This is a genomic window from Desulfovibrio sp. Huiquan2017, from assembly GCF_017351175.1.
Lineage (GTDB): Bacteria > Desulfobacterota > Desulfovibrionia > Desulfovibrionales > Desulfovibrionaceae > Pseudodesulfovibrio.
The window spans coordinates 1-57,671 of record NZ_JAFMPN010000003.1; the positions used below are offsets into that span (position 1 = coordinate 1).

Annotated in this window: 46 protein-coding genes and 2 pseudogenes (1 of these 48 running past the window's edge); 28 read left to right on the forward strand and 20 right to left on the reverse strand. The window is 62.8% G+C overall.

The window, feature by feature from the left end; translation table 11 throughout:
• Together J0909_RS02785 and J0909_RS18620 are read right to left on the reverse strand one after the other, a co-directional pair.
• Positions 1-220, reverse strand: a pseudogene (locus J0909_RS02785) (RHS repeat domain-containing protein); the annotation flags it as partial.
• 274 nt (positions 221-494) lie between these two features.
• On the reverse strand, positions 495-776 hold the full coding sequence (locus tag J0909_RS18620) for an AICE-type RepA C-terminal domain-containing protein (protein ID WP_502757425.1): 282 nt from the start codon (positions 774-776) through the stop codon (positions 495-497).
• A gap of 103 nt (positions 777-879) precedes the next feature.
• Between J0909_RS18620 and J0909_RS02790 the strand changes: the two genes are divergently transcribed.
• Positions 880-1,818: an alpha/beta fold hydrolase gene (locus tag J0909_RS02790; protein WP_207260307.1), complete on the forward strand. Its 939-nt coding sequence runs from the start codon at positions 880-882 to the stop codon at positions 1,816-1,818.
• 292 nt (positions 1,819-2,110) lie between these two features.
• On the opposite strand, the gene J0909_RS02795 is transcribed toward J0909_RS02790, so the two are convergent.
• A complete protein-coding gene (locus J0909_RS02795) occupies positions 2,111-2,845 on the reverse strand; it encodes a substrate-binding periplasmic protein (RefSeq protein WP_207260595.1) in 735 nt (244 codons plus the stop codon).
• Positions 2,846-3,115: 270 nt separating this feature from the next.
• Here J0909_RS02795 and J0909_RS02800 point away from each other — a divergent pair, with 270 nt between their 5' ends.
• The 12 genes from J0909_RS02800 (at position 3,116) to aguB (ending at position 18,608) form a co-directional block, all read left to right on the forward strand.
• On the forward strand, positions 3,116-4,852 hold the full coding sequence (locus J0909_RS02800; RefSeq protein ID WP_207260309.1) for a sigma 54-interacting transcriptional regulator: 1,737 nt from the start codon (positions 3,116-3,118) through the stop codon (positions 4,850-4,852).
• Between the two features lie 388 nt (positions 4,853-5,240).
• Positions 5,241-6,542, forward strand: coding sequence for a 4-aminobutyrate--2-oxoglutarate transaminase (gene gabT, locus J0909_RS02805; RefSeq protein ID WP_207260311.1), 1,302 nt, complete (start codon positions 5,241-5,243; stop codon positions 6,540-6,542).
• 5 nt (positions 6,543-6,547) lie between these two features.
• Positions 6,548-8,320 (forward strand): aldehyde ferredoxin oxidoreductase family protein, encoded by a 1,773-nt coding sequence (locus J0909_RS02810; protein WP_207260312.1) that lies wholly within the window; start codon positions 6,548-6,550, stop codon positions 8,318-8,320.
• A 10-nt stretch (positions 8,321-8,330) separates the two neighbouring features.
• Positions 8,331-9,353 (forward strand): ABC transporter ATP-binding protein, encoded by a 1,023-nt coding sequence (locus J0909_RS02815; protein ID WP_207260313.1) that lies wholly within the window; start codon positions 8,331-8,333, stop codon positions 9,351-9,353.
• Positions 9,346-10,266 (forward strand): ABC transporter permease, encoded by a 921-nt coding sequence (locus J0909_RS02820; protein WP_207260314.1) that lies wholly within the window; start codon positions 9,346-9,348, stop codon positions 10,264-10,266. The genes J0909_RS02815 and J0909_RS02820 overlap by 8 nt, the downstream gene beginning before the upstream one ends.
• 1 nt (position 10,267) lies before the next feature.
• A complete protein-coding gene (locus J0909_RS02825) occupies positions 10,268-11,089 on the forward strand; it encodes an ABC transporter permease (protein WP_207260315.1) in 822 nt (273 codons plus the stop codon).
• Positions 11,082-12,122, forward strand: coding sequence for a polyamine ABC transporter substrate-binding protein (locus tag J0909_RS02830; protein ID WP_207260316.1), 1,041 nt, complete (start codon positions 11,082-11,084; stop codon positions 12,120-12,122). The genes J0909_RS02825 and J0909_RS02830 overlap by 8 nt, the downstream gene beginning before the upstream one ends.
• 50 nt (positions 12,123-12,172) lie before the next feature.
• Positions 12,173-13,726 carry an amidohydrolase gene (locus J0909_RS02835; RefSeq protein ID WP_207260318.1) on the forward strand — a complete coding sequence of 518 codons (1,554 nt, stop codon included), beginning with the start codon at positions 12,173-12,175 and terminating at the stop codon, positions 13,724-13,726.
• Positions 13,727-13,784: 58 nt separating this feature from the next.
• Complete coding sequence (locus tag J0909_RS02840; protein ID WP_207260319.1) at positions 13,785-15,140, forward strand: putrescine aminotransferase; 1,356 nt, start codon at positions 13,785-13,787, stop codon at positions 15,138-15,140.
• 11 nt (positions 15,141-15,151) lie between these two features.
• Positions 15,152-16,594 (forward strand): aminobutyraldehyde dehydrogenase, encoded by a 1,443-nt coding sequence (locus tag J0909_RS02845; protein ID WP_207260320.1) that lies wholly within the window; start codon positions 15,152-15,154, stop codon positions 16,592-16,594.
• 52 nt (positions 16,595-16,646) lie between these two features.
• A complete protein-coding gene (locus J0909_RS02850; RefSeq protein WP_207260321.1) occupies positions 16,647-17,717 on the forward strand; it encodes an agmatine deiminase family protein in 1,071 nt (356 codons plus the stop codon).
• Between the two features lie 9 nt (positions 17,718-17,726).
• Positions 17,727-18,608, forward strand: a complete 882-nt coding sequence (aguB, locus tag J0909_RS02855; RefSeq protein WP_207260322.1) for an N-carbamoylputrescine amidase — start codon at positions 17,727-17,729, stop codon at positions 18,606-18,608.
• Positions 18,609-18,733: 125 nt separating this feature from the next.
• Here aguB and J0909_RS02860 read toward each other — a convergent pair whose 3' ends face one another.
• Together J0909_RS02860 and J0909_RS02865 are read right to left on the reverse strand one after the other, a co-directional pair.
• Positions 18,734-19,081, reverse strand: a complete 348-nt coding sequence (locus J0909_RS02860; RefSeq protein WP_207260325.1) for a thioredoxin family protein — start codon at positions 19,079-19,081, stop codon at positions 18,734-18,736.
• 138 nt (positions 19,082-19,219) lie between these two features.
• Positions 19,220-22,087: a sigma 54-interacting transcriptional regulator gene (locus tag J0909_RS02865; RefSeq protein ID WP_207260327.1), complete on the reverse strand. Its 2,868-nt coding sequence runs from the start codon at positions 22,085-22,087 to the stop codon at positions 19,220-19,222.
• Between the two features lie 201 nt (positions 22,088-22,288).
• On the opposite strand from J0909_RS02865, the gene J0909_RS02870 reads away from it, so the two are divergent.
• From J0909_RS02870 to J0909_RS02880, 3 genes are all read left to right on the forward strand, one after another.
• Positions 22,289-22,480: a hypothetical protein gene (locus J0909_RS02870; RefSeq protein WP_353616727.1), complete on the forward strand. Its 192-nt coding sequence runs from the start codon at positions 22,289-22,291 to the stop codon at positions 22,478-22,480.
• Positions 22,481-22,654: 174 nt separating this feature from the next.
• Entirely contained in the window at positions 22,655-23,041 is a 387-nt protein-coding gene (locus tag J0909_RS02875; RefSeq protein ID WP_207260331.1) for a response regulator, read from the forward strand.
• A 121-nt stretch (positions 23,042-23,162) separates the two neighbouring features.
• Positions 23,163-23,708: a peptidylprolyl isomerase gene (locus J0909_RS02880; protein ID WP_207260332.1), complete on the forward strand. Its 546-nt coding sequence runs from the start codon at positions 23,163-23,165 to the stop codon at positions 23,706-23,708.
• Positions 23,709-23,979: 271 nt separating this feature from the next.
• Here the strand turns inward: J0909_RS02880 and J0909_RS02885 are convergent, their stop codons facing one another.
• From J0909_RS02885 to J0909_RS02900, 4 genes are all read right to left on the reverse strand, one after another.
• The gene (locus tag J0909_RS02885; RefSeq protein ID WP_353616728.1) at positions 23,980-25,839 is read right to left on the reverse strand and encodes an AMP-binding protein; all 1,860 of its coding nucleotides are present in this window, start codon (positions 25,837-25,839) and stop codon (positions 23,980-23,982) included.
• Positions 25,840-25,956: 117 nt separating this feature from the next.
• The gene (locus tag J0909_RS02890) at positions 25,957-26,646 is read right to left on the reverse strand and encodes an aspartate/glutamate racemase family protein (RefSeq protein WP_207260334.1); all 690 of its coding nucleotides are present in this window, start codon (positions 26,644-26,646) and stop codon (positions 25,957-25,959) included.
• 9 nt (positions 26,647-26,655) lie between these two features.
• Positions 26,656-26,982, reverse strand: coding sequence for an AzlD domain-containing protein (locus tag J0909_RS02895; RefSeq protein WP_207260335.1), 327 nt, complete (start codon positions 26,980-26,982; stop codon positions 26,656-26,658).
• The gene (locus tag J0909_RS02900; protein WP_207260336.1) at positions 26,967-27,677 is read right to left on the reverse strand and encodes an AzlC family ABC transporter permease; all 711 of its coding nucleotides are present in this window, start codon (positions 27,675-27,677) and stop codon (positions 26,967-26,969) included. Before J0909_RS02900 ends, J0909_RS02895 begins: the two co-directional genes overlap by 16 nt.
• 138 nt (positions 27,678-27,815) lie before the next feature.
• On the opposite strand from J0909_RS02900, the gene J0909_RS02905 reads away from it, so the two are divergent.
• The 3 genes and pseudogenes from J0909_RS02905 to J0909_RS02915 all read left to right on the forward strand — a co-directional run.
• Positions 27,816-29,240 carry an aminotransferase-like domain-containing protein gene (locus J0909_RS02905; RefSeq protein ID WP_207260337.1) on the forward strand — a complete coding sequence of 475 codons (1,425 nt, stop codon included), beginning with the start codon at positions 27,816-27,818 and terminating at the stop codon, positions 29,238-29,240.
• An 80-nt stretch (positions 29,241-29,320) separates the two neighbouring features.
• Positions 29,321-30,253 (forward strand): EamA family transporter RarD, encoded by a 933-nt coding sequence (gene rarD, locus J0909_RS02910; protein ID WP_207260340.1) that lies wholly within the window; start codon positions 29,321-29,323, stop codon positions 30,251-30,253.
• Positions 30,241-30,609: pseudogene (locus tag J0909_RS02915) on the forward strand (mercury methylation corrinoid protein HgcA); the annotation flags it as partial. The gene rarD and the pseudogene J0909_RS02915, both read left to right, overlap by 13 nt.
• Positions 30,610-30,814: 205 nt before the next feature.
• On the opposite strand, the gene J0909_RS02920 reads toward J0909_RS02915, so the two are convergent.
• On the reverse strand, positions 30,815-31,366 hold the full coding sequence (locus tag J0909_RS02920) for a cysteine hydrolase family protein (RefSeq protein ID WP_207260344.1): 552 nt from the start codon (positions 31,364-31,366) through the stop codon (positions 30,815-30,817).
• Positions 31,367-31,560: 194 nt separating this feature from the next.
• Here J0909_RS02920 and J0909_RS02925 point away from each other — a divergent pair, with 194 nt between their 5' ends.
• Genes J0909_RS02925 through J0909_RS02935 form a run of 3 tightly spaced genes read left to right on the forward strand, consistent with a single transcriptional unit; the run spans position 31,561 to position 34,409 of the window.
• Positions 31,561-31,905: a DsrE family protein gene (locus J0909_RS02925; RefSeq protein WP_353616729.1), complete on the forward strand. Its 345-nt coding sequence runs from the start codon at positions 31,561-31,563 to the stop codon at positions 31,903-31,905.
• Positions 31,906-31,941: 36 nt separating this feature from the next.
• Positions 31,942-32,361 carry a response regulator gene (locus J0909_RS02930; protein ID WP_353616730.1) on the forward strand — a complete coding sequence of 140 codons (420 nt, stop codon included), beginning with the start codon at positions 31,942-31,944 and terminating at the stop codon, positions 32,359-32,361.
• Between the two features lie 8 nt (positions 32,362-32,369).
• Positions 32,370-34,409 (forward strand): GAF domain-containing protein, encoded by a 2,040-nt coding sequence (locus J0909_RS02935; protein ID WP_207260348.1) that lies wholly within the window; start codon positions 32,370-32,372, stop codon positions 34,407-34,409.
• A 75-nt stretch (positions 34,410-34,484) separates the two neighbouring features.
• On the opposite strand, the gene J0909_RS02940 is transcribed toward J0909_RS02935, so the two are convergent.
• The 4 genes from J0909_RS02940 to J0909_RS02955 all read right to left on the reverse strand — a co-directional run bounded on the left by J0909_RS02940 (position 34,485) and on the right by J0909_RS02955 (position 41,827).
• Positions 34,485-35,495, reverse strand: a complete 1,011-nt coding sequence (locus J0909_RS02940; protein WP_207260350.1) for an electron transfer flavoprotein subunit alpha/FixB family protein — start codon at positions 35,493-35,495, stop codon at positions 34,485-34,487.
• 11 nt (positions 35,496-35,506) lie between these two features.
• Positions 35,507-36,316: an electron transfer flavoprotein subunit beta/FixA family protein gene (locus tag J0909_RS02945; protein WP_207260352.1), complete on the reverse strand. Its 810-nt coding sequence runs from the start codon at positions 36,314-36,316 to the stop codon at positions 35,507-35,509.
• A 1,208-nt stretch (positions 36,317-37,524) separates the two neighbouring features.
• On the reverse strand, positions 37,525-39,366 hold the full coding sequence (locus J0909_RS02950) for a 4Fe-4S ferredoxin (protein ID WP_207260354.1): 1,842 nt from the start codon (positions 39,364-39,366) through the stop codon (positions 37,525-37,527).
• A gap of 292 nt (positions 39,367-39,658) precedes the next feature.
• Entirely contained in the window at positions 39,659-41,827 is a 2,169-nt protein-coding gene (locus J0909_RS02955; protein ID WP_207260356.1) for an acyl-CoA dehydrogenase family protein, read from the reverse strand.
• Between the two features lie 275 nt (positions 41,828-42,102).
• On the opposite strand from J0909_RS02955, the gene J0909_RS02960 reads away from it, so the two are divergent.
• The 3 genes from J0909_RS02960 (at position 42,103) to J0909_RS02970 (ending at position 48,116) form a co-directional block, all read left to right on the forward strand.
• Positions 42,103-45,945, forward strand: coding sequence for a class I adenylate cyclase domain-containing protein (locus J0909_RS02960; protein ID WP_207260358.1), 3,843 nt, complete (start codon positions 42,103-42,105; stop codon positions 45,943-45,945).
• Entirely contained in the window at positions 45,921-46,241 is a 321-nt protein-coding gene (locus J0909_RS02965; RefSeq protein ID WP_207260359.1) for an antibiotic biosynthesis monooxygenase family protein, read from the forward strand. The genes J0909_RS02960 and J0909_RS02965 overlap by 25 nt, the downstream gene beginning before the upstream one ends.
• 177 nt (positions 46,242-46,418) lie before the next feature.
• A complete protein-coding gene (locus J0909_RS02970) occupies positions 46,419-48,116 on the forward strand; it encodes a Na+/H+ antiporter NhaC family protein (protein ID WP_207260361.1) in 1,698 nt (565 codons plus the stop codon).
• An 80-nt stretch (positions 48,117-48,196) separates the two neighbouring features.
• On the opposite strand, the gene J0909_RS02975 is transcribed toward J0909_RS02970, so the two are convergent.
• The 5 genes from J0909_RS02975 to J0909_RS02995 all read right to left on the reverse strand — a co-directional run bounded on the left by J0909_RS02975 (position 48,197) and on the right by J0909_RS02995 (position 53,148).
• Positions 48,197-48,676, reverse strand: a complete 480-nt coding sequence (locus J0909_RS02975; protein ID WP_207260362.1) for a GNAT family N-acetyltransferase — start codon at positions 48,674-48,676, stop codon at positions 48,197-48,199.
• Between the two features lie 3 nt (positions 48,677-48,679).
• On the reverse strand, positions 48,680-49,522 hold the full coding sequence (locus tag J0909_RS02980) for a DNA polymerase III delta subunit-related protein (protein ID WP_207260363.1): 843 nt from the start codon (positions 49,520-49,522) through the stop codon (positions 48,680-48,682).
• A gap of 10 nt (positions 49,523-49,532) precedes the next feature.
• Positions 49,533-50,795, reverse strand: coding sequence for an adenylosuccinate synthase (locus J0909_RS02985; protein WP_207260364.1), 1,263 nt, complete (start codon positions 50,793-50,795; stop codon positions 49,533-49,535).
• Positions 50,796-50,906: 111 nt separating this feature from the next.
• Positions 50,907-51,302: a hypothetical protein gene (locus tag J0909_RS02990; RefSeq protein WP_207260365.1), complete on the reverse strand. Its 396-nt coding sequence runs from the start codon at positions 51,300-51,302 to the stop codon at positions 50,907-50,909.
• Positions 51,303-51,456: 154 nt separating this feature from the next.
• Complete coding sequence (locus J0909_RS02995; RefSeq protein WP_207260366.1) at positions 51,457-53,148, reverse strand: methyl-accepting chemotaxis protein; 1,692 nt, start codon at positions 53,146-53,148, stop codon at positions 51,457-51,459.
• Between the two features lie 241 nt (positions 53,149-53,389).
• On the opposite strand from J0909_RS02995, the gene J0909_RS03000 reads away from it, so the two are divergent.
• On the forward strand, positions 53,390-54,664 hold the full coding sequence (locus J0909_RS03000) for an IMP cyclohydrolase (RefSeq protein WP_207260368.1): 1,275 nt from the start codon (positions 53,390-53,392) through the stop codon (positions 54,662-54,664).
• Between the two features lie 55 nt (positions 54,665-54,719).
• On the opposite strand, the gene J0909_RS03005 is transcribed toward J0909_RS03000, so the two are convergent.
• Complete coding sequence (locus tag J0909_RS03005; RefSeq protein ID WP_207260375.1) at positions 54,720-55,016, reverse strand: SemiSWEET family sugar transporter; 297 nt, start codon at positions 55,014-55,016, stop codon at positions 54,720-54,722.
• Positions 55,017-55,104: 88 nt separating this feature from the next.
• Here J0909_RS03005 and J0909_RS03010 point away from each other — a divergent pair, with 88 nt between their 5' ends.
• Both J0909_RS03010 and plsY read left to right on the forward strand, forming a co-directional pair.
• On the forward strand, positions 55,105-57,159 hold the full coding sequence (locus tag J0909_RS03010) for a ribonuclease catalytic domain-containing protein (RefSeq protein WP_207260376.1): 2,055 nt from the start codon (positions 55,105-55,107) through the stop codon (positions 57,157-57,159).
• A gap of 70 nt (positions 57,160-57,229) precedes the next feature.
• Positions 57,230-57,671, forward strand: partial view of a glycerol-3-phosphate 1-O-acyltransferase PlsY gene (gene plsY / locus J0909_RS03015; protein ID WP_207260377.1) — the 5' portion only. It continues 146 nt past the right edge of the window; only the first 442 of its 588 coding nucleotides appear in the window; its start codon is at positions 57,230-57,232; the stop codon falls past the right edge of the window.

Consider the following 57,671-nt stretch of genomic DNA (forward strand, 5'->3'; position numbering starts at 1 on the left):
TGGCCGGACCCCACGGTGGCGGGGAAATAGTCCCGCTGGCGAGGCCTTCCCGGTCGTACCAGCACTGGCAGATGAGCCGGTTGTCCAGATGCGCCTCGAAGAGCCTCCCGGCCTTGTCGTAGGCATACTTCCAAACGCTGGGCCGACCGGCCACGGTTTCGGTTTTCTCCGCGATTCGACCGCTTGGGTCATGCTTCAGCCTCATTTCAAATACGCTCATAGGATCTCCTCCAGGCCACTGAGCTGACAGCCCTGTCTTTGTTTGCGGAGAGCGTATCACGGTTTTTTCGGCCAAAATGAGCGAAACACGGCGTTGTCGTTCCACAACGACTTCATGTCGGCAAAATGCAGACAGCCGTCGCCCAAAAACAGCCTTGGTTCGATCGATTGTGCTTGACAGTATTTTCGAACATATCTTCATCCGCCCCAACCGCCCGACCTGCAGCAGAAAAGAGGGCCGCCAAGGGAGTACCCCTGGCGGCCATGATTTCGATCTATTCGAAGAGCTCGCCGACGCTCATGCCCACATAGGCATTTACAGCAGACTCGGCCTGTTCGTTCGTCATGGTTATGGTGCGGCTCCCCCCACTCTGACGGTTGACGTCTATGCCGAACTTGCGGAGGAAAGCCTGGACTCGCGTCAGATTCTTACCAAATGAAGCCGCAGTCTTCGGCCAGACATTAAGCCAAGCCACCCGTTCGCCAACGACATCTTCCAACACTTGAAAGAACGCGGAAGGAGTCCCTTCCCAAGCTTCTTTTCTTGACCGGATAATTCGGCAGAGATATCAATACATCTTGATTTACTCATTTAGATGCTTCCGCAATGGCAGCACCAAAACATTTCACCCGGGCTTCAGTCTGGATAAAGAGGTTGAAATGAAAAAATTTTTGGGTGGCAAATTACTAGTTGCTGCTTTCCTTTTATTGGCAACATACAGCCTTGCTCTGGCCGCACCGACATCGTTTCAACAAGTGCCGCCGCTAAAAAGAATCGACGTAGGACCCGTCCAATTGGCCACATGCGTCATTCCGGGTAAAGGAGTACCTATCCTGTTCATCCACGGTTCTTGGGATGATCACAATGGTTGGCTACCCGTTGCCCGGACTTTGCGGCAAGAAGTGGACAATCCGATGGTTCTGTATGATCGGCGCGGGCATAGCGCCAGCACGAATGTCGCAGGACAGGGGCATATTTCCGATGACGTTGCGGACGCCGTAGAACTGATTCAAAAGCTACATCTTGGAGCGGTTCACGTTGTCGGCCATTCGTATGGTTCGAACGTCGCCATTGAACTGGTCAACAACCATCCGGAATTAGCCGCAAGCCTGTTTTTGTACGAGCCTCCGGCGTTTGGCATTCTGAAACATAAACCGCAATACACTAGCGTTCTTAAAGAAATGAAGACATCCATGCTTGAGGCAAAAGCGTTGTTGGAAAAAGGAGACATTGAGGAAGGAACAAAAGCCTTTGTCGAAAATGTCGCTTTTGGCAAAAACAGCTGGGAAAACCTTTTCGACGAGCGCGCACGGTCTTGCATGATAGCCAATGCCGACACATGGCTCGACCAATCCCGCGACAAGGAACGCCTTTCCATTCCTGTTGAAAAGCTCCGGGACTTCAAAAAACCGATGACACTCGTGTCCGGCGATGCGTCTTTGCCGGTCTATCAAGCTATTGCTGTGGAAATGCAAAAGAGCATCCCGGCCTTGCAAGTACGCCATTGCAAAGGAGCTGGCCACGGAGGTCCGGTTTCGGACCCGCAACAGGTGGCGGATTTCCTGAAAGCCCATCTTGCGCGAGTAGCCGGACAATAGTTCCACGCATAAAAAGCATTGCCGTACAAATAATGCGCGGCAACAACCATACGACAAAAAAAGGATTCAAAACACGCTCGCTACGCGGCTGATGTTTTGAATCCTTTTTCCAATCATATCAACATTAAGCCAGGGTTTGTCAACAAAATAACTACGCGTCATACTCGTCTCAGTGAAGGCGGTTATGAAACACCTGTACTGTCTTCGCGATGAAGAATTTGGCCGGATTGAGAACCTGATTGAGCAGGGAATGGAGAAGAAGATCGACCGCATACAATAAGGGGCCGAAAAACTACCTGAAATTCCGATCCATGATATCCTTGTAAACGCCGTTTTGCTTGAGGGAGTCGAGGGCATTTTGCCATCGCCGGATAACTTCGTCGGGGACATCCAGCGAGAAAGCCAACCAGGCGGCGGAATCCCCGAACTTGCAATCCGTGCGCTCGAAGTCCGCCGGATTGAGACCGGCCTGCCTGACCATATAGTAATAGGTGCGTTCGCCCATGAGCACGAGATCCACGCGGTCCTCGGCCAACTTGCGGAAACTGGACTCGTAGCTCGGGCCGATGTCGAGATTGGTAAATCCCGCGGCCGCCAGGGCCTGGTGGGTATAGCCGTCCTTACGCACGCCGATACGCAGGACCGCGCGGGCGTCGTCCAGGTTCTCGATCCTGAGGGGCGCGCCCCTGTGCTTGAAGAAGTAATCCCCCTCGCCGAAAATAGGCCCGACCCATTTGAAGAGCCTTTCCCTTTCCGGGATGCGAACGATGGCGAATAATGCCTGCCGGGGCAGCTTCTGCGTCTGCTCATAGCCGCGTAACCACGGCGTCTCCTGCAACGGACTGCTGTCGCCGACAATCCGCTGAATTTCCAGGACCACCTCGGGAGCAACGCCCCATACCCTGCCCTGGTCAGCGTAGACCAATGGAGGGTAGACTATGGCCTGCATGGCGAACTCGCCGCCAAAAACAGCCGTCGGCAGAAACAGCGTCAAGAGCACCATCAGACATATGCCCAGCACGATCATTCTCTGCACGTACTCTCCCACGTTGATAAAAAATAGATGGTCATCATATACTAGGCGTTAGGCACTGTCCATTATTGACTGAAAGAGCTTGGCTATTCCGCAAGCTCCCGTCCCTGCACGACCGAACGCTCCGTCCAGCATTCAATATTTTCTTGAAAATCAAATATATCAAGCCGAAACGGATGCGACTTTTTGATGACTTCACGCACGGAATGGGATAAATCCAAAAACGATTCATTATTGCATCAGCGACCGGCAGGAGCGTGACGCATGCCCAATACCCATCCCGTGGACATTCCCTTCCATTCCATCCTGAACCACCTGGACATCTCGGCGCTGGCCGCGGACTCCACCGGGCTCATCGCCTACGCCACGCCGAAAGCGGAACGGATCTTCGGATTCGAACCGGGCCGGATGCATGGACTGCCTCTGTCCGAAGTCCTGTCCGACGCCTTCATCAACGACGAGACGGACATGGACGAAAACGAAAACGAGAAGAAGGCCGCGCGCCTGACGCTGCCCGACGGCTCCATGAATTCGGTGTCGCACAGCCCCATTGTCTCGAACGGCGCGACCGTGGGCAGCCTGCTGACCTTTCACCCCGACCCGAGCCCGGAGCAGGTCGAGCGGACGCGGACCTACCGCACCCTTGCAGAACACATGGAGGCGGTCTTCAACGCGTCCAGCGACGGCATCTGGCTGACCGACGGGCGCGGCGTGGTCTTGAGCATCAACGCCGCCTCGGAGAGCCTCAACTCCATTTCGGCGGACGAGGTCGTCGGCAAGCCCGTGGCCGACCTTGTGGAAAACGGGGTCATCGACAGGTCCGCCACTATGGAGGTCATCCGCAAGCGACGGCGCGTCTCGGTCCTGCAGCAGGTCACCCGCACCGGCCGGCAACTCATCGTCACCGGCACGCCGACCTTTGACGGCGACGGCAACATCCGCATGGTGGTCCTGAACGAGCGGGACATCACCGATCTGAACGAGCTGCGCACCACCCTGGCCCAGACGCGCAAGGCCAAGGAAAAGGCCGAAGCCGAGTTGACCGGCATGTCGCTCATGGAATTGAAGAAAAGCCACGTGGTGGCCGAAAGCCCAGCCATGCGAAAAGCCATGGCCACGGCCCAGAAGTTGGCCCAGTTCGAGACCTCGGAGATCCTGCTCATGGGCGACTCCGGCACGGGCAAGGGACTGCTGGCCAAGTTCATCCACGACACCAGCCCACGGCGCGGCAAACCGTTCATCCAGGTCAACTGCGCCACCCTGCCCGAAACCCTGTTCGAGGCCGAATTGTTCGGTTACGAGAAGGGAGCCTTTACCGGGGCCTCCGAACAAGGCAAGTCCGGGCTGTTCGAACTGGCCTCGGGCGGCACCTTCTTTCTGGACGAGGTTGGCGAAATCCCGCTGGACATGCAGGCCAAGCTGCTCAACTGCCTGGACGACCACATGTATTACCCGCTGGGTGCGAGCAAACCCAAACGCATGAACTGCATCATTATCGCCGCCACCAACCGCGACCTGGAAACCCAGGTCCGCAAGCAGGCCTTCCGACGCGACCTGCTCTACCGGTTGAACACATTCACCGTGCGCATCCCCCCGCTGAGAAAACGGCCGGAAGACGTTTTCGAGTTGATCAATCACTACCTGCGGCAATTCAACGCCGCCTTCCGGACCGCCAAACGCATCGGCCCCGCAGGCATGAAGCTGCTCCAGTCCCATCCGTTTCCGGGCAACGTCCGCGAACTCATCGGCATCATCAAGAAGGCCGTGGTCATCTGCGAGGATGACCTGCTCGACGATTACCTGCGGGATATCTTCGAGCAAACCGAAGACGCCGTGTTGGAAAACGGCACCCTGCCCGAGGAAGTAGCCCGGCTGGAGCGCCGCATGCTCCGCCAGGCCATGGAGGCATGTTCCAACACTCGCGAAATGGCCGGATTCCTGGGTGTCAGCCAGCCCACCGTGGTGCGCAAAATGCATCGCTACAAGCTGAACAATCACTGATTCATAATTGAATCAACGCCCCTTCACAAAACACCACTTTCTTCATTATTGTCAATATCTTCACAATTTGTGTGGAGATAACTGCTGTGTATGCCTTTTTTGCAATTCAACGAGCAGCTTCCGCCCCGCTATGGCAGAATCGAATAGTGACAAAAACAAAATTGTTAATTTTGTGCATGATTTGATTATGAATCAAAACTTTATGTATTGATTTCAGCCTATTATGCAAATGATCTGATTCTATATTGCATCAGAGAGGGCGCGCGAGTCTTTTCCATTTTATATCTAACCACATGAAATAATAAAATTATTACAACTAGGACCAGCCTTTGCTTTAAGAGAGACGGTTTTCGACTTCAACTCTTACAATACTACATGGTGGATCATCATGACGAATGAAGAACTGCAACGAAGAAGAGAGAAGGCCGTCCCCAGAGGGGTGTCCAATGCCGGGCCCATTTTCGCCGCGAGCGCCAAGGGCGCGACCGTCACCGATGTGGAAGGTCGGGAGTACGTCGATTTCGCCGGTGGTATCGGCGTCAACAACGTGGGCCATTGCCATCCCAAAGTGGTCGAGGCCGTGCGCGAACAGGCGGGCAAACTGCTGCACTCCTGCTACCATGTCTTCCAATATGAAGGATACGTGGCTCTGGCCGAAAGACTCAACGCCCTGACCCCGGGAGACCACGCCAAAAAGACCGTGCTGGTCAACTCCGGCGCGGAAGCCGTGGAAAACGCGGTCAAGATCGCCCGCCGCGCCACCGGCCGCCCGGCCATCGTGGCCTCGGCCTCGGGCTTCCACGGCCGCACCCTGCTGACCGCGACCCTGACCGCCAAGGTCATGCCCTACAAGGCCGGGTTCGGCCCCTATGCCCCCGAAGTCTACCACATCCCCTACGCCTACTGTTACCGCTGTCCCGTGGGCCGCGCCTACCCCGGCTGCAACATGGAGTGCGCCGAGCTGCTGAAAAAGAGCTTCGTGGACATGGCCTTCCCCGAAAGCGTGGCCGCCGTGTTGCTGGAGCCCGTGGCGGGCGAAGGCGGCTTTGTGGTGCCGCCCAAGGAATATTTCCCACGCATCAAGGAAATTTGCGACGAATTCGGCATCCTGTTGATCATCGACGAAGTCCAGTCCGGCATCTGCCGTACCGGGACCCTGTTCGCCATCGAGCAGTGGGATGTCATGCCCGACCTGCTGACCTCGGCCAAGTCCCTGGGCGGCGGCACGGTCCTGTCCGCCTGCACCGGCCGCGCCGAGATCATGGACGCGCCCCAGGTGGGCGGCCTGGGCGGGACCTACGGCGGCAACCCGGTAAGCTGCGCCGCGGGCCTGGCTGTGCTCGACGTGGTCGAAAGTGAAAATCTGGTCGAAAAATCCCGGAATCTCGGGACCAAGGTGCGCACCGCCTTCGATGACCTGGCGAAAACGTACGACTGCATCGGCGATGTGCGCGGCCTGGGCTCCATGCTGGCCATGGAGCTGGTTCACGACCGGGCCACCAAGACCCCGGCCCCGGACATCGCCAAGGCGCTGGTGGCCAAATGCCGCGAAAACGGCCTGATCATCCTGTCCTGCGGCCACGGCGGCAACGTCATCCGCACGCTCATGCCGCTGGTCATCAACGACGCCGAACTGGAAAAGGGATTGTCCATCCTGGAAACGGCCTTCGCCGAAGTGGCCAAGGGGTAACGGCGGTGAAAGGACTGCACGGGCGCATACTCTTCATCGACGTCTCCAAGCGGGCGTTCGCCATCGAACCGCTCCGGGACGCGGGCCTGCCCCTGCCCGGGGGCAAAGGCCTGGGCACGCGCCTGCTGCTGGAGCACAACCCGGTCGGAGTGGCCCCGCTCTCCCCGGACAACCGGTTCATCGTCGCCACGGGCCCGTGCTGCGGCACGGGCGTCTGGGGCGCCAGCCGCTACGGCGTCTTCTCCAAGTCGCCCCAGACCGGCTTCTACGCGGAATCCTACTCCGGGGGCAAAACCCCGGAGGCCATCGACCGGGCCGGTTTCGACGCCATCGTCGTGACCGGCGCGGCCGACACGCTGACCGTCCTGGCCATCCATCCGGACGGTTGCGATTTTCACGAAACCCCGGAGCTCAAAGGGCTCGAAACCTACGCCACCGAGGACGCCCTGCTCGAACGGTACGCCCCCCAAGGGGCGGGATTCGGCAGGCCAGGGGCCATGGTCATCGGCCCGGCGGGCGAAAACCTGGTGGCCTTCTCGGTCATTGAGAACGACTACTGGCGCAGCGCGGGCCGTTGCGGCCTGGGCGCGGTGCTCGGCTCCAAGAGGATCAAGGGCCTGGTCTTCGCCGGGGACCGCAAACGCGAAACGGCCGACCCCGAGGGGCTTAAGGTGTTCAACAGGGAATTCAGGAACGCCAACGGCGATTCTCCGGCGGTCAGGGCCTACCGGGCGCGGGGCACCACGCAGATGGTCGCCCTGATGAATACCGTGGGGGCCTTCCCCAGCCGGTACTGGTCCGCCGGGACCTGCGACCACTGGGAGCGCATCAGCGGAGACGCCTTCCACGAGCAGCACGAGGTCACGCCGCACGCCTGCCTGAAGTGCTTCATGGCCTGCGGGCGCAAGGCGCGCATCGCTCACGGACCGCACAAGGGACTGACCATCGAAGGGCCGGAATACGAAACCATCTACGCCTTCGGCGGGTTGTGCATGGTCCGCAACATCGACGAAATCGCCCACCTGAACGATTTGTGCGACCGTCTCGGCCTGGACACCATCTCGGCGGGCAACGTCTGCGGCCTGATCGCCGAGGCGTCCAGCCAGGGCCGCCTGGACGCTCCCCTGACCTATGGCGACGCGGCGACCATCGCCGCCCTGCTGGAGCAGATCGCGGGCCGCGAAGGACTGGGCGACGTGCTGGCCGACGGCATCGTCAAGGGCGCGGAGCGACTCGGCCTGTCTGACATGGCCGTGCACGTCAAGGGACTTGAGCCCGCCGGATACGACCCCCGGGTGCTCAAAGGCATGGGGCTGACCTACGGGACCTCGCCGCGCGGGGCCTGCCACCTGCGGACCACCTTCTACAAGGCGGAGCTATCCGGGATGATCCCGTCCGATGCCGTGGAGGGCAAGGCCGACCTGCTCATGGATTTCGAGGACCGGCTGATCGTGTTCGACTGCCTGATCCTGTGCCGCTTCTACCGCGACATGTACGACTGGGCCGCCCTGGTCCGGTTGCTCGCCCTGGTCACCGGGGTTTCCTGGGACGGATCAGCCCTGCGCCGGGCCGCGGCCCGCGTAGTGGACGACACCCGACGGTTCAACGTCCGCGAGGGGCTGACCCCGGACGACGACCGCCTGCCCAGAAAACTCCATGAGGCCCTGCCCACCGGGCAGGTCATAACCCGAGAGGAGTACGCGCTCCTTCTCAATGAATACTATCGCCTGCGCGGTTGGGACGAATCGGGAATCCCGCCCGAACCGACCGCCCAATAAGGGGAAAGATATGACTCTTGAAGCATATGCCGTCCATAAAAGCTACGGCGACGTCCAGGCCCTCAGAAACGTCGATTTGACCGTCCAGAAGGGCGAACTGTTCACCCTGCTCGGCCCGTCCGGCTGCGGCAAGACCACCCTGCTGCGGATCATCGCGGGCCTGGAGCAGGCGGATTCGGGCTCGATCTTCCTCAACGGGCTGCCCATCACCCAGAAGCCCGCCAACGAACGCCCGGTGAATACGGTCTTCCAGTCCTACGCCCTGTTCCCGCACATGACCAACGCCGACAACGTGGCCTTCGGCCTGCGCTCCCAGAAGATCCCGGAGACCGACATCCGGCCCAGGGTGAACAAGATTCTCGAAATGCTCGAACTGATGAATTTCAAGGACCGCTATCCGGATCAGTTGTCCGGCGGCCAGCGGCAACGCGTGGCCATGGCCCGCGCCCTGGTCTGCGAGCCCGAGCTGCTCCTGCTGGACGAACCCATGTCCGCCCTGGACGCCAAACTGCGCACCCAGTTGCAAATCCAGCTCCGACGGCTCCAGCAACAATTGAACAAGACCTTCATCCTGGTCACCCACGACCAGGACGAGGCCCTGACCGTGTCCGACCGCATCGCGGTCATGAAGGACGGCGAGGTGTTGCAGCACGGTTCGCCCCGGCAGATATACGATCATCCCAACTGCCGGTTCGTGGCCGAGTTCATCGGCACGGCCAACATCCTCGACGCCGAACGGCGCAACGACCAGATCATTACCCACGCGGGCAAACTCGTCCTGCCCTCGCCACCCCAATGGAAGCGTGGGGCCCTGGTCATCCGGCCCGAGGGCATCGTCATGCGCGACCGGGAGCCCGAGACCAATGGCGTCCTGGCCACGGTTACGGAGACCTTCTACCGAGGCAATTTCCTGGACATCACCTTGGAACCGGCCGGACTGCGCATGCGTTGCGCACCGCACAAAAAACTCCAGGCGGGCGACCAAATCTGGGTTGAACTGCTCAAGGACGCATTGGTGGCCATCAATGACTAGCGAAAAGAACACCGACACGCGTATCTGGTTCGGCGAGCTGACCTCGAGCAGGGCGCTCAGGCGGCGGGGGCTGCTCCACGTCTCGCCCGGCCTGTTCTGGATCCTCATCTTCCTGACCGTGCCCGCCCTGGCGCTCATCGCCCTTTCCTTCGCCACGCGCGGCGGCTACGGCGAAATCGAATGGATCTTCACCTTCGAGAACTTCACCCGGCTGGCGGGTTACGGCATGTTCGGCTGGAGCCCGGACTATCTGATCATCCTGGCCCGCTCCCTGTGGGTGGCCTTCGTGACCACGACGGTGTGCACCGCCCTGGCTTTCCCCCTGGCCTTCTTCATCGCGGGCAAGCCCAAGACCACCCGTTACGTCTGGCTGACCCTGGTGATCATCCCCTTCTGGACCAACCTGGTCATCCGCACCTACGCCTGGCAACTGGTTCTCTCCCCGGACCTGCCCATCGCCCGGTTCGCGGCCGCACTCAGGCTGATTCCGGCGGGCAGCCCGCTCTATCCCTCCGAATTCGCCGTGTACCTGGGCATGATCTCCGCCTTCCTCCCCTTCGTGGTCCTGCCGCTCTACTCCAGCGTGGAAAAGCTCGACTGGTCCCTGGTGGAGGCGGCCCACGACCTCTACTCCAACAAGCGCCGCGTGTTCATGCAGGCCATCCTGCCCCAAACCCTGCCCGGCTTGTCCGTGGGGGCCATCCTGACCTTCGTCCCGGCCATGGGCATGTTCCTCATCCCGGACTTTCTGGGCGGCGCCAAATACATGCTGGTCGGCAATCTGATCCAGCAGCAATTCGGCAAAAGCCGCGACTGGCCCTTCGGCGCGGCGGTCTCCCTGGCCCTGATGCTCCTGACCATCATCGGCCTGTTCGTCTTCCGCCGCAAAGGCGAGAAAATGGAGGTGATCTAGGATGCAGATCAAACGCAGGCCGCTCCTGATCCCGACCCTGGCCCTGGGCACCCTGGCCTTTCTGTACATCCCGCTCCTGGCCGTGGCCTCGTTCTCGGTGAACAACTCCCGCTTCGGCCTGACCTGGCACGGGTTCACCTGGAAATGGTACCTGGAACTCTTCCGGAACGAGCAGATTCTCGAAGCCGTGGGCAACACCCTCCTCCTGGGGCTGGTCTCGACGGTCATCGCCACGGTGGTGGGCACGGCACTGGCCATCGGCATGAGCCGGTTCCCGTGGTCCAAGAAAACCTCGGCCTTCTTCGAGTTCAACCTCTACATGCCGGTCATCACCCCGGAAATCGTCTTCGCGGGCGCGCTGGTCATAGCCTTCGCCTCCCTGCGCTACTTCTCCTCGGTCTTCGAACCCGGCATGCTGAATATGATCATCGGCCACGTGACCTTCCAGGTGGCCTTCGTGGCCCTGGTGGTCCGCTCTCGCCTGGCCGCCTTCAACAACGAAATCGAGGAGGCCTCGCACGACCTGTACGCCACCAGTTGGTACACCCTGCGCAAGGTTATCCTGCCCATGCTCACCCCGGGCATCGTGTCCGGAGCCATGCTGGCCTTCACCCTGTCGCTGGACGACTTCATCATCAGCTTCTTCACGGCCGGGCCCACCTCGGTGACCCTGCCGCTCTACATATATGCGGAAGTGCATCGCGGCATCACGCCGAAGATCCACGCCCTGTCCACGGTCGGTCTGCTGGTGACCATCCTACTGGTTGTCGCCTCGCAAAAAATATCTAACAGTTTCAATGAAAAGGAGAGAGATGATGCGTAAACTGCTGCTGGCCATGCTAATGGTTCTGGTCATGGTGCCCTCCGCCTTCGCGGCCGAGGAGATGCGTCTGCTCGTCTGGAGCGAATACATGCCCGAGGATTTCCTGACGGATTTCGAGAAGGACACGGGCATCAACGTGCGCGTGGAATATTACGAATCCATGGAGGAGATGGTCGCCAAGCTTCAGGCGGGCGGCAAGAACCAGTATGACGTGGTCGTCCCATCCGACTACATCATCCCGGCCATGATCAAACTGAATCTGCTCAAGGAACTTGATCACGCCAAGTTGCCCAACCTGAAGAACCTCCAGTCGACCTTCATCGACCCGGCCTGGGACAAGGGCAACAAGTACACCGTGGCCTACCAGTGGGGCACCCTGGGCATGATGTACCGCAAGGACAAGCTCAAGGATTTCGACGGCTCCTGGTCGGTCATGTTCGACCCGGCCAAGCGCCAAGGGCCGTTCATCTTCGTCGACTCCATCCGCGAAATGCTCGGCTGCGCCCAGTGCGCCATGGGCATGGACGTCAACACCACGCAGAAGACGGACCTCAAGGCCCTGCTCGACAAGATGCTTGAAGCCAAGAAATCCGACTACTTCGCCGGATTCGACGTAGGCACCGGCGGCCGCTCCAAAGTCGTGGCCGGCACCGCCGTAGCCGCCATCGTATACAACGGCGACGCCCTGCGCGCCGTGGCCGACAACCCGGACACCTGCGCCTTCATCAATCCGAACGAGGGCACCATCGGCTGGGTGGACAACATGTCCATTCCCATCGGCGCCCCGCACCCGGACATGGCCTACGCCTTCATCAACTGGGTGCTGGAGCCCAAGGTCGGCGCCAAGCTGTCCAACTGGACCCAGTACGCCACCCCGAACAAGGCCGCCTACCCCTACATCACCCCCGAGGACTTCAAAAATCCGGCCATCTACCCGGCCGAGTCCTACATGTCCAAAATCCAGTTCATCAAGGACCTGGGCAAAGACAACAAGATGTACGACCAGATCTGGACCATGGTCAAAACCCGTTAATTCTCGAACCCGGCGGCCGGGGTGAAATTCCCCGGCCGCAATACTTTATCATGTTAGACCACTACCTGCTCATCAACGGCAACATCATCACCATGGACGGCCGGAACTCCCGGTTCGAAGCCATGGCCGTGGAAAACGGCCGCATCCTTCGGGTCGGCGCAAACGCCGACATGGCCGACCTCGCCGAGGCGGGCTGGCCCGTCACCGACCTCGCGGGAAAGACCGTCTTGCCCGGTTTCATCGACACCCACCAGCACCTCGGGCTGACCGGCCAGGTTCTGAACGGCCTGGACTTCCAGGGGACCAAAACCCTCGGCGCCGTGTTCGAAAAAGTACGGGAGGCGGCCAGGACCGCCGCGCCCGGCGCCTGGGTCCTCGGCTATACCCTCAACGACTTCGCCCTCGAAGAAAAACGGATGCCCCTGAAGGAGGAACTGGACGCGGTCTGCCCCGACAACCCGGTCATGATCGTGCATTCCTCCTGGCACATGTGCGCCCTGAATTCCTTGGCGCTTACGATTTTAGCCCCGCCCGCCGACCTGTCGGGCGTGGACCGCAAACAAAACGGCGACCCCACCGGCGTGGTCCGCGACCCCGGCGCGCCCGACTTCATCTTCCCGGCCGTGTCCTCGCGCACCCCGGAGGAGGTCAAGCTGAGCAGCTTCCGCAAGGCGTGCGAAGCGGCGCTGAAACAGGGCATCACCACCCTGCACTGTCTGGAAGGGGGCGGCTTCGGCCCGGGCGACACCCGCATCGTCATGGACAATCTCGACAAACTTCCGGTCAATGTGGTCCTCTGGAACCAGGTTATGGACGTGGGCGAGACCGTGGACATGGGACTTGCGCGCATCGGCGGTTGCATCTGCGCCGACGGGGCCATCGACGCCTATACCGCGGCCCTGTTCGAGCCGTACCTGGACCAGCCGGACAATTGTGGAACCCTGAACTACTCCCAGGAGGAGATGGACGCCTTCGTCCTCGCCTCCCACAAGGCCGGTCTCCAGGTGGCCGTGCACTGCGAGACCGACAAGGCCATCGAACAGGTCCTGTCCGCCATGGAAAAGGCCATTGCGGCCTTCCCGCGCGACGACCACCGCCACCGCATCGAGCACTGCGAGATACCCACGGTGGACCAGGTGGAGCGCATGGGCCGGGCGGGCATTCTGGCCGGCATGCAACCGGCGTTCATCCACTACCTGGTGGATATGGAAGACTACGAGAAACGGTTCGGCTGGGACCGACTGCGCTGGATGCACCCCTACCGGACCATGCTCGACAACCACGTCGTCATGACCGGGGGCTCGGACTGCCCGGTCACGCCGCACGGCCCGCTCATCGGCATCCAGACCGCCGTGCTCCACCCCATCGAAGAGGAACGCCTCACGCCGATGGAGGCCATCCGAATGTTCACCATCGACGCCGCCTACAGCGCCTTTGACGAGGCGAACCGGGGCAGCGTCGAACCGGGCAAGATCGCCGACCTGGTGATTCTGAGCGCCGACCCGACAGAGGTGCCCCCGGAGACCATCCGCGAGATCAAGATCGTCAAGACCATCGTGGAGGGCAAACCGGTGGAAGACCCCAGGGACGGGCCCGCCGCCTGACGGCCCGCCATCCCTGTCCGAAATCCCGCAAGCATCACCAGAAACCCGGAGTGGAATCATGACCCGCAACATCGACGAAGCGTTCAAGGAAGCAACTGAATTCATTGACATCATCAAGAAGCCCGTAGGCACCGTCTCTCTGGATGAACGGCGCAAGATAGCCGCCGAGACCGTGGAGAACTTCCGCGACTACATCAACAAAGGCTTCCTGGAATACCGTAAATCCGTGACCGAAGCGGGCGAGTTCGCCGTGACCGAATGGATGGGCCAGGGCTCCATCCTCAAGGATGCCCTGGACCGCGAATTCATCGACATCCTCGGCGGATTCGGCCTGTACAGCTACGGCATCCGCCACCCGAAGATCGTGGAGGCGGTCAAGGCCCAGCTCGACCGTTCCCCCCAGTACTCCCAGGAGATGCTCGACCCCCTCCGGGCCAAGCTCGCCCGTGTCATCGCCAAACTGACCCCCGGCGACATCCAGTACGGCTTCTTCGCCAACTCCGGCACCGAAGCCGTGGAAGGAGCCATGAAGCTGGCCAAGTTCTACACCGGCAAAAAGGGATTCATCTCCATGCTCAAGGGATTCCACGGCAAGACGCTGGGCTCACTGTCGCTCATGGGCAAGACCGACTACCGCGCCCCCCTGCTGCCCCTGCTCGAAGGCATGCGCCACGTGCCCTTCGGCGACGTGGAGGCCGTGGAGCGCGAACTGAAGTACGCGGCCGCCGTGGGTGACGACATCGCCGCCGTGGTGGCCGAGCCCATCCAGGGCGAGGCCGGGGCCATCGTGCCGCCCGACGACTTCTGGCCCGGCCTGCGCGCAGTCTGCGACAAATACGATGTGCTGCTCATCGCCGACGAGGTCCAGACCGGCTTCGGCCGCACCGGCAAGATATTCGGCGTGGACCACTGGGACGTGGCCCCGGACATCATGTGTTTCGGCAAGGCCCTGGGCGGAGGCGTGGTGCCCATGTCCGGATTCTTCTCCACCCCCAAAATCTGGGAGGTCATGGAGCCCAACCCGTTCATGCACACGACCACCACAGGCGGAAACCCCATAGCCTGCGCCTCGGCCCTGGCCGCCATCACGGTCATGCACGAGGAGGACCTGCCCGCCCAGGCCGCCCGAAAAGGCGAATACGTCAAGGGCCGCCTGGCCGAATTGTCCGAAAGATATCCGGGCATCCTCGACAAGGTCACCGGCAAGGGGCTGCTCATCGGCATGCACTTCGTGGACGATGAAATCGGCTACCACGTGGCTTCCGGCCTGTTCGCGCGCGGCGTGATCACCGCCGGAACCCTGACCAACGCGCGATGCATCCGTTTCGAGCCCGCCCTGAACATCCCCATGGATCTGCTTGACGAAGCCCTCAACAGAATGGAAGACGTCTTTAAATCACTGCCCGCCAGTTAAGGAGGATTCCCATGAACGCAAACGAGATCAAACTCTGGATCAACGGCCAATGGACCGACGCCGACGACGGTGCGCGCCTGGAAGTGGAGAATCCCGCAACCGGAGAAATCGTCGCCGTCGTGGCCAAGGCCGGTGAAAAGGACGTGCTCAAAGCCGTGGATGCGGCCAAGACCGCCTTCGAAGACGGCCGCTGGTCCGGCCTGACCCCGGCCCAGCGCTCCAAATGCCTCTGGAAGCTGGCCGACCTGCTGGAGAGCCGCATGGAGGAATTCGCCCGGGTGGAATCCGAAGACACGGGCAAGCCCTATGAATTCCTCAGCCTGGGCGCGGACCTGCCGTTCTGCATCGACAACCTGCGTTTCTTCGCCGCTGCCGCCCGCGACACCGCCGGGCACCATGCGGGCGAGTACGCGCCGGGCTTCACCTCCATCTATCGCCGCGACCCGGTGGGCCCAGTGGGCCAGATCGCCCCGTGGAACTATCCCCTGCTCATGGGCGTATGGAAACTCGGTCCGGCCCTGGCCGCGGGCTGCACCGCCGTGCTCAAGCCTGCCTCCCTGACCCCGCGCACATCCCTCCTGCTCGGCGAACTGACCGCCGAGGCGGGCATTCCCGACGGCGTGGTCAATGTGGTTGCGGGCAGCGTGGGGCACATCCTGACCAGCCATCCGGCCATCCGCATGGTCAGCCTGACCGGCGCCACCGAGACCGGCAAATCGGTCATGAAAAGCGCGGCGGACACGGTCAAGCGCGTGCACCTGGAACTGGGCGGCAAAGCCCCGTGCCTGGTCTTCAACGACGCGGACATCGACCTGGTGGCCGAGAAACTGTCCTTGGCCGCCTTTTGCAACTCCGGCCAGGACTGCACCGCCGCGACCCGCATCATCTGCCACAAATCCATCGAGAAACAGGTCTGCAACGTCATGGCCGAAGCCATGAAGAAGGTCGTGGTCGGCGATCCCTTCGACCCGGCCACCCAGATGGGTTCCATGATCTCCGGCCGACACCTGGAGATGGTCTCCGGCTTCGTGGAGCGCGCCAAGGCCGACGGGGCCACCGTGCTCTGCGGCGGCGAAAAGCTCGACCGGCCCGGACATTTCTACACGCCCACGGTCGTCACCGACGTGCGCCAGGATTCCGAGATCGTCCAGCAGGAAGTCTTCGGCCCGGTCATCACCATCCAGACCTTCGAAGACGAGGCGCAGGCAATCGCCATGGGCAACGACGTGGTCTTCGGTCTGGCCTCCTCGGTCTTCACCAAGGACGCGGCCCGGACCATGCGCGTGGCCAAGGCCCTGGAATTCGGTACCGTCTGGGTCAATGACCACCTGCCCCTGGCCTCCGAGACCCCGCACGGCGGCTTCAAACAGTCCGGTTTCGGCAAGGACCTGTCCGCCGAAGCCGTGGGCGACTATCTGGTGACCAAACACGTGATGATCAACACCGCCGTATAGCGCGGCGCAAAACGAACATTCAACCGCCCGCGCGACGCGGGCAGGAAAGAACATGGCGAACACCCCCGTTACCCCCATCCGCGTTCCGGTCCGCGCTCCGGCCTGCGACGGCCTGTTCATGCCCGGCGAATGGGCCCGGCATGAGGCCACCTGGATGATCTGGCCCTGCAAACCGTCGGCCTGGCCGTTCGGCATGGACAAACCCCGCCTGGCCTACGCCGAGGTGGCCAAGGCGATCAGCCGGTTCGAGCCGGTGTACATGATGTGCCGCCCCGAACTCATGGACCAGGCCCGAGCCCTGTGCGGCCGGACCGTGACCCTGGTGCCCATGGACACCCGCGATTCCTGGGCGCGCGACTCGGCCCCGACCTTCGTCGTCGACGGCAAGGGCGGCGTAGCCGGTGTGGACTGGGTCTTCAACGACTGGGGGCACATCGCCCGGTACGAGGGCAAATACGACGAGCCCATGGCCCAGGCCGTGCTTGAGCACCTGGCCATGCGCCGCTACGCCGCGCCGTGCATCATCGAAGGCGGCGGCATCCATGCCGACGGCGAAGGCACCCTGCTGACCACCGAACAGGTCCAGTTCGACCCCCGACGCAACGCGGGTTTCTCGAAGCGGGACTTCGAGGATCTCTTCGCGGCCTACCTCGGCACGGAAAAGGTCATCTGGCTCGGCGACGGCCTGGAGGATGACGAGACCAACGGGCATGTGGACATCCTGGCCTGCTTCGTCAGGCCCGGCGTGGTCATGGTCCACGACTGCACCGACCCGGACGACGCCAACCACAAGGTTTCGCAGGACGCCATACGACGACTGGAAGCCGCCACGGACGCGCGCGGCCGGTCCTTCGAAATCATCCGCATGCCCCAGCCCGCCCCGCGCCGCAACGGTGACTGGCGCATGGATTTGAGCTACATCAACTTCTACATCACCAACGGCGGCGTCATCATGTCCGCCTTCGACGATCCCATGGACGAAACGGCCTACAAACTGATGTGCGAGGCCTTCCCGGCCCACGAGGTGGTCCAGGTCCCGAGCCTGGACATCTTCGCCGGAGGCGGCGGCATCCACTGCATCACCCAGCAGCAACCCGAGGGCACGCCGTTGCCCGTGTTTTAGGAGCGCACGATGACCAAAACGACATTGGCAGTCACCCAAATGGCCTGCACCAATGACCTCGCGGCCAATGTGGACCGGGCCGAAAACCTGGTCCGCGAGGCGGCCGGACTTGGCGGACAGATCATCCTGTTGCAGGAGCTGTTCGAAGGGCCGTACTTCTGCAAAAAACAGAAATTCGAGTACTTCTCCCTGGCCCACGAGGCGCGTCCCGGCGACCCGCTTCTGGCCCGCTTTTCCGCCCTGGCCAAGGAACTCGGCGTGGTCCTGCCCGTGTCCTTCTTCGAACGCGCAGGCAAGGCGTATTACAACTCCATGGCCATGATGGATGCAGACGGGACCATGCTCGGCCTGTACCGCAAGACCCATATCCCCCAGGGGCCGGGCTATGAGGAAAAATACTACTTCAATCCCGGCGACACCGGCTTCAAAGTCTGGGAAACGGCCTTCGGCAAGGTCGGCGTGGGCATCTGCTGGGACCAGTGGTATCCCGAAGCCGCCCGGTCCATGGCCCTGATGGACGCGGACGTACTGATGTACCCCACGGCCATCGGAAGCGAGCCGACCATGCCCGACTGCGATTCCATGCCGCACTGGCGGCGGACCCAGCAGGGGCACGCGGCCGCCAACATCCTGCCGGTCTGCGCTTCCAACCGCATCGGCACCGAAACCGACGACGAAGTGACCATGACCTTCTACGGCTCGTCGTTCATTACCGACCCCATGGGCGAACTCCTGGCCGACGCCGACCGGACCACCCAGGGCGTAGTCATCGCCGAGGCGGACTTCGACGAGATCCGCAACTTCCGCACCGGCTGGGGCTTCTACCGCGACCGGCGGCCCAGGCACTATCATACCCTCCTGACCCTGGACGGCCACACCCCGGCCGACTAGGGCCGACGTATTGCCCACACAACAAGGGCGCCCGGTCAAGCCGGGCGCCCTTATTCGCTGGGAAATTAACAAATTCGCCACACAGGCGCGCCGCTTGGATCAAACCACGGCGCGGAACGGTCGGATTAGGACCGAACGGTGTCCGCCAGGCCGGACATTGAGACGTCGATGAACTCGTCAAGAGTGGCGTCGTCGGACTCGCCGATGAGCCGATTGACCTCGCGCCCGCCGTGAAACAACAGAAATGTGGGCGTCCCCTTGACCGCGAACCGCTCGGTGGCGGTGTCCAAGTAGTCGCTGTTGTACAGAAAACAGCGGACGTCCTGGCCATGCGTCCGACAGGCCGTCTCCAGCACCCGCAATTGTGCGGGATATCGTTCATTTCGTTTGAGAAAGGCCACCAGCAATGGCGTACCGCCGCTATGCAATTCCAAATCGATGGCCTGTGGTTCGATGGTCTTGATCTTGCGCATCCGTCTGCTCCCCCGCCTGAAGCCGATCCGAAGGTCCGTGTCCAGACTCAGCCCGATACATAACAGGGAGCGCGCCGCGTTGCATTACATCGACGCATTAGTATGATTATAAATCACTTCTTGGACCGGATGCCGGATTCAGCCGTCCAACCCCCAGGCCTTGAGCTTGCGGTACAACGTGGCCCGGTGCATGCCCAACCTGCGCGCGGCCCGGACCTTGTTGCCCCCGCACTCGCGCAACGCGGCCAGGATATCATCCCTGCTGGGCTTATAGGGAACGAAGGCAGCTGCGGCGAACGGCTGCTCGGGCGCTGCCGCCGGTTCCCGCCCCTGGGCCCGGATTTGATCCACCAGTTCCTTGCGCAAGTGCTTGACCTCGATGACAGCGCCCGGCGACAGGATGCAGGCATGTTCCAGGGCGTGCTTGAGCTCGCGCACGTTGCCCGGCCAGGAGTAGGTCAGGAGCAGGTCCAAGACCTCCTCGGAGACGCCGTCGAAACGCTTGCCGAAATTGTCCGCGAAAGTGCCCAGGAAATAATCCACCAGTAGAGGGATATCCACCTGTCGGTCCCGGAGCGGAGGCAGGGTCACGGGCATGACATTGAGCCGGTAGTAGAGGTCCTCGCGGAACGCTCCCCCGCGCACGGCCGCGCGCAGGTCGGCATTGGTGGCCGCGATGATGCGCACGTCCGCGGTGTACGTCCGGGACTCGCCCACCCGCTCGTATTCACGGCTTTCCAGAAAGCGCAAGAGCTTGAGCTGGAGCATGGGGGAGATGTCGCCGATCTCGTCCAGGAACAGAGTGCCGCCCTGGGCCGCCTGGATGCGCCCGACCTTGTCCCGGACCGCCCCGGTGAAGGCCCCGCGCACGTGCCCGAACAATTCGCTCTCCAGCAGGCTCTCGGACAGGGCCGAACAGTTGACTTTGATCAGCGGTTTGCCCGCGCGCACCCCGCCATAATGCAGGGCCTCGGCGGCCAGTTCCTTGCCCGTGCCGGATTCGCCCAGGATGAGCACGATGGAATCGAGTGAGGAGAGCTGCTCCAGCAACTGATAGATGTCCTGCATGGGCCCGCTGCGGCCGACGATGCCCCGGAATCCGTGACGCTGCTGCAACTGTTTTTCCAGGTCCGTGACGTGGGAGATGTCGCGCACGACGAGCACCGCGCCGGCGTGCCGCCGGTCCATGTCCACCAGGGGCGAACAGTTGATTTCGACCATCCGCTCGCCCTTGTCCGGGGTCTTCAGCTCGATCTCGTAGCCGCGCACGGGCTTGTCCGTCTTGAGCACCTGGCGGAGAACCTGGACGCACGGGTTGTCCTCGTCCCCGACCACCTCCTCGAACCGGCGTCCCCTGGACTGCTCCTCGCCGATCCCGAACAGGATCTTGGCCGCATTGTTGGTGGCGATGACCGACAGCCCGGAGTCCACGGTCAGAATGGCGTCCGGGATGGAAGCGAACGTGGCCTCCAGATTCAGGCGGTACTGTTCCTTCTCCTGGGTGGCCTGGGCCAAGGCGCTCTCGGCGGCCTTGTGTTCGGTCACGTCGCGGCCCACGGCCTGGATTTCCATGACCCGATTCCGGTCGTTGAGCACGGCCCGATGAGTCCAGGAAATCCAGCGTTCCGCACCGTCCGAGCGGATCTGCCGGACTTCCCGGTCGAACACGGGCCGGGAGGGATCGAAATGTTCGAGCCATTCGGTCAGGACCCGCTGGTCCAAGGACCCCATGGAGGCAAAGACGTCCCGGCCCAGGATCTCGTCCTCGTCCCGGCCCGCGAACCGCTCGAAGGCGTTGTTCACGAAAGTCAGCTTGCCGTCCGTGCCATAGCGGCAGATGAGCTCGGTCTGGTCCTCGACCACGGCGCGATAGAGCCGCGCGCCCTCGCGCAATGCTTCTTCCACGATCTTGCGCCGGGAAATGTCCTGGGCGTAGAGGATGCATACCTCCCTGCCCGCGTTGGTGAAATGGCTCATGGACAACTCCACCGGAAACGAGGAGCCGTTCTTGCGCTTGAGGTAGTCGTAGGAAACCCGCTCTCCGCCAGTATTTATGGCCGACAGAATCTGCTCGGGGTGGGCCACCAGCCCCTGGATAGCCGCTCCCCGCATCTCGCCCGGCTCATAGCCCAGCGCGCGGGCCGCGGCATCGTTGCTCTCCATGACCGTGCCGCGCTCCCGATCCACCAGGATGATGGCGGCCGCGGCGCCGGTAAACACGCTGCGGTACTGTTTCTCGCTCTCGGCCAAACCGACCTCGCCGCGCCGCCGGGCCGTAATGTCGCGCAGAAAGACCACAAACCCGGTCGGGGAACCGCCCTGGAGCACGGGCCGCACCCGGGTCTCCAGGACCATGCCGCTTCGATGCTCCTCAAGCCGGGCCGCCTCGCCGGTGGTCCGGGCCTTGGCGATGGCCCCTTCGTGCAGCTTGGCCACGGATTCCGGGAAAAGCGACGGATAGGACCGCCCCGCGCACTCGCCCACGTTCCGGCCCAGCAGACTCTCCACCGGCCCGCTGCATTCGATGACCGCAGCCGTTTCGTCCAGCAGAAAAGTGACGCCCTCGTCGGCGTTCAGCAGGGCTTGCACGAACGCCTGGGCCAAGGCCAGTCGCGTCTCCTGGAGAATGGCCGTGGTGCGCAATTCGTTTTCGGCCAGCCCGAGGCGGACGAGCATTTCCAGCTGGGCGCGGACCACGGGCTTCTGCACGTAGGCCATGGCGCCGCAATCCCGGGCCAGACGGCCGGGGTTGTCGATGGCTGTGGAGATGAGCAGGATGACCGGCGAGAACAGGCCGAGCCGGGCCGCCTCATGCACCAGGGAACCGCCGTCCTCGTCCTCGCCGTGGGCGGCCAGGACCAGGCCCGGGCCGCGCCGGGCCATGAGCGCGGCCGCCGACGCCGGGCTGGAGGCGGTTTCGACCTGATACCCCCGGGTTTCGAGAATGTCCTTGATCAACGAACGTATGGAGGCGTCGCCATCGGCGACGAGAATGGTCGAACTCACCGGCATATCTCCTGGAATGACTCATACATCACTTGCCCGTCGAAAACCAGCCCCAGGCCGTAGCCTCTCCCTTTTGGACTGTTCATTTGTCTTTTCAAGGTGTATAGCCCAGCATATGGTGGAGTCTTTCCCATAACTCAGGAGGATAATATGTCATCTTTTACCGAAGCAGATCTGCCCACTGATGTCCATCATGGAGAAATGATCACTCTCGCTGATGGTACGACGGTCAGATTCGAATCCAACGGAGAAGCCAAGGACATCATGGTCAACGACGGATTCGCTCCGGTCTGTACCTTGTACCCGGGCAACGATTTCGTCGTCGAGACCAGCGGCGGCAACTACAAGATCACCTGTGAATTCGGTGATATCATGCACGTTCGAAAAATCTGATTTCCAGGCCGCGCCCGCAATAGCGGGCGCGGCCGCCCGCCTTCCCCGCTTAATCCTCTCATTTTTTACCACGCAGCAATTTCTAACCCGGTGACATCCGGGGGGGTTGTCTGTTATCCATCTACAGACTTCAGTGAAGACGCACCCCGCGCCAAGAGGAAGAGGAAGACGAACATGGCCAAGATACTGATTGCCGAGGACGACCGCATTTCCCAAAAACTCGCCGTAAAAATCGTCGAGGAGCTCGGTCATACCGCTTTTGTCAGCCCCAACGGGAAACACGCTTACGAATCCCTCATGACCAACAGCGGGTTCGACCTGCTCCTGACCGACATCATGATGCCCGAAATGGACGGTCGGCAGTTGATCCAGACCCTGCGCGGCGACCAGAGGTTCAACAACCTGCCGATCATCATCATGTCCGCCGTGGTCGGCCTCAACGACATCTCGAACCTGCTCAAGCTCGGAGCCACCCGGTTCCTGGCCAAGCCCTTGGAACGCACGGAACTCGAGGATTACATCACTCGCTGCCTCTGCGCTGAAAAGCCCTGCCACAAGTGACTCCGGGAGGACCGGAAAACCGGGGGCGGGAGCTTCCCTTCCCCGACGAAAATAGCTACACCTGGGAGGTTGCGGCCGAACGGAGCCGCATCCTATCATCAACACAACCCATGGGAGTGAAATGAAAAGCCTGCTGCAAGCCCTCCTGGCCTGCGCCCTGTTCGTCCTGCTGGCCTGTCCGGCCGCTTGGGCCCAGGACCCGGAAAACACCCTGTACATGGACCTGGCCGACGGCCGCGTGATCATTGAGATGCGCCCGGACCTGGCCCCCAAACATGTGGCCCGGATCAAGGAACTGGCGCGCATGAAATTTTATGACGGCATCGTCTTCCACCGGGTCATCGACGGGTTCATGGCCCAGACCGGCGATCCCACCGGCACCGGTCGGGGCGGCTCCGGCCAGAACCTGCCCGCCGAGTTCAGCAACGCCCCATTCAAGCGCGGCACCGTGGGCATGGCCCGCGCTTCGGACCCGGACAGCGCGGACAGCCAATTCTTCATCTGCTTCGCGCCCGCGCCCTTCCTCGACGGCCAGTACACGGTCTGGGGTCAGGTCGTTTCGGGCATGGAAATCGTGGACCATATCAAAAAAGGGACCGGCCAGAGCGGCATGGTCCGCAACCCCGACAAAATCATCAGCCTGCGCGTCGCCGCCGACGTACAGTAGCTCCGGCCAGATAAAGGGAGACGTCTTTGGACGGGCTCCCTTTGTCCGGGCGTATCCATAGCATGGCCCAAACGGCGCATCCCCGGGACATGCCGGGCGGCACGATCCATGAGAACGTGCCGACGCCGGGCATCACTCGCGCCGCACGCGGCTTCCTGAACCGTTCCCGACCACTTGCCCGCCGACGAAGGCCTCGGGCATAAGCGCTCCCCCGGCCAAGGCCGTGGACATCACCCACTTCCCCGCACAGGCCAAGGCAGCCGCATAGGCCTTACTGGTCCGTATACAGGAAACGCTTGATCTTCTGGGTGGGTGTTTTCTCGAAGGGCTCGCCCTGTTCGACCACGCGGTTCAGGCGGGCAAAGGAGGAAACCTTGGAATTGACCTCCTTGTGCAGCTCATCGAGAATATTACGCACTTTCTCGCGCACCTCGGACTCGATCATCTTTCTGACGTCGAACTGCTCGTCCAGGGCGTCGTAGTTCAGATGGACGCGGGCCACCAGTTTACCGCCGGATTCATAGACCAGGGACTCCTGGACGTAATCGTTGGCGTTGATGACCGACTCCACCTCTTCGGGATAGATGTTCTCGCCACTGGGCCCCAGAATGACGTTCTTAAGCCGTCCCTTGAGCCACAGGTAGCCATCCTCGAACTTGCCCAGGTCTCCGGTCTTGAGCCAACCGTCCTCGGTGAAAGTCGCCTCGGTGTCCCTGGGGGCCTTGTAGTATTCCAACATGATGTTCGGCCCCTTGGCCAGGATTTCGCCCTCGCCCGTTTCCGGGTCCGGGTCGGCGATCCTGAGCTCCACGCCGGGGATGGCCGGGCCGATGACCCGGAACCGCTGCTCGTGCATGTTGATCCCGGCCAAAAGCGGCGCAGCTTCCGTCATGCCGTATCCCTTGGCATAGGGGACCTTGGCGTCGATCAGGAAAAGTTCCACTTCGGGGGACAAGGGCGCGCCCCCGATGCACAGGCAGCGGAGCTCTCCGCCGAAGGCTTCGATGAGTTTCCTGCCCGCAACCTGGGAGAGTTTGCGCCGGGTCAGACCGATCTTCATCAGCCCGCGCGCCACGCCCGAACCGGTCAACTTTTTCTTGATCCGGTTGCGGTAGATCTTCTCAATGATCAGCGGAACCACGTTCATGACCGTGGGCTTGACCAACTGCATGGCCGGCAGCAGGGTCTTCGGGGTCGGGGGTTTTTGCAGAAAATGGACCGAGCTGCCGCAAAGAATGGGAATGAGCAGCCCCACGGTGCACTCGTAGGTGTGGGCCATGGGCAGCACGGACAGAAAACGGTCGGTCTCGAATATCTCGATGGTATTGACCCCGGAAATACAGTTCTGGACCAGGTTGCGGTGGGTCAGGACCACGCCCTTGGAGTGGCCGGTGGTGCCTGAGGTATAGAGGATGGCGGCCACATGGTCGGCGGTCAGTTCGAAGGGCTTGCCCGTCTTCCAGTCGATGAACCGGCGGGCCGTACCGGAAAAGCGCTCCACGGTCTCCTTGTAGGAATCGGAAAACTTCTCCATCTTTTCCCGGGCGGTGTCGCTGAACCGATTCATGCGCTCCCGGGCGGTCCCGGGCAATTTGTCCTTGGCGACCTCGCCCAGGTGCTCCACCCGCTCGCGGGCCGCCTCGGCGAACTGCTCGATGCGCTCCCCGGCGTTCTCCAGGGCCTCGCGGTAGGTGGTCCGGGAGCCCTCCCCGTCCTCCATGGAGAAATCGTCCATGACCATGATGGTTTCAATGGTCTGGGTGTCCTCGCCCTCGACCTTGTCCATGTACCGGCGGGAAGCGATGACCATGCGCGCTTCGGAATGGCGCAGGATGTGCTGCACCGCGCTGGGATGGAACTCCTGCAGAATGGGCACCGCGACGGCCCCCATGGAGGTCACGGCGAAATAGCTGATGGCCCAGTTGGGCATGCTCTCGCCGATAAGGGCGACCTTGTCCTCGGGCTTGATGCCGAGCCCGTGCAGCACGGTGGATAATTCACGCACGCGCTCGCCGAACTGGGCGTAGGTCATGGGCTCACCGCCCACGAAGGCCAGGGCCACGCGATCCGGAAACCGCTCCACGGAACGCTCCAGCAAATCCTTCAAGGTCATATCGGCAGTCTCGGTCACGCACCCTCCCCAATGATAATGAGACGAAAGCGCGCCCCGACGACGCGCCAACATGCCATATCACGTTACGCGCCCGCGTCAAGCGCGGGATGGGAACGGAAGACCGGGCCGGACGGGTCAGCCCAGGGCCGCTTTCACTGCGGCTTCGGCGTGGATACGGCAGGTGTCCAGGGTGGGGACCAGGGTGTCGCCGGGGCGGACGAGCAAACCAATCTCGGTGCAACCGAGAATTACCGCCTCGGCCCCCTGGGCGGCCAGGCCGTCGATGACGCGCAGGAATTCGGCGCGGGACGAATCCGAAAACGTGCCCTTGCACAGCTCGTCGAAGATGACCCGGTCCACCAGCTTCCGGTCCTCGGCCCCGGGCACCAGGACTTCAAAGCCGTGCTCCTTCAGGCGGCCCACGTAAAAGTCGTCCTCCATGGTGAAAATGGTCCCGAGCAGTGCCACCTTGGAGTAACCGCCCGCACGGGCGACCTCGGCCGTGGCGTCGGCGATGTGGACGAGCGGCACGGAAGTCGCGGCCTCCACCTCGGGGGCCACCTTGTGCATGGTGTTGGTGCCGATGACCACAAGCTCGGCCCCGGCCGCCTCCAAAGTGCGAGCCGCGTCGGCCAAATGGCCGCCCACGAAGGCCCAGTCACCCGCGCACATCCGTTCCCGCAGGGGGGCGAAATCCAGCGAATTCATGAGAATACGCGCCGAATGCAGGCCACCCAGGCGGGCCTTCACAACTTCGTTCATGACCCGGTAATATTCCAGAGAGGATTCCCAACTCATGCCGCCGACAAGTCCGATGATCTTCACGATGCGCTCCTATCCGAAGAAATGACGGCCCGCCGCCACAAAGGCCATGCCCAGGGCCACGGTGCCGAAAAACGACCTGGTTCGCCAGGCCAGCAAAAAGGCCGGAACGGCCGCCCACAGAAAATAGTTGTCGAGAGAAAGATCCACGCTTCCGCCCCTGAGCAGCAGAGCCGGGAAAAGCATGGACGACAGGACCGCCGCCGGGACGTAGGACAGCCAGCGGACCACGGATTCGGGCAGGGTCCGGGAGGCCAGGGCCACCAGTGGAACCATACGCGGAACGTAGGTCACGGCGAGCATGCCGACTATGGTCGCAAAGATCATTTTCTGGTCCATGATTCCACTCCCGCGCCGAAGGTTGCGCCGACGACCGTGGCCAGAATGACCGACCACTGGGCCGCACCGGCCTTGTTAAGGATGACGGCGAGCAGCCCGCTGAACCCGGCCACCAGAACATGCAGTCCATTCTTCATCTGCATGACCAGCAGGGCGATGAACATGGCGGGCAGGGCGTAGTCAATGCCCAGCGGCTCCACGCTCGGGATGGACGCCCCGGCGAAATAGCCCGCGAAGGAAGCCAGCACCCAGGAAATCTGGGCCAAGGCGTTGATGCCGAAACAGGTGGCCTTGTTCAGGTCGCCGCGCGCGAAACGCATCGAGTGCACGGCGAAGGATTCGTCCGTGATTTCATAGGCGAACAAGGCCAACTCCCACTTGTTCCAGCTCTTCAGGCTCGGCGCCAGGGAGGCGCTCATGAGCAGATGGCGCAGATTGACCACGAAGGTGGTGACGATGATGGACACCGGGTTCAAACCCGCCGCGAACATGCCCACGGCGATAAGTTGGGCGGACCCGGCGTAGACCAGGACCGACATGAGCACGGTGTTGAGCAGGGACAGTCCGGCCTGTTGGGCCAGGACGCCGTAAGCCGCGCCCACGGGCAGGTAGCCCATGACGATGGGCGCCACCTGCCGGGCGGCGGACAACATGGGGGAACCGGGTTGTTCCCCGGCCAGGGCTTGGGTGGTCATGACAAGCGTCTCTCTAAGCGTTTTTCGGGCCATGGCCCGGTTAATCTGCGATACCCGCGTGTTGCAGTAAAGCCGAAAATCTGCAATCAGTACAGATACAGTTCAAACAAAATCATACGAAACAGATTTAGGTGAACCATGGAGACATACCGCTATCGCACCGTGGAGAAAAACGTCATGGGCATGATCGACGCCGGGGCTCTCGGTCTGGGCGACAAACTCCCTTCCCTGCGGTCGCTGAGCACGAAACTCGGCGTATCCGTGTCCACGGTGAACCAGGCGTATCTCGAATTGGAGCGCAAGGGGGTCATCGAATCCCGCCCCCGATCCGGATTCTTCGTGCGCCGGGAATCCAAACGGCTACCGCGCACCGAGGCCGCGCCCTCTCCCATGCAGCAACCGAGGCCGGTGACGCGCATCGGACTCATCCAGACCGTGCTCGAATCCGTGGGCGCGGCGAACCGAGTGGCCCTGGACGTCATCGCGCCCGGCCCCCAACGCATGCCGCTGCGCGAACTTGGGCGGATCACGGCGGCCATGGTCCGGGCCGAGCCCGAACGGGCCATGGGCTACGCGCCCATCCCCGGCGACCCGAAGCTCATCCGCCAGATCGCTTACCGTTCCATGGAATTCGGCATCCCGGCGGCGCCCGACGAGCCGTTGATCACCGCCGGATGCATGGAGGCCCTGTACCTCTCCTTGCGCTCCATCTGCCGCATGGGCGACACCGTGCTCATCCAGTCGCCCACCTATTATTGTTTCCTCCAGCTCCTCGAAACCTTAGGGCTGAGGGCCATCGAGGTGCCGTCCGACCCGGAACGCGGCGTCACCCCCGAGGAACTGGCCCGGGCGCTCAAAACCTTCGACGTCGCGGCCTGCGTGCTCGCGCCCAACTTCAACAATCCGGACTCCAGCCTGACCCCGGACGAGGCCAAGGCCGAAATCGTGAGCATGCTGGCTGCGCGCGATATCCCCCTGGTGGAGGACGACGTGTACACGGACCTGCACTTCAGCGCCAAGCGGCCCGGGACTTACAAGCAGTTCGACAAAAAGGGGCTGGTCCTGCTCTGCTCGTCCTTTTCCAAGACCATCGCCCCCGGGTACCGGGTGGGCTGGATGCTGCCCGGCCGGTTCCGCCAAAAGGCGCTGGAAATCAAGGCCACCACCAACGTTTCCAGTTCGGCCCCCGCCCAGATGGCCATCGCCGAATACCTGCGCCAGGGCCGCATGGAACGCCACCTGAAAAAGCTGCGTACGGACCTGGAGCGGCAGATGGACACCATGCAGTTCCATCTGAGCAGCCACTTTCCGGCCGGGACCAGGGTGACGCATCCCGTGGGCGGCGCGGTCCTCTGGCTGGAGCTGCCCAAGTCCGTGGACGGCGTAGAGCTGTTTTTCCGGGCCCGGGATGAGGGTGTGGGCATCGCGCCCGGAGCCATTTTCTCCACCCTGGACAAGTTCGCCAACTACATCCGGTTGAGTTGCGGCTGCCCGTGGACAGACGAACTGGAGCAGGGAATACGTACCCTGGGCAGGCTGGCCGGATCCATGCGCACTTCCTGATCGGGGGCATCGCTTTTTCCGACTTTACCCGTTCCATGTCCCGGCGTATCGTCGTGCTCCCGATATCCAGAGAGGAGACCATGCACCTCATTGATTCCAAACAGAAACCCAACGGATTTCTCGCCGTCCTCGCCGCCCTGGCCGCCTTCGTAGGCTGGGGCCTTCTGCCCATTTACTGGAAGGCGCTGATTACCGTGAACCCCTTCGAGATCCTCTGTCACCGAGTGATCTGGTCCCTGGTCTTCATTGCCGGCATCCTGACCCTGCGCCGGGGATGGAGCGAGGTCTTCTCCCCGCTCAAGTCGCCGCGCGACCTGCTTATCCTGGCCGGAAGTTCGCTGATGATCGGGGGCAATTGGCTGCTGTACATCTGGGCCGTGAACAGCGGCCACGTCCTGGAAACGAGCCTGGGCTACTTCATCAACCCCCTGGTCAACGTCCTGCTCGGCTTCATTTTTTTCCGCGAACGCCTGCGCCCGCTTCAGACGGCGGCCATCGGCCTGGCCGCCCTGGGCGTGGTCAACTCCGTGATCGCCCACGGCGAACTGCCGTGGATATCTCTGGCCCTGGCCGTGTCCTTCGGGCTGTACGGGCTGCTCAGGAAGATCGCCTCGGTGGAATCCCTGCCCGGCCTGTTTCTCGAAACCATGGTCCTCGGCCCCTTTGCCCTGGGCTACATCCTCTGGCTCCAAGCCCATGGAACATCCGCCCTGTTCCACCAAGGATTCACGGTGGACCTGTTGCTCATCGGAGCGGGCGTGGTCACGGCCTCGCCGCTCATCGGCTTCGCCTTCGGGGCCCGGCGGCTGCAACTGACCACCCTGGGGCTGCTCCAATATTTCTCCCCGTCCATAGCCTTCCTGCTCGGCGTCTTCGTCTACAGGGAGCCGTTCACCCCGAGCCACCTGCTGACCTTTGCCCTGATCTGGGCAGGCCTGATCGTGTACACCACCGAATCAGTCCTGACCATGCGCCACCAACGCCGCCTGGCGGGCTCCCGGCACCCGGCCTGACGGCTCGGGCCACGCGCATGATCACCTTTCCGCTCGGGGAGCGGACCGCGCTCATCCCGATGGAGCTGTCCCTGCCGCGCAAGCCCCTGGCCTGGATCTTGCCCGTGCCCTTTCTGTTCTCGGGCCTCGGACCGAACGTCTTTTCACTGTCCGCCCTGTGGCGCCGGGCGGCGCAACCGGCCTTCCTGCTTTGGTCCACGGCCATATCATCCTGGCTGGCCCTGAACTTCACCGGCCCCACCCCGTTCACCTCGCCCTCGAGCGTGGAAACCAAGATGCGCTAGGGCATTCCCTTCCAGGCCCTGGCCGGACTGGCGGCTCTGATTCTCTGGCTGGCCGCGCCTTTCATTCCTTAGGAGAAAAGAGACATGGAAGATTTCCGTAAGCTAGACGACGCGACCAGCCGGCGCTGAATGGCGACGCATGCGTCGGCTGCGGAGCGCGCGCCGTCAACTGCCCGGTTCAGGCGGTCACGGTCACGCCCGGCGAGGGCTGCGCCTCCTATCTCCTCGCGGTCTGGCTGCACCGGCTCACCGGGCGCAAGACTGAATCCGCCTGCTGCTAGTCGAGACGAGCGGACAGTTCGGGCACGGTCAGGATCTGCCCGTAGGCCGCCCCCAGGGCGGCCATGAACGCGCCGTGCACCTGGGCCGCCGGAATGACGTGGCCGCCAAAGTCGAGATCCCGGGTGGCCGACGCGTCGGACAAAACCAGGCACTCGAAGCCAAAGTCCACGGCAGCGCGCACCCCGGCGTCCAGGCACATATGGGTCATCATCCCGGCCACAACCAGGCGTTTTGCGCCCGACTCGCGCAACAGGGCGAGCAGGTCCGTGTCCCGGAAACTGTTGGGCGCATGTTTGACGACCACGGCTTCCCCTTCCACCGGGCGAACCGACACATGGATGGCCGCCCCCTCCGTGCCGGGCAAAAAGAAAGACGCTCCCTCCCGGTGCGCCTCGTGGCGGACGTGGAACACGGGCAGACCGCGCTCACGGAACAGGGCGAGGGCCTCGGCCGCGTGGGCCGCCGCCTCCAGACTGCCAACCAGTTCCATGTGCCCGCCTGGGAAATAATCATTCTGAAAATCTATGAGCAACAGCGCCGTATGCATATAATCCTCCATTGTTGCGGCCACCGTACTCCAGACGGCGGATTGCGGTCCAATCGTCTTCCCTGATACGCCCTTTCGAATATCCGATATTTCATCTGGGGGCTTGCCGACAAATCCGCACTGAGCTATACGTACGATGATTGCATAACTAACCGATTATAACTCGCATTGCCCTGGATCCAAGAATGACCGACATGCCCACGAAAGACTCCCTGTGTATCGTCTGGACCTCCTCCGACCCCGAAGTGGCTGAAAATCTGGCCTTCATGTATGCGCATAACGCCCTCAAGGAAGGATGGTGGGAACAGGTCCGCGTGATCATCTGGGGACCTTCGGCCGCCCTGGCCGCGCGGGATGAAACCATCCAAACACGGCTCAAGGCAATGCTGGCCGACGGCGTGGAGATCTGGGCCTGCCGGGCGTGCGCCGAAAACTACGGCGTGACCGACCGGCTCGAAGCGCTGGGCGCAAATGTGCTCTACGTGGGCAAACCCTTTACCGACATGCTCAAGGACGGCTGGACCCAGTTGACGTTCTGAGACGGCCGCGCGAGCCGGAAAACAGCGGAGAGACAGGTGAACGACACGCAAACCGCCAAAAGCCGGGGACAGCAGCCCCCTCCTGTGCGCATCCTCATCGCCGAGGATTCGGAAAGCAACCAGATGCTCCTCTCCCTGTACCTGACCGATTCCGGCTACGCCCTGGACTTCGCCGCAAATGGCCGTGAGGCCGTGTCCCTTTTCAAGGCGGGCTCCTACTCCCTGGTGCTCATGGACATCTTCATGCCCATCCTGGACGGTCTGGACGCCACCCGCGAAATCCGCGACTTCGAACGGGATCGCGGACTCTCCCCGGTGCCCATCGCGGCCGTGTCCGCCAACGCCTTCACCGAGGACAGGGAACGCTCCCTCCAAGCGGGCTGCACCAATTTTCTGGCCAAGCCCATCCGCAAGATTCCATTGCTCAAATTCATCGCCGACACCCTGGGAGACTGACCGCAATTATGCCCAGCACCGACCTCCTCCATAACATCCTCAGATTGCAGGAACCGGAAGCCGCATTGGCCTGCCGGACGGAGGGGGGCCCACCGGGCGAGGCACGCATCATCGCGGCCAACGAGGCCGCCTGCACCCTGTTCGACCTGACCCGCGAGGAACTCCAAAGCCGGACGCCCGGCGAAGTCATCACCAATTTCGCAACCCTGGCCGAAGACGCCCCCATGTTCGAGACCGGTTCCCGGCACATCGAGCATACCCTATGCGGGACAAATCGGGCCACCCCCGTGGAAATTCGCTCGCACGGGCTGGACCTCGACGGCGAGACCTTCTTCGTCATCATCCTCCGGGACATCACCGTGCGGCGACGGCGGGAAATGAAATGCGACCTGAATGAACAACGCTTCAAGACCCTGTACACCCTCTCAAGAATGATGGACAGATCCGTGGAGGAAATCCTCGACTACGCCTTGGTGCAGGGCGTGTACATGACCGACAGCCGCATGGGTTACATAGGCTTCATGGACGAAGCGGAATCCCGGCTGACCCTGCGCCCCTGGGCCGTGCCCGACCTGGGAGAGTGCACCGTGCACGACAAGACGCCCATCTTCCGTATCGAAAAAGGAGGACTGTGGGCCGAGGCCGTGCGCCAGCGCAAGCCTATCATCGCCAACGACTACGCCTCGGCCCCGGGTAGGCGGGGCACCCCCGAAGGACACGTGCCCCTGGTCCGGCACATGAACATCCCGGTCATCGACAAAAATCGCATCCGACTGTTGGTCGGGGTGGCCAACAAAGACGAAGACTACACCGAGTCCGACGTGGTCCAGCTTTCTCTGATCATGGAGGGGGTCTGGCACATCATCCAGCGCAAACGCATGGAGGCCGACCTGATCCGGGCCATGCGCGAGGCCCGGCAGGCCGACCGGGCCAAGAGCCAATTTCTGGCCAATATGAGTCATGAGCTGCGCACGCCCTTGAACGGCATCATGGGCATGACCCAATTGCTCCTGGACACCGAAGGGCTCTCGGAAGAACAGAAGGAATACCTGACCCTCAGCCTGGAATCGAGCATCCAGCTGTCCGGGGTGCTGACCTCCCTGCTCGACCTGTCGTGCATCGAATCCGGCGGCACCGGCTTGAACCGGAAGGATTTCGACCTGCCCGAAGTCATCCGCTCCGCCGTATCCCCCATGCTCCCACAGGCCGAGCTCAAGGGGGTTGGCCTTATCTGCAACCTGGGCGATCTTCCGGCCACAGTCTACGGCGACGCCGAAAAACTCCGCCAGACTCTCATCAACCTGATACACAATGGTGTGAAATTCACCCAGGAGGGTTCGGTCACGGTCACGGCATCCTGCTCGCCGCTGCCGCATGACCCGGACATGGTCATGCTGTCCGTTTCGGTGACCGACACCGGCATGGGCGTCCCCGAAGACAAACGCGAGGCCGTATTCGAGAGCTTCACGCTCGGCGAGGAGTACATGACCAAGCGCTACAGCGGCCTGGGCCTCGGCCTGACCATCTCCCGCAAGCTGGCCGAGATCATGGGCGGGGCCATCGAATTGGAGAACTCCACAAGCGGAGGATCCGTTTTCACCCTGAACGTCCCCCTGCTGTGCAGGCTGGACCGGCTCGCCCCCCTCGCCCGGAAGGAAAAAACCGACCGGGCCCTGAACATCCTCGTGGCCGAAAACGAAGAGGTCAACGCTCTGGTCACCTCGCGACTGCTCCGCAAGCACGGCCATGCCGCCACCGTGGTGGGCAACGGCCAACACGCCATCGACACCCTCATGCGGGGCGGATTCGACATGGTGCTCATGGACGTCCGGATACCGGTCGTCAACGGCCTCGAAGTCACCGAGATCATCCGCTCGGGCGCGGCCGAAGGCATCGACGCGGACATCCCGATCATCGGTCTGACCGCCGTTGCGGACGAAATGGACCGCAACCGACTCCTCGACGCGGGCATGAACGCGGTCGTGACCAAAACCTTCGACGCCGCCGAGATCCTGGACGCCGTCCAGGACGCGGCCCGGAACCGTTGACCGTTCCCCTCCCGCCCAAAGAAAAAGGCCGCACCCTCTCGGGCGCGGCCTCGCTTATCGCTTTTTCCGGCCGGATCAGCCAAGCAGTTCGTTGACCTTCTCCATGACGGCAAAGGCGTCGGCCACGTAGAGCACGTCGCACTTGCCCTGGGCCCAGCCGCAACCGGCGTCCAGGTTGATCGCCCGGCGCTCCTTGATGAAACGCCAGCCCACCACATGCGGCTCCTCGCCATGGCAGCACGTGGACAATCCCTTGGGATGGCGCGGAGTCGCGCCGGTCTGCCCCACCTGATGCATGTGGGTCAGGAACGAAATGACCGCGCCGCCCTCGCCCGAGATATCCACCAGGGACTTGGACGAGCCGAGCGACGATTTGGTCGCGTCCAGGAAGGACAAAATGACCGATTCGGCCTCACCCACGTGGGTGGCGCCGTCGGCCTGCTTCTTGGTCCAGCCTGCGCCCGCCACGAACAACAGCGGCGCATCCGGACGGATGGTCTGCTGATCCTCGGAGGCGCATTCCATGCCCGCCACCTTGGTGCGCACGCCGGAGACGTCCACGGAAAGCGGTTCGACATCGACCGCGCCCGCCCCCGCAAAGGGCTCGGCGCAACCGGAGTCCAGCGTCAGGACCCAAGGCCGCTCATCGCGGATCAAGGTGCCCTCCATGCGCTGGCGGTAGAACCACCGCTTGGCCACGGGCTTGCCGCCCTCAACGCTTAAGCCGGACAGGTGGGTGTCCACCCGACCGTCCAAACGCACAGCCAGGCCGGGCAGGGCGCGACTGAAACGGGAGGTTGCCGGAGCCACAATCACCTCGGCATCACAGGCCTTGGCGATGGCTTCGGCCGCAGCCAGATCGGAAGAATAGCGTCCGTCCGCGAAGTCCGCGCCGGACACGCCGTAGAATTTCGCACCGCAGCCGCCGATGGACTCGGCCGCCGAGGCGACGTCCGCGCCGATGAGCCCGACGACAAGGCCGCAGCTCAGGTCTTCAGCCAATCCCTTGGCCGAGGTCAACGCCTCCAGAGCGGACTTGTGCAGGGAATTGTCGCATTCGGTATGAGCAAGAAACAAAACAGTCATGGCGATACCCCCTAGCCCTTGATCCATTCGACGATTTCCCTGGCCATTTCCTCCACCGGCACGTCCTTGACGACGCGGGTCTCGCGGCGCTGCCGGGGCAGTTCCACAGAGGAAAACTTCAAGCTCGTGCCGGACAGATCGGCGGGCTTGGCCTGCATGAGCGCGGGCATGTTCCGCTGCATGTTCTGCATGCCCACCTGCGGGTTGTTCGGCGGCTCGGGCAGTTCGCCCGTAGCCCAGCCGAAGGCCGCCGGAGCGCCGTCCACCACGGACTTCTGGTACGCGCCGCCCTCGACGCGCTCCAAGACTTCCAGGGAACCGTCACCGCCCACGGTGAGCTTGTCCACGCCCTGGAACTGCTCGGTCACGCCGAGCATCTCGCCGACCATCTGGATAACCGCGCCGGAACCGCGCGAAGCGGATTGCCAGCCGCCGAAGAGCAGCAGCTTGGACTTGTCCAGGCCGTTTATGCCCTCAATGGTCTGGGCCAACACCCTGGCGGTCTCGTAGCCGTCGGCGAAACCCGAGGCACTGCCGTCGGCCACGACCAACTGGAACGGAACCTTCTGGGCCACGGACATCATGACCTGCTGGAGCTTGGCCTTGGGGCCGAGGCTGACCAGCCAGACCTGACTGCCCGGATTCCCGGCCGCCAGATTCGCGGCCTCGTACAAGGCGTGCCCGGCCCACGGGTCAAGCACGGCGGGAAGCATCATTTCGTTCTTCAGGGACGGCCCGGCGGGCCCGTCCTGGGGGGCGAGCGTCTGGAGCGGGTCCGGGACGATGGAGCCGCAGACCACGATGTGGAATTCACTACCCATTCAATGTTCTCCTTGATTAGCGGCGGCAATCGCATTTCTCATGCCGCCCATTCAGTGCCTTCGGCCACCGCTGGGCGGGAATGCCTCCGGCGGCCTAAGAACCTTTTGGAAAAGGTTCTTAGGAATCTCCAAAACTTTTTGACACCGCTTCGCGGGGTGCGCCCGCGCGCGTCGGCTCTCTTCATCCAATGAACTATTTCGCCAAAGGCGACAGCGGGATTCCAAAGGGCTCGACCTTTGACCGCCGGAGGCGAAGTCACCCGTCCAATCCGCCACGGGCGGTTCGAACTTTCCCCTCGCCGGGGAGGCGTCTCCGACGGTCTAGGAACCTTTTGGAAAAGGTTCTTAGGAATCTCCAAAACTTTTTAACGCCGCTTCGCGGGGTGCGCCCGCGCGAGTCGGCTCTCTTCATCCAATGAACTATTTCGCCAAAGGCGACAGCGGGAGTCCAAAGGGCTCGACCTTTGGCCGCCGGAGGCGACGTCACCCGTCCAATCCGCCGCAGGCGATTCGAACTTTCCCCTCGCCGGGGAGGCGTCTCCGACGGCCTAGGAACCTTTTGGAAAAGGTTCCTAGGACTCTCCAAAACTTTTTGACGCCGCTTCGCGGGGTACGCCCGCGCGAGTCGGCTCTCTTCATCCAATGAACTGTTTCGCCAAAGGCGACAGCGGGATTCCAAAGGGCTCGACCTTTGGCCGCCGGAGGCGAAGTCACCCGTCCAATCCGCCACAGGCGATTCGAACTTTCCCCTCGCCGGGGAGGCGTCTCCGACGGCCTAGGAACCTTTTGGAAAAGGTTCTTAGGAATCTCCAAAACTTTTTGACGCCGCTTCGCGGGGTGCGCCCGCGCGAGTCGGCTCTCTTCATCCAATGAACTATTTCGCCAAAGGCGACAGCGGGATTCCAAAGGGTAAGCCCTTTGGCCGCCGGAGGCGAAGTCACCCGTCCAATCCGCCGCAGGCGATTCGAACGTTCCCCTCGCCGGGGAGGCGACTCCGACGGCCTAGGAACCTTTTGGAAAAGGTTCTTAGGAATCTCCAAAACTTTTTAACGCCGCTTCGCGGGGTGCGCCCGCGCGAGTCGGCTCTCTTCCTCCACTGAACTCTTTCGCCAAAGGCGACAGCGGGATTCCAACGGGCTCGACCTTTGACCGCCGGAGGCGAAGTCACCCGTCCAATCCGCCGCAGGCGATTCGACCCTGTCTTTATCCTAATTCTCCACGGAATGCAGCCCGCCGGAACCGGCCAGAAACCGGACGTTGGTCCGCTCTCCGTCCGCAGGGTTGGACTTGCTGCAATTCCACATGCATACCCCGCAGTGCACGCACTTTTCGCGGTCGAAGAGCGGCGTACCACCGTCGGGATTGGTGTAAATGGCCTGGCCCGAGCACGCCTCAATACAGACTTGTTCGCGGCAGGCGGCGCAGACCGCCGGATCGGCAAAGCGCACATGGTCGCCATAGCCGGGATTGGCCTGGACCTTGCCGCCCATGAGCAGAGCGTCCTGATGGGAAACCAGGAGCTGGCCGTCCAGAGGGATCTCCGGCCAGCCCGCGCGGTCCATGAGCGCATCATGCAGGCTGACGCCCTTCTTGGAGCACTCGGCCCGAATGGCCGCGATGTCGCCCGCCGGAATGATATCCCGATAGTAGTCCTCGATGGACGGAATGCGCTCCTGCGGCTTGAGCGCCTTGCCCGGCACGTTCAAAAGTCCGTTGGTCAGGCCGGTCAGGCCCATGCCCAGGAAGCCGGAGAGCACGGAACGGGTAAAGCCGTCGCGCGACTTTTCGGCCACCTCGGCCTCCTTTTCGACCCAGGAGGCGCGGCGGCGGGAAACATAGGTGTTTTCCAGATTTTCCTTGGTGAAGGCCCGGCCGGACTTGAGCAGTTCCAACACGGCCTCGCCGAGCTGTGCGCCCGTGGCCCAGGCCTCGTCCACACCCGAGCCGGTGAGCACGTTGGTGGAGCCGGAACCCTCGCCGATGCGGGCAAAGCCATCGCCGCACAGGATGGGTTCGCCGCGCTTGCCGGATTCGTTCAGGGATTTGGCTCCCCAGGAACGCATGGTCCCGCCCTGGAGACGCTTCCACAGGTACGGATGCAGCATCCAATGCTGCATGTAACGGTAGGCGGTGCGCACCGGATTATCGAACCAGGAGGGCACGAAGATGCCCAGGGACGCCACGTTGCCGGGGTAGACGTACAGAAAGCCGAAAATCTCGGGCTCAGGGTAGCCGATGGTATGCAACACGGTGCCGGGCTGCCAGTCGCACCCTTCGGGCAGGTCCACCACGCATTTCATGCCCACGGCCCACTCGCGTTGGTGATGGCCGCCGGGCATGCCCAGCTTGCGGTTGAGCTTCTGCCCAACCGGGCCCACCGGGCCGTCGGCCACCACGGTCAGGGCGGCCTTCATGTCCATGCCCGGCATGTAGCCCGCATTCGGGGTGCCGTCCTTGTCCACGCCCTGATCGGCCATGCGCACGCCTTTGACCGCCGTGCCCTCGACCAGGGGTTCGGCCACCGGGCTGGACGGCCATATCTGGGCCATGCCGGTGCCCATCAGATTCGATCCAACCCATTGGTTGAGCTGACCGATGGAAAAGAGCATGCCCGGATGCTTTTCCAAAAATTTCGGAATGTACGGCAATTCATACGCGCCGTCCTTCATGAAGCCGCCAAGAATCTTCTCGGCCAGCCGGAACAGCCCGGGCCTGCGGCTCGCACCCACCGGATCGGTCAGGAACAGGACTTTTTCCTCCCTGACCTCGCATGCCATGGGGATCTCGGACAGGTCCAGGTTCGGAAACGAAGCCCGGAAAGCCCTCCCCTTGGTGACCACGCCCGACACGCCGAAGCCGATGTCGTCGGCGCGCTCGTAACAGATGACCTGCGGCGGCATGCCCGGCATGACCTTGCTTTCGGCCACGGGCGTGCCGTCCTCGTTCATCAGCCCGCGCGCCAAGGTCGTCAGGAACCCGCCCGCGGCAGGGCCGAAGCCCACACATACAATGTCCGTTTCCATTTCGACACGCGGCGTTTCGTCGCTCATTGGGTGCCCCCGGCCCCCATCCCCTCCTCCCTCCTAAACTTTTTGCGTCGCTTCGCGATGATTCGGGGGGGAGTGGCCAGGCGTGCCCCTTCCCGGTACGCCTGTGAGGTGGGTCTGGTTGAAGTTTGTTTCGTTCCGAGCGTGAAATTTAGATTCACGCCCCCGCGCCGCCAGCAACCTACACGGCTGTCCTCTCCCCTTCCAGACGGCGCGGCGCTCAAAATTTTGGAAGGGAGAGCACGGGAGGGAAACCTTTCGCAAAAGATTTCCCTCCCACATTACCTTTATCTTGCTAGCCCTGCGGGTAGTCGAGGGCTTCGGGAATCATCACTTCGGCCAGGGCGTTGCCCGCGCGGTCCTTGGCCAGCCGGGAACCGGCCAGACACATGTCCACGGCGGCCTTGAGCTCACGGAAACGGACCAGGTCCGGGCGCGCGCACTTGGACTGGTCGCCCAGGGTGCCGTCCTCGGCGCATTCCGCCTTGGACTTCAATTCAGGCTCGCACTTCTCGGCGATGCCGCCGTCCGGGGTCGGACAGCGGTTCCAGTTGAAGCCGTAGACCAGTTCGGAACAGATGCGGGCCACTTCACCGGCGGCCCGGGCGGCCTGGATATGGCACAAGTCCTTGTAGAACCCGGCCAGATCGTCGAGGCCTTCGGCCAGAGTCATGGACTGGGGGCCCTTCTCGATAAGTTCCATGACGTCGCAGGCCAGGGAGTAGGAGCCGAGGATCCATCCCAGAGCGTCGGCCATGGGGAAGGTCACGCCTTGCCGCTTGTTGTGGTAGAGCTTGCGGCCGTCCTGGTCGGTGGCTTCCTGGAGATGACCCAGGGTCCACTGCCACAGCTCCATGGCCGCAGCGAGCACGAAGCCGCCCAGCCCGGGCACATCCCTGCCCGCGCGGCGCATCTGCGCAATCCAGTTCTCCATGATGCAGCCGAAGATGTCGGAGGTCATGGTCATGGTCAAATGGCGACGCTGCACGGCCTCGGGGCCTTCATAAGTGGCCTCCAACTGGCAGTCGGTCCACTTTTGCATGAGAAAGCCGGGGCAATCCTCGGTGATGCCATAGCCGCCGACCAGGGCCACGGCCTCGCGCATCTTGTTGGCGCCCTCGCCCGTGTTCCAGAGCTTCACGCCGGGATTGAGAACGCCCGCCAGGGCTTCCATGTAGGCGTACTGGACCAGGGTATCGTTCGAAAGTTCGGCGTAACGGGCCTCGTCGCGCTCGACGGTCAGACCGTATTCCATGGCGATGAACTCGCGTACCTGGTCGTGGAGCTTGCGCAGGACGGACATCTGCTTGCGGATGCTGGTCACGCCCTCGGCCGCAAAATGGGCTTCCTTGGCCTTTTCGATGGGGTCGAAATGGTCGGCCAGCCGCGCGGCGGCAAAAGCCAGGGAGCAGCCTGCTTCGCCCGTGGCCCACACGTCCGCCAGACGTTGCAGGGCGTCCTCGTTGATCTGGAGCCCCTTGTCGTAACGCGGAGAGCCTTCCTTGCAGGCGTCGCCGCCCCGAAAGCGATTGCGGTGGTAGCGGATGACCGGCTCCACGGCGGAAAGCAGCTTGGCCGAGGTCATCAGTCCCACGGGGATGCGGGTGCGGTGGAAGACCGCCCCGATGATCTCGGAGTGGTTGTATTTGGGCACGATCACACCGTCCACGACCTCGTAGCCGCCAATGATGCGGGAGGCGGGCACCTTGAGGTTCAGGACGGGATCACGGGTGGAGGAAAGCTGATGGACCATCTTCAGCGTGGGCGCGCCCCGATCGAAGACACCCTCGTCACCCTCTTCGAGGATGACCATGAAGGTTCCCTTGATGCGTTCGTCGCGGGATTCCACGGCGGCGGTGACGAAGTTGGCGAAATCCATGTTGGTGATGAACCGACCGCGCTTGTCGATCTGGAGCCAGGGCTCCTCGCCCTCCTTCCATTCGGCCACGGAGGCCTTGCCGCAAAGCACGCCGGTGTCCACGCCCACATAGGGCAGCGGTTCGGTCAGGGCGAAGGCCCCGCGCCAGATGGTGCGATCCTCGCCCAGCTGGGGCGGGACGCAGGCGGCCATGTACTTGTCGCGCTGCTCGGGGGTGCCCTTCTCGTGGATGGGCGCAAGCGCCAGACAGGAGGCCAGGGAGGACGTGGCCGCACCGGCATCCACCCAGGCCAGCTCATACGCGACCAGGGCCAGGGCCAGGTTCTTGGGGCCTTCGATGAAGCCGCCCTGATGGGGATCCATGAACAGGGCGGTCAGCCCGGACTGGTCGAAGGCGTCCAGGAGCTGGCCTTTTTGTTCGGTCCACTCATGGGTATTGCGCGCGCCTTCGGCCACCAGCTTGGCTACCGTGGAGCGGGCGATGGACCGGGCGCTCTGCACGGACATCTGGAGGTCGAAACGCTCGGCAAAACGCCACATGATCTGCCGGACGTCGTCTCCCGGAAGAGTACGAAGAGTATACATAGGTGTCTTCCCCGAAAGGTTGATTTTAGACTGGAGATTTCAGTTATCAATAATAGTCGGGGACGATAGGCCATTGTCCCTGGTGAGTCAAAGTGTTTTTATTCCTTAAACAAGCGTTTCAGCGGCTTCCCGGGCCATTCCGGGCCCTTTTCGCCACATTGGCCAAGGACTGTTTCGCGACTGTGTGCGATACTGTTTCGAAGAGACGGAATCCCGCTTTGACTTCGTCTTCGATTCCCTGCACTATGCGCCATCCCAACAAGGCGGCAGCGGTGATGAGCCACGACTTTCCGAACATACGAACCCTGGCCGAGGCCATGGGCGCTCTGGCCGAAGGGCGCGCGCCGAATGACGGCCCCGACACAGGAGAAGCAGCCACGGAATTCATGGCGTGGTGTGACCGCACCCCGCGCCCAACCCAGGCCGAAGCCGTTCCCCTGGCCGAAGCCGTCCTGGCCTTGTATCGCCTGGCCGCCGACTCCGGCGACATCCACACCATCCAAACCTGCCTCCAGGCCCTGGTCCGCTCGGGACGCTTTGGGCGGACCCTGTGCGCCCGGCTGATCGCCGCCCGAAACGCGCCCCTGGCCCGGCTGGCCCCCAAGGTGGCGGCCTGGCCCGCCCGGGACAGGCTGGGGCTGGCTCACGAGATGCTTCGGGACTTTCCCGGCGACAAGGATAAGGAAACCCTGGCCTGGCTGGAGGACCTGCTCAAACCGCTCATGGGCACGGCCCCCGAGGAACTGGCCCCGTTCGTGGCAAGATTGGGCGAACAGGGCGAGGTCCTGGCCTTCCCGGTCCGACAGGTCATCGCGGGCGGGCTGTTCGGGCGGTTCATCGACTCCCGCCTGACCAACGGCGCGGAGGGGCGCGACCTGGAACAACTCTGCCGGGTCATCCGGGGAATGGCCGACGCGGCGTATGCCGAAGGTCTGGCCACGGCCGTGGACAAAGGACGAATCAAGGCGGATATCGCGGTCCTGCGGACCATCGCGGACGTGAGCGAGGCGGGCAACAAAACCATTCTCGGCATGTTGCTCAAGATTCTGCCCAAGGCTGACGCCCGGCTGGCCGGAGCGTGTCTGGACGCGCTCATCAGCCAGGACCACCCCGCCATGGGCAAGCTGCTCGCCACGATCCACTCGCGCATGCCGGGCCTCCGCGCGGTCGCCGTGTCCCGCGCCCCGCTGCTCGGGGACATCGCCCTCGTCCAGTACCTGGCCGCCCTGCCCGAGGACCGCCGCGACGAGGCCCTGCTGGAGATGTTCGGCGTGCTCGAAACCATCGCCCCGGACTTCGTGCGCAACGCGACCGGAGCCTGCCCGCCCAGAGGAATCGGTTCCCCCCGGGCCCATGAAACCCCGCCGCCCGCTTCGCCACGGAGGGATGCGTCCGAAACGGCCGGAACCGGCTTCTTCAAAGGATTGTTCAAGGCCAGACCAAAGACTCTTCAGGACATGCTGCCCAAGTCCACCAATGTTCGCGACATGGCCCTGTCCGGCTCCTCGGTGGACGGCGAACAACTGACGAACCGCAACCTGACCGGCCTGACATTGGCATGGTCCGTCTTTGCGCATACCCGGTTCTCCCGTGGCAAGGTGGCCGACACCGACCTGACCGGCGGCATCTTTCGCGACTGCGAGTTGTCGGACACCGAATTCCGGGGAGTCCGCTTCAACGGCGCGGAGTTCGCCTCCACCCGGTTCGAGGGGTGCGTGTTCACGGACTGCGTCTTCACCGAAGCATTCTTCTCGAACTGCGTCTTCGAGGCGTGCCGTTTCCGGACCTCAGTCTTCAGCGGCGCCAGCCTGCGCGACACCCGGCTGACGGGCACGGATCTGACCACCTGCACCCTGGCGGGCTGCTCCCTGCACGGCTGCACCGTCCGCTCCTCCCGCTTCCAGGCGTGCGACCTGTCCTTCGCCGAATTCATCGGCGACGACTTCCAGGGTGTGGAGCTGCGCGAAAGCTGCCTGCACGCCCTGTACATCCGGGACTGCAACCTGCTGTCCATGGAGCTGCCCGCCTCGCCCATGACCCGGTCCGTAATCAAGAACTCCGACGCCGGCCACCCGCAGTTCCTGGCCAACCGCCTCCGCCAGATGACCATTTTCGCCCGGGAGGCGGGAAAGAGCGCCACGCCCGGAAACGGCAAGACCGACACCTTCACGGCCCGCAAGGCGCTCACTGCGTGGTCCCGGGAGCTGACCTTCATGCGCCGGGAACGGCGCATGCTCGACAACAACCGTCAGCGCATGCACCGGGCCATGGATGCCCTGTCCCGCGACCAGCAGGCCTTCCTGCGAATGCTCCCCCTGCTGCTGAACAGCGATGTATTCGAGCGCCGCTATAATTTCGGCAACATCCCCTCCTGCCAGGTCTGGGGCTACCATCCCGGCCTGACCGAGTTGGAACTGGTACGCGACCGGATGGGCGTGGAGCCCGAGTTCGCCACCTCGGCCGAGGTGCGCATCCTGGCGGTCTATGCCATGGGCAGCCTGGGCACCGTGGCCCAGACGTCGAGTTCGGACCTGGATTGCTGGGTCTGCCACGACGGCGACCTGACCGTGGCTGCGGAACACGGCCTGACGCGCAAGCTCAATGCCATGGCCCTGTGGGCGGACGACGAATACGGCCTGGAAGTCCACTTCTATCCCATGCGCATGGACGACGTGCGCGAAAACCGCTTCCTGTCCGGAGACGAGGAAAGCTCGGGCTCGGCCCAGGCCCTGTTGTTGAAAGAGGAATTCTACCGCACGGCGCTGAAGTTGGCGGGCAAGAACATCGCATGGTGGGTCACCCCGGCCGGAGCCAGGATCAAGGCCTACGAGGCGTGCATCCGCGCGGCACGGCGCTATCCCCTATGCGGCAAGCCGCGCCTGGAAGACTTCGGGCACCTGACCGAAGTGCCGCCGAGCGAATATTTCGGCGGGTCCCTGTGGCAGATGGTCAAAGCCGCGCACTCGCCCTTCAAATCCGTGCTCAAACTCGGCCTGCTCGAAACCTACGCCGCACCCGAAGCGTCCTCCCTCCCCCTGTGCGACCGCATCAAGCACAACCTGACCCGCAACCGCCAGGGCAAACTCGACACCGATCCGTACACCGCCCTTTACGCCACCCTGCACGACTACTATTCCGAGCGCGGGGAGGACAACACCGCGGCACTGCTCAAGGAGTCCTTCCGGCTCAAGACCAACCTTTCGAGCATCCCCCTGTTCATGAATCTGCCCACCCGACCCGAAGACGAATCCCTGCTCTCGGTCCTGTTCGGCTCGACCTACATGGAACCGGGCAGGCTGGCCGAGACGCACCGGACCTGGCCCTTCGAGAAATCCCTGCGCATGGGCTCGCACGTGCGCCGCTACATGGTGGACACTTACCGGCGCATCCAGGAAAGGTTGGCGGCCGACGGCCGGTCCGAGGGCAAGCCCAAGGCGCTGATCAACCCCGAGGACTTGACGCGCATGGGCCGGCGCATCGCGGCCAACTTCGCCCGCAAGCCCCACAAGATCATGCGCGTGCCGTTCATGGATACGCGGGAAAACGGCTTTCCCATCCTGCACTTCGCAGCGGAAAAGGCACCGGGCAAGCCGACCGCCTGGACCGTGCGCGGCGGCGAACGGGTGGAGGCCAAGCAATCCGCCGAGCATCTGCAACGGCTGCACCGCAACCATGACCCGGCACACCTGCTGGCCTGGCTGCTGGCCAACCGCATTTACGCTCCCAAAAGCCTGCTCCAGGCGGACCGGACCATCGCGCCCATCGCGCTGGCCGACCTGCAACGGCTCATGAGCGCCCTGCACGATTTTTTCCCGTTCGCCGAGACCTTCGAACCGGACATCAACGAGGGGCTGCGCGCCGAGACCGTGGAACGCGCCTTTTTCATCCTCAACCTGGCCGCCCCGCACGAGACCGGACGCATCGAACACGCCGCCGTGATCTATTCCACCAACTGGGGCGAGATGTTCTGCCGTACCTTTATCCGACCCGGACGAATATTTGAGCGCAACCCGGCGCGCTTCCTGGCGGAAAAAGCCGGGCAAGCCCTGGCCGAGACACCGCAATTGGGTCTGTTCATACCCAAAGGATCGCAATGCCGACGCATCAGTCTGACCTGAAATCGCCCTGCTGGGCCGTGATCTTTACCTCCGTACGCACGGACGCCGACCACGGCTATGCCGAAACCGCCGAGCGCATGATCGAACTGGCCCGGTCCATGCCCGGTTTCCTGGGCGCGGAGTCCGCCCGCGAGGAAATCGGCATCACCGTGTCCTATTGGGAGAGTCCGGAGGCCATCGAGGCGTGGCGCAACCACCCCGAGCATCGGGCCGCCCAAAAACGCGGCCGTGAGGAATGGTACGCCTCCTTCACCACCCGCGTCTGCCGGGTGGACCGCGAAAGCCGCTTTCCCTGATTCCGGTTTCCGATCTTCCTTTTTCGGCAATTCATCCGGAAATCGAACCCCTTCGGTATCGACAAACCGTAATGAATGATATATGCCAACTTTCCGTCGTTGCAGCATACATTTTTGTATTTTCATGCCGAATCCGACGTTTTCGCGGTTTGGTGAGCCAACTTCAAAGGGAATTCCATGCGCACACTCCTCATCCTGTCGGCCGCCTTCCTGTCGGCCTTTTTTCTGTCCACGCCCGTCCTGGCCGCCGACCCCGCCGTGGCCGCCGCCAATGCCGAACACTGGGGCCTGATGACCCTGATCCCGCCGCTCTTGGCCATCGCCCTGGCCTTCGCCAGCAAAAACGTGGTTCTGTCGCTGTTCATAGGCGTGTTCTCGGGCTGCTTCATGCTCGAACTCAAAGGGCTCGACGTGTACGGCGCCATGGTGGGAGGATTTCTGCACCTGTCCAGCCAGGTCCTGTCCTCCCTGGCCGACCCGTGGGATGCGGGCATCGTGCTCCAGGTACTGGCCATCGGCGGCCTCATCGCGCTCATCTCCAAGATGGGCGGAGCCCTGGCCATTGCCGAAGCCGTCTCCCGCTGGGCCAAGACGCCGCGTTCCTCCCAGTTGGCCGCATGGTGCATGGGCCTGTTCATCTTCTTCGACGACTACGCCAACTCCCTGACCGTGGGGCCGATCATGCGCCCGGTCACGGACCGCATGCGGGTCTCGCGCGAAAAGCTGGCCTTCATCATCGACGCCACGGCCGCGCCCATCGCGGGCATCGCGCTCATTTCCACCTGGGTGGCCTACGAAGTCGGCCTGATCCGCGACGGCTACCAAACCATCGGCGTTGCGAGCAACGCCTACGGCATCTTCGTCCAGACCATTCCCTACCGCTTCTACAACATCTACATCCTGCTCTTCATTCTCCTGGCCGTATGGCTCAAGCGTGATTTCGGCCCCATGTACACGGCCGAAATGCGCGCCCGGACCCATGGCAAGGTCCTTGCCGACAACGCCGTGCCCATGGCCTCGGACGAGGCCACCACGTTGGAGCCCGCTTCGCATGTAAAGCCGTCCGTCTGGAGCGCCATCCTGCCCATCGGCACCCTCATGGTCGCCGCGTTCCTGGGCTTCTACTTCAACGGCTACCAAAACCTCGACGACCCGGCCGTGCTCGCGGCGGTGAACGCCTCGCCCCTGTCCTTCACATCCATGCGCACCTGCTTCGGGGCCTCGGACGCCTCGGTGGTTCTTTTCCAGGCCGCCCTGCTCGCATCCATGGTGGCCATAGCCATGGCCGTGGCCAAGAAAATCATGCCGCTCAAGGACGCCATCGAGACTTTCGTCACGGGCATCAAGTCCATGAACATCACCGCCGTCATCCTGCTCCTGGCCTGGTCCCTGTCCGGCGTCATGAAGGAGCTGGGCACGGCCACGTATCTGGTGGGCGCGTTGTCCGACGCCCTGCCCGCCTACCTGCTGCCTTCCCTGATCTTCATCCTCGGCTCGATCATCTCTTTCGCCACGGGCACTTCCTACGGGACCATGGGCATTCTCATGCCCCTGACCATCCCCCTGGCCTTCGCCCTGAACCCGGCCCCGGAGTTCGTCATCCTGGCCGTAGGCTCGGTCCTGACCGGCGCCATCTTCGGCGACCACTGCTCGCCCATCTCGGACACGACCATCCTGTCCTCCATGGGCGCGGGTTGCGACCACATCGACCACGTGCGCACCCAGTTGACCTACGCCGTGGTCGTGGCCCTGCTCGCCATCGTCACCGGCTATCTCCCGGCCGGACTCGGCCTGCCCGTGATTCTGACCCTGCCGATGGGCATCCTGGCCACGGGCCTGGTCATCCGCTTTGCGGGCAAGAAGGTGGATGCCTGATCGACCAACCCAACAGATAAAACGAAACGCCCGGATCGGAAAACCGATCCGGGCGTTTTTTTCGCCGGGAACACACCGCGCTAAAAACGGCGGCAGTAATATTTGACGTCCACATCCATGAGCGGGACCGAATCCGGGACCTCGCTCTTCGCCACCTCGACGAACCCGGACTTCTCGTAGAACCGGTGGGCCGCCTTATACACGTCCACGGTACCGAGATAGATTGCGCGCACACCGTGGGCCTTCGCCTGATCGAGCAAGGTCCGCATGAGCCCTGCGGCCACGCCCCGAGCCTTGCCGCGCCAGGCTTTTTTCACGAACATCTTGCGCAGGGAGCAGACGCCGCCGCCCACATCCTTGAGAGCAAGAGTCCCGATGAGTTCGTCGCCCTCGAAAGCGAGCCAGAAATTGCCCGCGCCGTATTGGTAATACTCGGGGATTTCGCGCAAGTCCGGTTGTTTTTCGGCCGAAGTGGCCACGCCGAACTCGACCATCTGAATGGTGGTGATCAATTCGACGATGGCATCGACGTCATGCCCCGCGTACTCGACGATATGCATAATCTAGGACACCATGCGAGTTGCGATCCAGTCAAGGACCATGGTCGGATTGACCGGCACCTGGGTGTTCAGGGCATCCTGAGCCTGATCCAGGACCAGCCCGATGCGTCGCAAATCAGCCGGGCCGTAGGTCTTGGCCATGTCCGCCGAAAGCGGCGTGGCGCAACTGCCGGACAGGGCCTCGCGCAGCTCGCGCTGCATGCCCAGAACCACGTCCATGGCCAGGGCCCGGTCCACAGCGCCGCGCACCTGGGTGCGCTCGAACCAGCCGCGGCCGGTCTGCCAGAAACGAACCAGGGCCGTGGTCCATTCAGTCACTTCGGGCGGATTCACGCGCACGTCCGGCCAGGACAGGGTGACCACCCAGGAACGGGAAACCAAGGTCTCCAGGAGCCGCTCGCGCTGGGGCGCGGCCAAGACGAAAACGTTGCCGGGACGGGGCTCCTCCAAAGACTTGAGCAAGGCGTTGGCCGCCTCGGTCATGAACATCTGGGCTTCGGCGAAGATGGTCACGCGGTAGCCGTCGCCATGGGGTGGCTGGCCCCAGGTGGAACGCTTCTCGCGCACGGAGTCCACCTTGATCAACCCTTCGCGGCCGTCAAAAAAAAGCAAGTCATTGAAGGCCAGATCCGCGATCTGACGGCAGGCCGCGCACCGGCCGCACGGGACCGTCCCGGACGCGCAGTTCAATCGCATGGCCCAGTACAGGGCAAGGGCGACGCGGGAATCCGCGTCGCCCCCCTCGATAACAATGGATTGGGGCGGATCGTGGGCGATGGCGTCGAGCCGCCGGACCGCGTGCTCCTGCCCCTTCAGGGCGGCCAGCGGGTCGTCGTGCAACGTCATGCCACGCGCCCTAGAAGGTCTGTACCCGGTCCGGGCCCACCGAGACGATGCCAATCTTCACGCCGGTGATCTCTTCGATGCGCCGGAGATACTTGACCGCGTTTTCGGGCAGGTCGTCCCAACCGCGTGCGCCGGAGATGTCCTCATCCCAACCGGGCAGGGTCTCGTAGACGGGCGTGACGTAGGCCATCCCGTTCTGCTCCTGAGGCGGGTAGGCGATGGTCTCGCCCTTATACTCATAACCCACGCAGAGCTTGACTTCCTTGAGGCCGGACAAGACGTCCAGCTTGGTGATGGCCAGTTCAGTGGGGCCATTCAGCCTGACGGACTCCTTGAGGACCACCAAGTCGAGCCAGCCACAGCGCCGCTTGCGCCCGGTGGTGGCCCCGAACTCGTGACCATGGCTCTGGAGGTAATCGCCGTCCGCGTCGGTCAGCTCCGTGGGGAACGGGCCGCTGCCCACGCGGGTGGTGTACGCCTTGACGATGGCAATGATCCGGTCGAGCTCGCGCGGCGAACAGCCGGAGCCCGAAGCCGCGTTGGCCGTGACCGTATTGGACGAGGTAACGAAAGGATAGGTGCCGTGATCGATGTCCAGGTGAGTTCCCTGGGCGCCTTCGAAAAGCACGCAATCGGCGGCTTGGATGGCCGAAGACACGTCGCCGAGATACGGAAGAAGCCGCTCGGCCACAGGCAGGACCTCATCGAAAACCGCCTGGGCGTCCATGGGCTCGACCCCGTAGAGGTGCTTGAAGAGCACATTCTTCTCTTCCAAGGCCTTGGCGATCTTCTCCTTGAGCAGTTCGGGATCGGCGAAGTCGCCCGCGCGGATGCCGCAACGGTGCATCTTATCCTCGTAGCACGGCCCGATGCCGCGTCCGGTGGTGCCGATACGGCCGTCCTCGGACCGCGAAGATTCGCGGGCCGCGTCCATGCGGCAATGATACGGCATGATGACGTGGGTCTTCTTGCTGATCATCACCCGGGAGGCAGACACGTCCACGCCCTTGGCGTCGAGCTTGTCCAGCTCCTCGCAGAACACGAACGGGTCCAGGACCACGCCGTTGCCGATGAGACACTGCTTTCCGGGGTGCAGGATGCCGGAGGGGATCAGGTGCAGGATGCACTGCTCGCCGTCCACAACCAGGGTGTGCCCCGCGTTGTTGCCGCCCTGGAAACGGACGATGGCGTCCGCCTTCTCGGCCAGCATATCGACGACCTTGCCTTTACCTTCGTCTCCCCACTGGGAACCGAAAACCACCATATTGGACATTGTTAGCTCCTTGGAAATACCGGAATCGCGGTTCCCGGGGGGAAAGCGCGCACAAACGGTTATGTTCCGTAAATATAAACGAGGGCCCGTGTCAACCGGCAGGTGCGCCGATTACTTGCCGTTCCTGGGGGTCAGGGTGAGCAGCTTGCCGCGCCGGTCTTTCTTCTCCGGCTTGCGGCCGCCGCCCGGCCCGTCGCCGTTGACCAGGGTGCCGTCCACCGGCCCGGCGGATTTCTCCGGCACGGTCAGGGCCGCCAGGTCGATTTCCACCGGGCCCTCGCCGGGCTGGCGGGATTGGGCCCAATTGTAATTGAAAAGCTGATTTTTCAGGCGGGTGGACTGAATGAGATTGAACACCAGGACCGATTCCTCCCACCGCTTGGTGGGTTCGAAATGGCGAACCTTCTCCGCGTATTTCTCCCACAGGCTCATGAGCGAGGCCTCGTCGTAGGCATTGAGCTGACGGGCGAGCTTCAAGAGCGCCTTTTCCATGTAGCTTTCTGACATTGATGTTCCTTGATAAATAAAAAACGCACGCCGGGATTTTCTACATAACAAATATCACCCCGTCCCGCCAAGGTTAAATCGCGTGCCCGGCGGACAAAAAGGCCGCCCGGAAAATCCGGACGGCCCTGTCGGTCGTTTTTCGGCCCTGCCGTCGTCAGAAGCGCTCGAAGTCGTCGTCGTCCATCTCGTCCATGGCCAGGGTCAGGCCACCGCCATTGGCGCCTCCGGCCGGAGCCCCCGGGGCAGCCTTGTCGGGCCGAGGCTTGCCGGGGCTTGCCGTCTTGCCGAGGCCTGCCGCCTTGCCTCGGGCGGGCTGGACGTAACCGCCACCCCCGCGAAGCTTGAAGAAGCTGATGGTCTTCTGCAACTGCACGGCCTGGGACGAAAGCTCCTCGGCCGTGGAGGCGACTTCCTCGGAAGCCGCCGCATTCTGCTGGATGACCTTGTCCATGTCCTGGATGGCCGAGTTGACCTGGGAACCGCCCGCATTCTGCTCGTTGGTGGCGGCGGAGATTTCCTGGACCAATTCAGCCGTCTTCTGGATATCCGGCACGATCTGGGCCAACAGACTCCCGGCTTCCTCGGCCACGGCCACGCTGGAGGAGGACAGTTCGCTGATCTCGGCCGCGGACATGCCGCTGCGTTCGGCCAGCTTGCGAACCTCGGCCGCGACCACGGCGAATCCCTTGCCGTGCTCCCCGGCCCGGGCCGCCTCGATGGCCGCGTTCAGCGCCAAGAGGTTGGTCTGGCGGGCTATATCCTCGATAATGGATATCTTCTCGGCAATCTGCTTCATGGCCTCCACGGTCTTGGCCACCGCCCGGCCGCCGGACTCGGTGTCGTGGGCCGCCTTGTTGGTCATAGAATTGGTGGTCTGGGCGTTCTCGGCGTTCTGGCCGATGGACGAGGTCATCTCCTCCATGGCCGCCGAGACCTCCTCCACCGCCGAAGCCTGTTCCGTGGCTCCGTGCGACAGATCAATGGCTGAAGAAGCCAGTTCCTCGCTGCCCGAGGTGACCTGTTCCGAGGCTAGACTGACCTCTCTGACCACGCTGTTCAGGGCCTCCAGCATATTGCCCATGGCCTCGGTCAATTGCCCCACTTCGTCCTTGCTGCCGGAGACGATATCCAAAGTCAGGTCGCCCTCGGCCATGGCGTTGGACACGGCCACGGCCTCGCGCAGAGGCCGGATGATGCCGCGCAGGACCCAGAAAACCACCAGGATGAGGATGCCCATGCAGACGATGGTGGGAATGAGGACCTGCCAGCGCAGGGCGCTAACCTGAGCCTCCACGTCGTCCACGTAGATGCCGGAACCGATCACCCAACCCCAAGGCTTGAAGAGCTTGACGTAGGAAATCTTGGGCACCGGCCGGTCGAAGCCGGGCTTGGGCCACATGTAGTGGACGAAGCCCTCACCCGCGTCCTTGGCGGCCTTGACCATTTTCTGAAAGATATAGACCCCGCCGGAATCCTTCATGTCGGTCAGGTCCTTGCCGTTGAGCTCCGGCTTAACCCCGTGGACCACCATGATCTGATGGAGGTCGTTGACCCAGAAATATTCCTGCCCATGATAACGCAGGCTCGCCAATTCGGTCTTGGCGGCCTCCTGTGCGGCCTCGACGGTCATGGCCCCGGATTCGGCCTTTCCGGCCCAGGACGAGACGACCCCGTAGGCCACCTCGACCACGCCCCGGGTGGCCAGCCGCTTCTCCTGCATCAGGGAATCGCTCACCACCGGCAGGAAATAGCCGAGCAGCCCGGCCAGGACCAAAGCCACGGCGGCCAGGAAAAAACTGATAATCTTGCTTTGCAGCCCCCAATCCTTGAATCGCACTATACGCATGGTCCCTCCGTTTGCTGGGGATATTACGAAAACGACAACGCCACAGGGACTGGCCCAGCTTTCCGGCGCACTCCAATTCGTCTTCATGATACCCCACGCAGACGTTAGAACAATTATTATTTATAGACTATTTCAAACATCCGCTTGACCGCCGGAATAGGGTCGGCCGGCAACCATTGCCCGCCTGTGGAAGGTGTGTTATGAACGCCCCCTCACACGGCAACAACAGGGAGTCGAAGCGATGAGCGATTTGAAGAAAATGTACCATACATTACAACAGGATCCGTTCCCGGAGGACATGAAACTGACCCTGGGCGGCCAGGAGTTGGTCTTCCGGAAGCGGACCTGGGAGATAGACGGCGAGACCAAGGGATTGCGCTACGGCGAGAACCCGGACCAGCCCGCCGCGCTCTACGAGTTGGCCGAAGGACAGCTTGAGGTCGGCGGCGTCAAGTTCATCGGCGCGGGGCAAGGCCTGGTTTCCGCCCTGACCGAAGAACACATGCTCCAGGCCGGCAAGCATCCCGGCAAGACCAACCTGACCGACGTGGACAACGCCCTGAACATTTTGCAGTACCTGTCCGCCAAGCCAGCCGCGCTCATCCTCAAGCACAACAACCCCTGCGGAGCCGCCTGGACCGATGAGGGCGTGGCCGTGGCTCTCAAACGCGCCTTCGAGGCCGACCGCATCGCGGCCTTCGGCGGGGCCGTGGTGGTCAACCGGACCCTCGACCTGGCCACCGCCGAACTGATCAACTCCGTCTATTTCGAAGTGGTGGCCGCGCCCGCGTTTGACGCCGACGCCCTCGCCGTACTGAAGAAGAAAAAGAACCTGCGCATCCTGGAGATTCCGGGCATCACCGAACTCGAAACACTTTCCAGGACCCCGTTCCTGGATATCAAGTCCCTGTCCGACGGCGGCATGGTTCTGCAATTCTCCTTCCGCAACGCCATTCTTTCCACCGACGATTTCCTCCCGGCCGAGGCTGAAAAGGACGGCAACGCCTTCGTGGCCCGCGCCCCATCCAGACAGGAGGCGGACGACCTGCTCTTCGCCTGGGCCGTCGAGGCGGGCGTGACTTCCAACTCCGTGATCTTCGCCCGCGACGGCGTGACCACGGCCATCGGCACCGGCGAGCAAGACCGCGTGGGCTGCGTGCTCCTGGCCGTAACCAAGGCGTACATCAAATACGCGGACCTGCTGGCCTCCAAGGAGCTCGGCAAGTCCCTGTTCGAGCTCAAGCTCGCGGCCATCAAGGACCCGGAGATGAAGAAAAAACTCGACGACATCGAGAAGCGTACCGAAGAGGCGCGCGGCGGCCTGCCCGGCTCCGTGGTGGTCTCCGACGGATTCTTCCCGTTCCGCGACGGCGTGGACCTGTGCATCGACCAGGGCGTGACCGCCATCGCCCAGCCCGGCGGCTCCATCCGCGACCACGAGGTCATCCAGGCGGTCAATGAAGCCTCCCCCCAGGTGGCCATGGTCTTCACCGGACAGCGATCCTTCAAGCACTAGCGCTGGATAGAGAAAAGGGAATGGGCTTCGCCGGGCAGGAGTTCGGCGAAGCCTTTTATTTGGGACGGTGATCGAACGCCTTGCGTGACGGCTTGCCGTAGACAAGCTTCATGACCAGAATGGACACGGCCAGCACCAGGGTGACGGCATTGGCCAGGGTCACGGCCAAAGAACCGGTGGCGACGCCGTAGATCAGCCACATGAGAACACCCAGGGTAAGCAGCAGGTACATGCGCAGGGAAAGGTCCGCCACCGAGCGGGTCCGCCAGGTGTGCAGGACCTGAGGGAAGAAGGCCGCCGTGGTACAGCATCCGGCCGCAAGGCCTATGAGTTCAAGAAAATCCACTTGCATCCCCTTCCCATACGCGCGGCCCCTTACACTGACAACCGTTTCATGCTAATCGAACCGTTACCACAACGAAAAAAGAATTGACTGACATATGGCTAAAATAATCCCCCTCGGCCCCACCATCCGCCCCGGCACGGTGGTGGAATTCATGCACGGCGACCAGCCTCAACTCGCCTGGGTGCTGGAGGAATCGTCCGGCAAGCTCCGTCTGCTGACCATCAACAAGCGGGAAATGAAGTTGCCCGCCGCCCGGCTACTCCCTTGGCAGGGGCCGACATTGTCCGCGGACGTGTCCCGCCAGGACATCCAGAACATCCTGAACGAGCGCCAGGAAACGCGCGGCGAAATCCAGGCGGGACTGGATGTCATGGAGCTGTGGGAACTGGCCCAAGGCGAAGTGGAATCCGCGCCCCTGTCGTGGTTCGCGGACCTTCTCTGGGAGGAATGGGATGCGGACAGGCTGGCCGCTTTAGGGCGTGCCATGCTCCAGGCCAAGACCCACTTCAAATTCCGCCCACCCGTATTCGAGATCTGGCCCGCCGAAAAGGTAGAGCAAAAGCTCCGGCAACAGGCCGAGGGAAAAGAGCGCGAGGCCATCACCGCCGCCGGGCAAACCCTGCTCGGGGAACTCTGGGGGGCCTACAACCAAGGCCGCAAGCCGCGCCTGGCCGAACTGGCCCCGGACCTGGCCGACGGGCTTTCCCGCATTCTCAGGGGCAAGGTGGGCGAAACCCTGGACGAAGAGGACCGCAAGACCTGGGCGGCCATCGCCAAGGGGCTGCCCGACGTGCCGCACCTGGCCCTGCTCCTGGCCCAGACATGGGGTATCCTGCCGCCGCACCACAACTACCACCTGGACGAGGCCGAGTATGCGTGGGGTGGCGGATGGTCGGAATCCTTCACCAATGAAATCAATGAATTGAAAAGACGCTTTTCCAATCATGTCCAGGCTCCCGAGAGTGGGAACCCAGTGTCCATCGACGCCAGCACCACCCGCGACATCGACGACGCCTTCAGTATCGAAAAACACGGCGCGGGATACAAACTGTCCATCGTCCTGGCCCGACCCGAGGCTCACTGGACCTTCGGCTCGCCCCTGGACAAGGCGGTCCTGCACCGGGCCTCCAGCCTATATCTGCCCGAAGGCACCAGCCACATGATGCCCGAGCGGCTCGGCACCGGCCTGTACTCCCTGATTGAGGGGGAAGCGCGCCCGGCCCTGATCACGGATTTCTATCTGGATGGCGACGGCACCTTGGAGAAGGTCGAGCCGCGCACGGCCTGGGTCCGGGTCAAAACCAACACCACTTACGAGGCCGCGGACCGGGCCATCGCGGAGCGGACCGATCCAGCCCTGATGCTGGCCCATGAACTGGCCGCCCACCTTCTGGAGCGGCGGCTGGCCTCGGGCGCCTGCGTGATCCGCAAGCCCGAGCCCATCGTCAGCCTGAGCGGCGACGGCGCACAAACCGAGGTGGACATAACACTCAAGACGCCCAGCCCGCGCTCGGAACTGGTCATCAGCGAATTCATGATCCTGGCCAATTCGGGGCTCGCCCTGTGGGCCAGGGACAACGGTGTGCCCCTGCTCCACCGCACCCAGGACATAGCCCTACCCCCGGAAGCTGCGGGCATCTTCACCGAACCAGCCGAAATCCTGCGCTCGGTCAAGCTGCTTCTGCCGCCCACTCTGGAGACCTCGCCCAAGCGCCACGCTGCCCTGGGCGTCCCGGCCTATGCGCCCATCACCTCGCCGTTGCGGCGCTACACCGACTTCATCAACATGGCCCAGGTCGAAACCTTCCTAGCCTCGGGCGAACCGCGCTTGAACCGCGACGAACTGGATCAGTTGATCACCCACCTGAACATGCGCATCCAGGCGGTAGGCATGGTGCAGCGTTTCCGTCCCCGATACTGGAAACTGGTCTACTTGGCCAAGCGCCGCCGCGAATTCCAGCCCGCCGTGCTGGTGGACGAGGCCGGCCCCATGGCCACCCTGTCCATGCCGCATCTCCAAATCAACGTGCGCGCACCCAAGAAAATGCTCGGCGACAAGCTCTACCCGGGCCAGAAATTCATGATAAATTTCTCGCGCATTGACCCGCTGACCAACGAAATCCGGTTGAGCGAAGCCCTAGAAGAATGACCGGGCTTTTCAACGTGCCGAAAAATCTGTAGTATCACGCAGCAACTGCGATTTATCAGGAGAAATCACCATGACGTTCATCTTCTGGGCCCTGCTCGCCTATATCCTCGGCTCCATCCCGTTCGGGCTGGTCATAGCCAAAACCGCGTGCAACACCGACCCGCGACAGGACGGCAGCAAAAATACCGGCGCCACCAACGTGGCCCGGCTGTGCGGCATGAAATACGGCATCGCCACCCTGGCCTGCGATGTGCTCAAAGGCCTTTTGCCCGTGGTCTTCGCCGCGTCCTGGATCGAATCCCCCTTCGCACTGTCCCTGATCGCCCTGGCGGCCATCCTCGGCCACGTCTTTTCCTGCTTCATGCACTTCAAAGGCGGCAAGGCCGTGGCCACCACCGTGGGCGCTTTCCTGGGCCTTGCCTTCTGGCCCGCGCTCATCTGCGTGGTCCTGTGCCTGCTCATGATCTGGCTGACCGGCCACGTATCCATGGGCTCCCTGACCTTCGCCCTGT

Coding starts and splice junctions, on each gene's coding strand:
- J0909_RS02790 (WP_207260307.1), top strand. CDS start 880: ATGAAAAAATTTTTGGGTGGCAAATTACTAGTTGCTGCTTTCCTTTTA.
- J0909_RS02795 (WP_207260595.1), bottom strand. CDS start 2,845: ATGATCGTGCTGGGCATATGTCTGATGGTGCTCTTGACGCTGTTTCTG.
- J0909_RS02800 (WP_207260309.1), top strand. CDS start 3,116: ATGCCCAATACCCATCCCGTGGACATTCCCTTCCATTCCATCCTGAAC.
- gabT (WP_207260311.1), top strand. CDS start 5,241: ATGACGAATGAAGAACTGCAACGAAGAAGAGAGAAGGCCGTCCCCAGA.
- J0909_RS02815 (WP_207260313.1), top strand. CDS start 8,331: ATGACTCTTGAAGCATATGCCGTCCATAAAAGCTACGGCGACGTCCAG.
- J0909_RS02820 (WP_207260314.1), top strand. CDS start 9,346: ATGACTAGCGAAAAGAACACCGACACGCGTATCTGGTTCGGCGAGCTG.
- J0909_RS02825 (WP_207260315.1), top strand. CDS start 10,268: ATGCAGATCAAACGCAGGCCGCTCCTGATCCCGACCCTGGCCCTGGGC.
- J0909_RS02830 (WP_207260316.1), top strand. CDS start 11,082: ATGCGTAAACTGCTGCTGGCCATGCTAATGGTTCTGGTCATGGTGCCC.
- J0909_RS02835 (WP_207260318.1), top strand. CDS start 12,173: ATGTTAGACCACTACCTGCTCATCAACGGCAACATCATCACCATGGAC.
- J0909_RS02840 (WP_207260319.1), top strand. CDS start 13,785: ATGACCCGCAACATCGACGAAGCGTTCAAGGAAGCAACTGAATTCATT.
- J0909_RS02845 (WP_207260320.1), top strand. CDS start 15,152: ATGAACGCAAACGAGATCAAACTCTGGATCAACGGCCAATGGACCGAC.
- J0909_RS02850 (WP_207260321.1), top strand. CDS start 16,647: ATGGCGAACACCCCCGTTACCCCCATCCGCGTTCCGGTCCGCGCTCCG.
- aguB (WP_207260322.1), top strand. CDS start 17,727: ATGACCAAAACGACATTGGCAGTCACCCAAATGGCCTGCACCAATGAC.
- J0909_RS02860 (WP_207260325.1), bottom strand. CDS start 19,081: ATGCGCAAGATCAAGACCATCGAACCACAGGCCATCGATTTGGAATTG.
- J0909_RS02870 (WP_353616727.1), top strand. CDS start 22,289: ATGATCACTCTCGCTGATGGTACGACGGTCAGATTCGAATCCAACGGA.
- J0909_RS02875 (WP_207260331.1), top strand. CDS start 22,655: ATGGCCAAGATACTGATTGCCGAGGACGACCGCATTTCCCAAAAACTC.
- J0909_RS02880 (WP_207260332.1), top strand. CDS start 23,163: ATGAAAAGCCTGCTGCAAGCCCTCCTGGCCTGCGCCCTGTTCGTCCTG.
- J0909_RS02895 (WP_207260335.1), bottom strand. CDS start 26,982: ATGGACCAGAAAATGATCTTTGCGACCATAGTCGGCATGCTCGCCGTG.
- J0909_RS02900 (WP_207260336.1), bottom strand. CDS start 27,677: ATGACCACCCAAGCCCTGGCCGGGGAACAACCCGGTTCCCCCATGTTG.
- J0909_RS02905 (WP_207260337.1), top strand. CDS start 27,816: ATGGAGACATACCGCTATCGCACCGTGGAGAAAAACGTCATGGGCATG.
- rarD (WP_207260340.1), top strand. CDS start 29,321: ATGCACCTCATTGATTCCAAACAGAAACCCAACGGATTTCTCGCCGTC.
- J0909_RS02920 (WP_207260344.1), bottom strand. CDS start 31,366: ATGCATACGGCGCTGTTGCTCATAGATTTTCAGAATGATTATTTCCCA.
- J0909_RS02925 (WP_353616729.1), top strand. CDS start 31,561: ATGCCCACGAAAGACTCCCTGTGTATCGTCTGGACCTCCTCCGACCCC.
- J0909_RS02935 (WP_207260348.1), top strand. CDS start 32,370: ATGCCCAGCACCGACCTCCTCCATAACATCCTCAGATTGCAGGAACCG.
- J0909_RS02940 (WP_207260350.1), bottom strand. CDS start 35,495: ATGACTGTTTTGTTTCTTGCTCATACCGAATGCGACAATTCCCTGCAC.
- J0909_RS02945 (WP_207260352.1), bottom strand. CDS start 36,316: ATGGGTAGTGAATTCCACATCGTGGTCTGCGGCTCCATCGTCCCGGAC.
- J0909_RS02950 (WP_207260354.1), bottom strand. CDS start 39,366: ATGAGCGACGAAACGCCGCGTGTCGAAATGGAAACGGACATTGTATGT.
- J0909_RS02955 (WP_207260356.1), bottom strand. CDS start 41,827: ATGTATACTCTTCGTACTCTTCCGGGAGACGACGTCCGGCAGATCATG.
- J0909_RS02960 (WP_207260358.1), top strand. CDS start 42,103: ATGAGCCACGACTTTCCGAACATACGAACCCTGGCCGAGGCCATGGGC.
- J0909_RS02965 (WP_207260359.1), top strand. CDS start 45,921: ATGCCGACGCATCAGTCTGACCTGAAATCGCCCTGCTGGGCCGTGATC.
- J0909_RS02970 (WP_207260361.1), top strand. CDS start 46,419: ATGCGCACACTCCTCATCCTGTCGGCCGCCTTCCTGTCGGCCTTTTTT.
- J0909_RS02975 (WP_207260362.1), bottom strand. CDS start 48,676: ATGCATATCGTCGAGTACGCGGGGCATGACGTCGATGCCATCGTCGAA.
- J0909_RS02980 (WP_207260363.1), bottom strand. CDS start 49,522: ATGACGTTGCACGACGACCCGCTGGCCGCCCTGAAGGGGCAGGAGCAC.
- J0909_RS02985 (WP_207260364.1), bottom strand. CDS start 50,795: ATGTCCAATATGGTGGTTTTCGGTTCCCAGTGGGGAGACGAAGGTAAA.
- J0909_RS02990 (WP_207260365.1), bottom strand. CDS start 51,302: ATGTCAGAAAGCTACATGGAAAAGGCGCTCTTGAAGCTCGCCCGTCAG.
- J0909_RS02995 (WP_207260366.1), bottom strand. CDS start 53,148: ATGCGTATAGTGCGATTCAAGGATTGGGGGCTGCAAAGCAAGATTATC.
- J0909_RS03000 (WP_207260368.1), top strand. CDS start 53,390: ATGAGCGATTTGAAGAAAATGTACCATACATTACAACAGGATCCGTTC.
- J0909_RS03005 (WP_207260375.1), bottom strand. CDS start 55,016: ATGCAAGTGGATTTTCTTGAACTCATAGGCCTTGCGGCCGGATGCTGT.
- J0909_RS03010 (WP_207260376.1), top strand. CDS start 55,105: ATGGCTAAAATAATCCCCCTCGGCCCCACCATCCGCCCCGGCACGGTG.